Raw genomic sequence first — 57,250 nt, forward strand, 5'->3', positions numbered from 1 at the left:
CGCGAGGGCGCGAACCTGGGCGCGGGCTAACGCATCCGCCGGTAGCAGCGCGGGTTCGGGATACACTTCATCGAGATACTCGCAGATAGCCAGCGACTGGTTAACCACTGAGCCGTCATCCAGCACTAGACTAGGCACCATCCCTTGGGGGTTGCGTGCCAAATGGTCGCCACCCCGTTGCTCGCCTTTCACCAGATTGATCGGCACCTGGTCGTAGTCCAGGCCCTTCAGGTTTAAGGCAATACGTACCCGATAAGCAGCCGACGAGCGGAAATAGCCGTAAAGCGTCGTCATGTTGCCTTCCTTATGTTGCCTGGCTTTATTTGGGTGGGTACTGCACGACTTGCTGGTCGATCGTACCAAAGATGTTGTTGCCATCGCGGTCGAACATCTCGATGCGCACTCGGTCGCCAAAGCGCATAAAGGGCGTTTTTACTTGGCCGTACAGTATCTGCTCCACCATGCGCACTTCGGCTAGACAGCTATAGCCCACGCCGCCGTCAGCCACGGGCTTTCCAGGGCCGCCATCGGGGTCGGGATTGGAAACAGTGCCCGAGCCAATAACAGCACCCGCGCCTAGATAGCGGGTCTTGGCCGCATGGGCAACCAGCTGTGGGAAGCTGAAAATCATATCTGGGCCGGCTTCTGGCTCGCCAAACTTCTCGCCATTGAGGTGCACGGTCAGCGGCAGGTGTACCTTGCCATCCTGCCAGGCATCGCCCAGCTCATCGGGAGTCACCGCAATAGGCGAAAAAGAAGAGGCGGGCTTGGCTTGGAAAAAGCCGAAGCCCTTCGCTAGCTCGCCGGGAATCAGGCCACGCAGGCTCACATCGTTGACCAGCATCACTAGCTTAATGTGCTTGGCTGCTTGCTCGGGCGTCACTGCCATCGGCACGTCGTCAGTAATAACGGCGATCTCACCTTCAAAATCGATGCCATGCTCTTCACTCACCGCTTCGATATCCTCGGTGGGGGCCAGGAAACCGTCGCTACCGCCCTGATACATTAGCGGGTCAGTCCAGAAGGTGTCGGGCATCTCGGCATTACGTGCCTGGCGTACCAGCTTGACATGGTTCAGGTAGGCGGAGCCGTCAGCCCACTGATAGGCACGTGGTAAAGGGGAGTGCAGCGCACGCTGGTCAAGTTCAAAAGCACCTTCGGTACGACCACTGTTAAGTTGTGCATAGCGCTCTTCCAGCTTGGGGCTAACCGTCGCCCACTCCTCAATAGCTGCCTGAAGTGTGGGCGCAATATCAACAGCGCTCACTGCACGTGAAAGGTCACGAGAGACAATGATAAGTTCTCCGTCGCGGCCCTGCTTAAGTGTTGCAAGTTTCATGGTGAATCAATCCTTGTCGTCAGGGGGTGTCGGGTTCAGGGCTGGCTGGGGTTGAAGTGGGAGCGCAGCGTCGACCAAACATCCACATAGTCACGTTGACGGAAGTCAGCATTCAGCGCCGCAGGGGTCGGGTGAAAGAAGTAGCGGCTCTCAAACATGAAGGCCAGGGTGTCGCCTATGAAATGGGGCTTGAGCTCCGCGTTGGAGGCTTTCTCAAATGTCTCAGCATCGGGGCCATGGGGCGACATTGAGTTATGTAGGCTGGCGCCGCCAGGCGTGAAGCCTTCCGCTTTGGCATCGTACTCGCCGTGTATCAGCCCCATAAACTCGCTCATTAGGTTGCGATGGAACCAGGGGGGCCTGAAGGTATTCTCAGCAACCATCCAGCGCGGTGGGAAAATGACAAAATCAAGATTCGCCATTCCCGGCGTATCGGAGGGGGACGACAATACGGTGAAGATTGACGGATCCGGATGATCGAAGCTAACCGTATTGATGGTGTTAAAATTAGCCAGATTATATTTATAAGGCGCGCAGTTACCGTGCCACGCCACGACATCTAACGGCGAATGGTCGAGTTTGCTCTCCCAGAAACGACCAGAGAACTTAGCCACTAAACGGTAGTCGCCTTCTAGATCTTCATAGGCTGCCACGGGGCTTTGGAAGTCACGCGGGTTTGCTAAACCGTTAGACCCGATGGGGCCGAGGCCTGGAAGCTCTAAAGGGCTGCCATAGTTCTCGCATATATATCCCCGCGCAGCATCAACACCCTGAGCTCTGCGCACTTGGAATTTCACACCGCGTGGAATAACGGCAATTTCACCATTATCGATCTCGATGTCACCAAATTCGGTACGTAGACGAATGGCGCCCAGTTGGGGAACAAACAGCAGTTCTCCGTCAGCGTTGTAGAAAAAACGCTCGGTCATGTCTTTATTAAAGGTGTAGACATGCACGCCTACGCCAGCCTGTGTACCCGCATCGCCATTGACGGCAATGGTAAATAAGCCGTCGATAAAATCAGTCGGCTCGCTCGGTAGAGAAACGGGATCCCAGCGCATTTGATTGGGATCTGCCGCTGGTTTATCTAATGGAGCGGTGTGTACCTTGTGATTTTCGAGTGGCTGATACGCGCTCTGAACGACAGAAGGGCGAATACGGTAAAGCCAGCTACGGAAATTTTGATGACGTGGCGCTGTAAATGCGGAGCCGGTTAGTTGCTCTGCATATAACCCATAAGCGCACTTCTGAGGGGAGTTTTGCCCAATCGGCAATGCCCCTGGAAGTGCTTCGGTTGAAAAGTGATTATGAAAACCGCTCTGATAGTGCAATTGTTCAGTCATTGTTAAGTCCTGCGTTATTTGAACGTTATAGTGAACAATGTATGTCGGCTACTTATCGCCCACTAACTGTCGCCCACTAACTATCGCCCACTAACCCTGCATGGGAAATTGCCTCTTCAAGCACCCGTTGATCGCCAATGTGGTTAGCAAGTAACAGGATTAGGCGTGCATTGATGCGCTCGCTCTCTGCCTCGCTACGGTCGCGATGTAGCGCCGTGAGCGCGGCGTAAAAGGCGTCCGGATCAGTGAAATTCGGATTCAATTCAAGCCTTGGCATGGCAACTTTCCTGGACGGTAGTGTCAGAGGCACCCGCAAGATAAACGCCCAGCGCGCGGTCTAATGCGTCTTCAACCTTGCGGGCAGTGATAGCGTGCCAGCGCGCAGCAACGTGTTGATCAGGGCGAATAAGGTACCCGCCACCTGCTTTCAGGCCATATCGTTGCGTCACTAGCTCCTCAGCGTCGTCCACCATGGTTGTACGCGGTAGAGCGCTAAGCACATCCGGAGCAGGGCCCACGACCACCATGCTTAAATCAGTGCAACGGCCTAACAGCTCTTTCAAGGGTGTGGCAAGCGTGTCGGCGTGCACATCATCAATACGGCCGTCGAGTAACAACACAAAGCCATCGCCAAATTGATTGAGTAACCAGGCGCTCTCTTCTCTCAATCGAATGGGAGCGTCCTTGGCCGGGCTGCCGGGGCGCAGTTCGCTCGGGCCACCATTAACATCGGGCGTATTGAGCGGTGAGGTGTCATAGCGGCACGGCATGGAGAGGCGACCACTGTTGACCAAACTACGCGCAAAGGGATGCTTCTCGGCCAGCTCCAGCGTCACATCTCGGAACACTTGGCTGATATGGCTCTTCGGGGTAATAAAATCAGTGGCGCGGGTAGAGTTAAGGAGGTTTTCTGCCGCGCCATGTTGGCGCTCAGTGTTGTAGGTGGACAAAAGCGTCTTGGGTGCCTGCTGTTTGAGAACCCGAGCCAGTTTCCAGACTAAGTTGTCGACGCCCTGCAGGGCACCATTGGCGCCCCTGGCACCAAAGGGTGATACCTGATGCGCTGCGTCGCCCATAAATATCACGCTGTTATGAATGAAATTATCCATCTTGCGGCAGCGGAAGGTGTAGACACTGGCCCACTCAAGCTCAAACTCCACGTCTTTGCCCAGCATTGCCTGCACGCGTGGCCGAATGTTCTCTTCTTTCTTTTCTTCTTCCGGGTCAGCATCCCAGCCTAACTGAAAGTCGATACGCCAAACATTATCGGGCTCTTTGTGCAGCAGCACTGACTGGTTGGGGTGGAAGGGGGGATCAAACCAGAACCAGCGCTCTGTTGGGAAGTCTGCCTTCATCACCACATCAGCAATCAGGAAGCGATCCTGAAATACCTGGCCTTTGCACTCAAGGTCCAGCATGTCGCGAATTTGGCTGTTAGCACCATCGGAAACGAGGAGGTAGTCACAGGTCAGCTGGTAATCACCATCCTGGGTCGAGACCTTGATGGTGGTGCTGTCAGGCTGAGCATCAACGTCGATGACCTTATGTTGCCAACGAAGGTCAATTTGCTCTGGAAAGTCGTGAGTGCGGTTGACCAGAAACTCTTCAAAGTAGTACTGCTGTAAGTTAATGAAGGCGGGAATGCGGTGGCCATCTTCCGGCAGTAGGTTGAAGTCATAGACTTCGCGCTCCTGAAAGAAAACGCGGCCACGCTGCCAGGTGACGCCTTTTTCCAGCATCAGGTCAACACAGCCCAGGCGGTCGACAATTTCCAGCGAGCGCTTGGCAAAGCACAGCGCTCGTGAACCCACGCTAACGGTGTTGTTATCGTCCAGAACGATCGAATTAACGCCTTGCTGAGCCAAATCGATGGCGGCGGCGAGGCCGCTAGGCCCCGCTCCGACAATCACTACCGGATAGTAGCGAACTTCTTGAACATCGAGTTCAGGCGGGCGCCGGTAAGGATAGACAGGATTTTTATAGGTTGTTGGCATCTATTGCTCCCCTTCAGCGTCGGGTGAATTACACCCGACTGCTGGGCATGATCAGTGGGTGTCACTGGTCGCACTTACTGATTTTCGACGGCGTCCTGCAGCGAGTGCCACATAGCGGTATCGCGCTCTGCCGTCCAGATGCGGGGATCCGGGTATTCGCCGCCTGCTTCGTCGTAGCAGCGAGTGATATCGAAAGGCACACAGTGATCGAAGATGACCCAGTGACCATACTTCGGCTTAAGTACCGCGTAGGTTTCGGCGTAACACTCGGAGAGAGACTTGCCCGCCGCTTTGCCCGCTTTGACACTGCCATACATATCATTCAAAAAGTCGCGGGTGCCTTGAATGGCTTCCTGGCACTGTTCAACCGTTTGCAGTGCATCGCCACGGCCGGGTACCAGCTTTTGGGGCTGCATGGCCTGTAGGCGATTCAGCGTGGAAGGCCAGTCCTCGTGGTAAGCGTCACCGGTGTAAGGGGTGGCGCCATACTCAACGAGGTCACCGGAAAACATGATTTTTTCCTTCGGCAACCAGACGATGGTATCTCCCTTGGTATGCCCGCGGCCCAGGTGAATGATCTGTACTTCACGCTCTCCCATGTACACCGTCAGCTTTTCCTGGAAGACGATGTTTGGCCAGGTTAGCCCAGGCACAGAGTCCACTCCCTTGAACAGGCGAGGGAAACGGCCGACTTCAGATTCATAGTCCTGCTGGCCACGCTCGACAATCAGGTCATAGGTGCTCTGGCTGGCGTAGATATTCTCCGCATCGTAGGCGGAAGCACCGAGAACACGGACGGCATGGTAGTGGGACATCACGACATGCTTAATCGGTAGGTCGGTTACCTCGCGGATACGGCGGATGACGTCCTGAGCCATGATAGGCGTTGCTTGGGTGTCGATGACCATTACGCTGTCATCACCAATCACTATGCCCGTATTAGGGTCGCCTTCAGCCGTGTAAGCATAGAGCCCTTCTGCCAGCTTGGTGAAGCTGATCTGCTTCTCTTGGGTGTCGGCATGGGACGCGAATTTCTTGCTCATGATTTCTCCGGTGCTATCAGGGTGGTTCAGGTATTTATTGGATTGTTGTATGCCAGGAGGATAGTTTCTAATGAAACTAAATGTCCAGTGGTCTAAAGATTAATCAGTCTTATTTCTGCACGGTATTAGCAATAATGCCCAATAAATCAGAAGATTATTGCAGATCTATACTTAAGTATAATAATTAAAATCGATAAATTGGTTGCAAGAGAGAGTACCTGTCGGCACTGTTTCACCTTGTTCTGATAGGGTGTGGCTACGCCTGATGACGCCCATATATGTTGAGGAGCAGTAAGTGACGAGGTGCTATTGGGGGAAGCTAAGAGGGTTATTGGATGGAGCGAGGATGACTCTCTTGCGCTAGGTGGTCAGTATGATGTGGTCAGTACGATAGGCGCGTTGCTGGTGCCCACATTCCCAGCTATCGTGCTGATTTTTCATTACCACCCCAGATAAATGGCGGCTCTAGGAGAAATATAATGACGATGGATAAAGTCGGCGGCGATGCATCTCTGGAGTCTTCGGCCAGGGCAGAGCTCGACCTCAATCAATTTTTACCCTATCAGCTTAACCGTCTGGCTGATCGGATCAGTCAGGCGCTAGAAAAGCTTTATGCCGACTCCTATCAACTCAATATCGCCCAGTGGCGTGTGCTTGCGTGGCTCAGCCACTGTGATGATTTAACCGCTAAAAAAGTCTGCGCCTACACCAATATGGATAAGGCTCGCGTGTCTCGAGCTATTCAGTCGCTGGAAGACCGTGGGCTGATAAACCGCACGCCATCACAGCAGGATCAGCGACTACATGACTTACAGCTGACAGAGGCCGGGCAAGCGCTACTTAATAAGTTAGTACCCGAAGCACAGGCATGGGAAGCCAATCTGGTGTCGACCCTAAGCGTTGGTGAATATCGTGATTTGCTCAATACCATGCGCAAGCTTGAACGGCAGTTGGAGAGAATTGGCTAAAGGCTCGATACAGGTGACTCGTCCTCTGGTGATAGGTGTTAAGCCTTACCTGATCAATGGCGCGTCATTAGTGTCTCGGGTGATGTGATTTATGTAACAAAAAAAATGACGAAAAATTATATCCCTGTGGCCATCGTGAATAACTCTAGGAATCTATTTTTTAGACTAACCGTTTGTAATTTAACAAAAAATATAAATTACTACTTAAGTATTAGCACCTTTTAGTCGATGGATCGTTGCACGATCCACGCATCTGCAGGCATTGTGATAACTAACGTGATTCGGATATTTTTCTTATAGCAATAATAAAGTATCACGTTTGACGCTCCCCGTTCGTGACGACCAGAGGAAAGAAAAATGAATAAAACAACAAACCTGATGATCGGCGCTATCGCCGCTGCGACGCTGAGTACCACCGCTCTAGCGCAAACCACTATCACCGTGAGTACCTGGGCTGGCCCTAATCACGGCATCAACACCATGGTATGGCCAACGTGGAAAGCGTGGATTGAAGAGGCGACGGAAGGTCGCGTAACCGTAGATGTGATACATGATATGGGGCCTCCAGCTTCCCAGATGGAAATGGTTGCCGATGGTATCGCAGACGCTACCTGGGTGTTCCATGGCTATAACGCTGGGCGCTTTCTGGCCACTCAGTTACCTGAGTTCCCTACCTTCGAAGACTTCTCGTCGGAGAACGCCTCTGCGGCTTACTGGCATACGCACCAGGAGCACTTAGCGCAAGCTGATGAGCATCGTGGCGTTGATGTGGTGGCTGCGGGCGTGCACGGCCCAGGTTGGATCTTTAGTCGTGAGCAGTACCAAACCCTTGCCGATCTGGAGAGCGAGCGCATTCGCGTCGGTGGCGGGGTGATGGGAGACCTCTCTAATGCCCTGAACCTGACCGGTGTGGCTCTGCCGCCAACCGGGGTCTATGAAGCTGGCTCTCAGGGCGTTATTGATGGCGCTATGCTGGTGCCGGAAGGTCTTAGAAGCTTTCGGGTAGCCGAGATATTTCCCTATACCTTGACGGTGGATGGGGGCTTCTATCGAGGCAGCTTCACCATCGTGGTTAATCCGAGTATTTGGGATGAGATGTCTGCAGAGGATCGTGCCGCTGTGGAAGAAGTCTCGGGTGAGCGGCTGTCGCGACTATTCGGCTACATGATGGATGTATCCGATGAGCGAGGCGTCGAGTTCGCCAAAGAGCAGGGCCATACCTTTACGGCCCTTGGTGACGAAGATCTTGAGACGCTGCGCGGTATCAGTAATGACCTCGTTAACACTTGGTCTGAGAACGTCAGTGAGCGGGGTATCGATGCGCAAGCGGCGCTTGAGTACTTCCACCAACAACTTGAAGAAGCTGCTACACAAGAGAGCGTGGCATCTTTAGTGCCACAATCATAATTACCCTTCGCCAAGTGGAGGGCGACTATGCCGATCCTGACGACTCGCTGGTCAAATGTCGGTAGGGTCATGCAGCTGGCGCTGGAGGGGGTGGCGGGTGCCACCCTATTTGCCTTGATGCTGCTGACGACTGCCGACGTAGTAGGCCGTTACTTCTTTAATCTACCTATCCTTGGAACCGTCGAGTTGACTCAGCAGATGCTGGCCGCTGTGGTGTTCCTGTCACTGCCAGTAGCATGCTGGCGTGAAGAGCACGTGAGCGTGGATCTCTTGGACGCCGTATTCCCTGCGCGCTGGATATGGCTGCGCCAGATGATCGTCAACCTAATTATCGCAGTGGCTTTATGGGTGATTGCTACACGGGTTTGGGCGCTGGGCGTGCGTGCTTTCGAGTGGGGCGATGTCACTGAGTTTCTACGTATTCCCGATGGTTACCTTATCTACCTGATTGCCATCATGTTGTTTCTTTCCGCTCTGCTCACCCTAGGCCGAGCGGTGAGTTACCTGCTAGAAGGCATGGGTGTGATTAAGTGTGGTGGCCCCGTCAGCCAGGGAGATAAGCATGACTGAAGCACTTTATGGGTTTGCAGCGCTGTTGATATTGGTATTCCTGCGCATGCCTCTGGCGTTTGCCATGGGGATCGTGGGCTTTGTGGGCTTCTACTACCTGACGGGTAACTGGAACGCGGCTGAAGCCATGGCGTCGCGGCGGGTGGTAGACACCGCTAGGGACTACGGACTATCGGTGATACCCCTGTTTATCTTGATGGGTAATTTGGTGTCCCATGCTGGGCTCTCAGATGCGCTATTCCGAGCCTCTAACGGCTTCCTTGGTCACCGTAAGGGCGGTCAGGCGATGGCAACCATTGTGGCTTGTGGAGGGTTTAGTGCTATTTGTGGGTCGAGCCTTGCGACCTGTGCCACCATGGGGCGGGTAGCCATGCCCCAGATGCGCAAGTACGGCTACAAGGATTCACTGGCGGCGGCCTCCATTGCCGCGGGTGGAACCCTTGGGATACTGATTCCTCCCAGCGTGATGCTGGTGATCTACGGCATCATTACCGAGACCAGCATTCGCGAACTGTTTGCAGCGGGTTTTATCCCCGGCATGCTGGGCATTGTGATGTATCTTGGCGCGGTTAAGTGGGTTCTGTGGCGTGATCCCAGCGCTGGGCCAGCGGCCGAAAAAGTCCCCTGGAATGAGCGCCTTTCAGCGCTAAAAAATGTGGGGAGCACCCTAGCGTTGTTCGTATTGGTTATCGGCGGCATCTATTTGGGTATCTTCACCCCAACTGAAGCGGCGGGTATTGGCGCAATGGGTGCCTTTGTGATTGCGCTGCTCAAGCGTGCTTTGACGCCGACTATACTCATGAATGTCCTTATGGACACTGTGCGTACAACAGCGATGCTATTTGCAGTGGTGTTGACGGCGCTCATCTTTGCTAATTTTATTAACCGTGCGGGGCTTCCCGATGATCTCTTGGCGTTGGTCACCGGGCTGAACGTGGCGCCCTTCGTGGTTATTCTAGTCATCCTGGCCATATACGTACTGCTCGGCTGTGTATTCGAAAGTATGTCGATGATGCTGCTGACCGTGCCGGTCTTCTTCCCGGTCGTGGCGGGGCTTGGCTATGATTTGGTGTGGTTCGGCATATTGGTAGTGATCGTGATCGAGATCAGTTTGATAACGCCCCCTGTCGGTATGAACGTGTTCGTATTGCGAGCCGTATTGCCGGATGTATCAACCGGCACTATCTTCCGTGGTGTCACTCCCTTCTGGGTCGCGGGTACCCTACGCGCACTGCTCGTGCTGATCTTCCCAGCAATCGTGCTTTTCCTGCCGCAGTTACTGTATTAAAGCGGCGTTATTAGTACGGTTCTATTAGCCACGTGCTTGCTAAACAAACGGATGACAGAGCGTATGCCCTGTCATCCGTTTTGCTTTTTGCCTTACTTTTGTGGCCTTACTTTTGTGTCTGGCTTTACCGGCTGAACCGTTACTGCCGCTTCGCGACCAGCGTTAGGATGTCGTAACTGGCGACCAACTCATCATGTTGATTAGTCACCGCCACGTCCCACATCACCACGCCCTGCGGGTGACCATCAGGTGACGCACGGCCCTGGTCAATCTTGCGTTTGCAGGTGAGGCGGGCGCGGATGGTGTCGCCGACCAATACGGGCGTAATAAAGCGCAGGGTATCCAGGCCGTAGTTAGCCAGCACGGGGCCTTCGCCTGGGTAAACGAATAGACCGGCAGCAGCCGACAGCACAAAGTAGCCATGGGCGATACGCTGGCCGAATTGGGTCTCTTTGGCGGCAATGTCGTCGAAGTGCATATAAAAGTGGTCGCCGGAAAGGCAGCCAAAATTAACGATGTCGGCTTCGGTGACGGTGCGTCGGTGGGTTAACAATGATTCCCCAACCTGTAGGTCGTCAAAGTGGCGGCGGAACGGGTGGACGTCAGTCTCGATCACCTTCGCGCCACGCACATATTGCCTTGTCACTGCCGCGACCATGGTGGGCGACCCCTGAATAGCGGTGCGCTGTAAATAGTGATGAACCGCACGAATGCCACCCAGCTCTTCGCCACCGCCTGCGCGGCCGGGCCCGCCATGTTTGAGCATCGGTAACGGCGAGCCGTGGCCAGTGGATTCCTTTGAGGCTTGGGCATCCAGAATCTGCAGGCGGCCGTGATGCGCGGCCAGGACGGGAATCATCTCGGCAGCAATGGCAGGGTCTTTGGTGGTCAGTGTGGTAACCAGGCTACCCTTGCCTTTGGCAGCGATGGCCAGCGCTTCGTCGATGCCGCGGTAGGGCATTAGGGTAGCGACGGGGCCAAAGGCTTCAATGTCGTGCGCACCGCCGTCGTTCAACGGATTGTGGTTGATCAGCAAGTGGGGAGCGATAAACGCACCGTGCTCGACTCCCTGGCCGACAGGCTTGAAGCTACCATCTTTGCCGAACACGCACTCACTGGTTTCCAGTAGGCGTTCGATGGCGTCGTTGACGTCGTGGAGCTGATCACGAGAAGAGAGGGCGCCCATGCGCACACCTTCTTCATAAGGGTCGCCGACGACGATGCTGGAAAGGCGTTCTTTAATCATGTTCGCCAATGCATCAAGATGCTCGGCGGGCACTAGCACCCGCCGGATGGCGGTACATTTCTGGCCTGCTTTGGCGGTCATCTCCTTGACGACTTCTTTGGCAAAGATCTCGAACTCTTCATCTTCCGGGGTGACATCCGGGGCCATAATGGCGCTGTTGAGTGAGTCCGCCTCGGCGTTGAACGGGATGCTCTTGGCCATAATGTTTGGGTGACTTTTCAGCATCAGGGCCGTGTTTGCTGAACCGGTAAAGGTGACAAAGTCCTGTTCTTCCAGTTGGTCTAGTAAGTCACCGGCGCCACCAATCACCAGTTGCAAGGCTCCTTCCGGTAACAGGCCAGAGTCGTTGATGATGCGTATGGCAGCTTCGGTCAGGTAGCTAGTGGCGGTTGCTGGTTTGAAAATACACGGCATGCCTGCCAGAAAGGCGGGGGCGAACTTCTCCAGCATGCCCCAGATGGGAAAGTTGAACGCATTAATATGGACAGAAACACCGCGGCGGGGCACCAAGATGTGGGTGCCGTTGAAGTGGTTATCTTTACCTAATTGGGTGACCGGGCCTTCGTGGGCCACGTTGCCGGAGGGCAGTTCCTTGCGGCCTGTGGAGGCGTAGGTAAACAAGGTGCCGAAGCCACCGTCAATGTCGATCCAGGAGTCGGCCTTGGTGCAGCCAGTGTGGTGGGAGATGGCATAGAGCTCACGCTTACGCTCTTGGATATAGGCGGCCAGCGCTTTGAGAATGGCTGCCCGCTGCTGGAAATCCAGCGCCAACATGTTTTTCACGCCGGTGTTGCGGGCATACGCCACTGCTTCGGCGAAGTTGATGCTTTCTTGGTGGGTATGCGCAACGGTTTCGCCATTGATGGCGCTGATCAGTGCTTTGGCCTCGGTTTTTCCGAACCACTGGCCTGCGATGTAACTCTGTAAAACTGGCATTGAGTGTTCTCCCGCCCATCTTTTGGGGATCAGTTGTTGGTATTAGCTGCTGGTATCAGGATCAACAAAGCCGACGGAGTCGCCGGCTTGGGCGTAGGTGGGCTAGGGTTTATACCTCGTCATAGTCAAGCACCACCTTGTCGCTGATTGGATAGCACTGGCAGGACAGTACGTAGCCTGCATCTATTTCGTAATCTTCCAGGGCGAAATTGGCGTCCATTTCCACCTCGCCTTCGATGACTTTTGACTTGCAGGTGGAGCACACGCCGGCCTTGCATGAGAATGGAAGATCGGCCCCGTGCTCGTTACCTGCTTCCAGAATGCTCTGGGTATTGCGGGGCAGGTCGTATTCAATAGTGCGGCCGTCGATGATTACCTTGATGTGCGAGGTTTCTGCTTTCACCTGAGCCGCTTTCGTCGCCTGACGGCGCTTGGCGCCTGCCGTCGGTAGCCCTGTCGTGAACAGCTCAAAGTGTACTTTTTCCTTTGGCAATCCATGGTGGGTCAGCACATCGCGCACGATCTCGGTCATTTCTTGCGGGCCACAGATAAACGCGGCGTCGAGCTTGGGCACGTCTACCCAGCGGTCAAATAGGGCGTTGCACTTATCGGCATCGATCCGGCCGTTGTACAGATCAATTTCCTGCTGCTCACGGCTGAACACATAAATGATGTTAAGGCGTTCCAGGTAGCGATCTTTTAGATCCTGCAGGCGCTCACGAAACAGCGTGCCCGTGGTGGAACGGTTGCCATAGATGACGGTAAAACGGCTCTTTGGCTCGCTTTCCAGGGTGGTGGAAACAATCGACATGATGGGGGTGACGCCACTGCCAGCGGTCACTGCCAGGTAGTGCCCTTCACGGCTGGGGTCGAGAGGCACAAAGAACTTGCCCTGGGGCGGCATTACTTCCAGGCGGTCACCGGGCTGCAATTGCTGGTTGGCAAAAGTCGAAAAGCTGCCGCCCGGCACCAGCTTGACGGCGACTCTTAGCTCATGTTCGTGGACGCCGGTGCAGATGGAGTAGGAGCGGCGAATATCTTCACCTTCGATATCGCGGCGCAGCGTCAGGTACTGCCCTTGGGTAAAGCGAAAAGCGTCCAGCAGGTCGTCGGGAATGTCGAAAGCAATGGAAACGGCATCATGGGTTTCCTTGCGTACATCCTTGACGGTCAAGGCGTGAAATCGGCTCATGGGAAATGGTCTCGTCGTTTTACAGACACTTGAAATAATCGAAAGGCTCCAGGCAATCGCGGCAGCGGTAGAGCGCCTTGCAGGCCGTAGAGCCGAATTCGCTGACGCGTTCGGTCGCGTTGCTGCCACATAAAGGGCAGGGCACGACTGGATCAGACTGGCCGGTCAGGCTGCGCTTGCTAGCACTTCCTACCGGTGGCGCGATGCCGTAAGCACGCAGCTTTTCGCGACCTGCGTCCGTCAACCAGTCGGTAGTCCAGGCGGGTGACAGGCGGCGCTGGATCAGTGGGTCTGCGTAGCCAGCGGCCACCAGCGCTTCATGGATATGCTGTTCGATAACTTCCGTGGCTGGGCAGCCGGAGTAGGTTGGGGTCACATTGACCACCAGCCGTCCATCAAGCCAAGCGATATCGCGCACAATGCCCAGCTCAACCACACTGACCACAGGCACTTCCGGGTCGGGCACTTCCTGTAGTACAGCCAGCACGGTGTTGACATCGCCTTCGTCACCGGCGGGCGGCAGCCCGCTGCGGTCGCTGCCGATCAAGTCGCTGGAAGGCCAGTCATCGGTAAGCCTGCCAACGTTAGGTCTGTTATTGATAGGCGCAGACGGATGGTTACCAGACGGTCGCATCGGGATATGCCCTCGGCAGATATTGCATTTCCGCCAACAGAAAGCCCAGGTGCTCGGTGTGATGTCCGACTTTGCCGCCGGTATACATCCAGGCGTCGTAGGAAGGACGTACCAGCGTGGCTTCTTCAAGCACCTCTTCCACGGTGGCTTTCCAGCGAGTGGCAACGGTTTCCAGGTCAGGCGCGATGCCGGCTGCTAACATGGCCTGATCAATCTCGTCGCCCTGCAGTAGCTCACCAGTGAACTGCCAAAGGTTGTCGAGCGCTCGCTGCATGCGGGTGTGGCTCTCTTCCGTGCCATCGCCCAGGCGAATCACCCATTCAGAGGAGCGGCGTAGGTGGTACGTCGCTTCCTTAAGCGACTTGGCTGCTACTTCAGCAATGCGTGGGTCGCTGGAGTGAGACAGCCCGTCAAGCAGGTGGACGTGCCATGCATCGAAGAGGAACTGGCGCCCCATGATGTCGGCAAAGTCACCGTTGGGCTGCTCGACGAGCAACAGGTTGCGAAAGTCCTGGGCATCGCGGCGAAAGGCCAAAGAGTCGGCATCATAAACCTGGCCTTCTGGTTCAGCAGCCATCAGATCAGCGGCCATCAGTTCAGCAGCATAGCCCAACCAGTTGCGCGCCTGACCGAAGAGGTCGAGACCCACATTCATCAAGGCCAGTTCTTCTTCCAGCGCTGGTGCCTTACCGCAAAGTTGTGCGTGGCGCTGACCGAGTACCAAGGCGCTGTCGCCAAGGCGCAGCAGGTAATCGGTCAGCGGTGCTTGTGTTTTCTGAGCAGAGTTTTTCTGAACCGAGTTTCGATGAGCCATGTTTTGCATCGCTGCCTCCCTTACATGTGGCCGACTTCTTTCGGCAGTTTGTAAAAGGATGCGTGGCGATAGACCTTGTCGTTAGACGGGTCAAACAGCGGCTCTTTCTCGTCGGGAGAAGAGGCGGTGATTTCGCTGGCCGGAACCACCCAGATGCTCACCCCTTCATTGCGGCGGGTATAAAGCTCGCGGGCGTTTTCAATGGCCATGCGGCGATCGGCGGCGTGTACGCTACCAACGTGCTTGTGATTAAGGCCGTGCTTGCTGCGTATAAACACTTCGAAGAGGGGCCAGTCAGCCATGAGGAAAGCCTCTGTGGTCAAGGAGCCCGTGCCGCGGGGCTCTGTATTGTTTTAAAAGCTAGGTTTTGAAAGACAGGTTTAAAAATCAGGCCGCTCGGCGTTGCCGCTTGGCGGCATAAGCCACGGCGGCTTCACGCACCCAGGCACCGTTATCAATGGCGTTACGGCGTGCCTCGACACGCTCGCGGTTGCAGGGGCCGTTGCCCTTCACTACGTCGAAAAATTCCTGCCAATCGATTTCACCGAACTCATAGTGACCGGTCTCTTGGTTATATTTGAGATCCGGGTCAGGCGCGGTGCAGCCCAGCAGTTCTAGCTGCGGTACGGTTTGATCAAGGAAGCGTTGGCGCAGCTCATCATTGCTGTGACGTTTGATCTTCCAGGCCATCGACTGAGCACTGTTAGGTGAGTTTTCGTCGGAGGGCCCGAACATCATTAGCGATGGCCACCAGAAACGGTTGATAGAGTCCTGCACCATGGCTTTCTGCTCGTCAGTGCCTTCTTGCATCATGGTCAGCAGGATTTGATAACCCTGGCGCTGATGGAAACTCTCTTCCTTGCACACACGAATCATGGCGCGCGCGTAGGGGCCGTAAGAGGTGCGCTGTAGCGGCACCTGGTTGACGATGGCGGCACCATCAACCAGCCAGCCAATCGTGCCCATATCCGCCCAGTTGAGCGTCGGGTAATTGAAGATGCTGGAGTACTTGGCGCGGCCGTCGTGGAGTTTATCGATCTCTTCGTCGCGGTCGGCACCCAAGGTTTCCATGGCGCTATACAGGTACAAGCCGTGACCCGCTTCATCCTGAATCTTGGCCATTAGCTGCAGCTTGCGCTTAAGGGTCGGCGCGCGTGTCAGCCAGTTGCCTTCTGGCAACATACCGACGATCTCGGAGTGAGCGTGTTGTGAGATCTGACGGATCAATGTCTTGCGATAGGCGTCCGGCATCCAATTCTTGGGTTCGATTTTAATTTCGTCATTGATGCGCTCCTGGAACTGGCGTTCCTCGGGGCCCATCTCGTCAAGTGTCTTAAGTTGGCTAGAACCGGTTTCCACGAGCTGCGCGTACATAGAGACCTCCGCGGCGTCGGTGTGTCAGGGAGTTTGACTTATCTTGCTTGAAGTATAGTGACACAAAATATTTTATCAATAAGTATTTTTGTGTGTCGCTTTAAGACTTTGTGATGACCCATGGAGCCAATATGCTTGGTTTATAAAGGGAAAGCAGCCAAAGATAAGTGATTCTTAACTTCCTTTTTTTCTGAACTAAGATGACTGCTTGGGGGGTGTCGAAACTGATATCACTACTTTAGTCGGATAACGATAGGTGTTGGTGGAGTGAAATACTTGCATTAATAAAAGTGCGGTTCTTCTTGCCGCTTTGCGATCTACGATACTGTTTGGCTACGAGCAAGCTGAGCCATGTTTGTTCAAAACTGGAGTAACCAGTGAGATATTACGATCCACATGCACTTCAAATATTTATTACTGTCTGTGAAGAAGGAAGTATCACAGGTGCTGCGGAGAGAATTGCAATTGTACCCTCCGCCGTCAGCAAACGTTTAAGTGCTTTAGAAGAGCAGGTTGGCGTAAAACTATTGGAGCGTAGTAAGAGAGGTGCAGTACCCACTCCAGCCGGTGAAGTGCTATTAAGGTCTGCAAAAGAGACACTCGTTGCTCTTGAGAGGATGCACGCTGAACTTAGTGAGTTTAGCGATGGTGTGCAGGGGAATTTAAGAATTTTGGCAAGCCTGTCGGTGATCTGTCAGTTTTTGCCGAAACAGATCAGTACTTTCATGCAAGCTCATGAGAAGGTACGTATTACCCTTGAGGAGAAGGTCAGCTCGCTTATCACCAGAGGTATTGAAGAGGGCCGAGGAGATATAGGTATCTGCTGGGCGGATGCCCACACTAAAAACCTTTATTCTCAGCCATACCTTACTGATCAGTTAGCGATTGTCGTCAATGCTCAACATCCATTGGCAGACAAGCCCAGCCTTTTTTTTGAAGACACGTTACCCTATGACCATGTAGAGATTCTTCCAGGCAGCCTTGTCAGTTTGACACTGCAGAGAGAGGCTAGTGCGCTAGGCAGTCCCATTAGGTTTCGTATACATGTCACTACGTTTGATGCGGCTTGTCGGATTGTTGACTCCAACATTGCTATTGCCGTGGTTCCGCTGGAAGTTGCAACATTATATGAAACAGCAATGAACATTAAGGCCATTCCGCTCAATGATTCATGGGCAACACGCACTTTCGTCGCTTGCGTGAGGGATTATGCAAAACTTAGTGTTCCAGCAAGGGCGCTTTTCGATCACTTGACTAATACAAATTGAGAAATATTAGCCGTTTTTGATATAGGGTATTTAGAAAGGCGAGACTAACCTATGATGACAGGCTAATCTCGCCAAGCTCAAACCGGATATTGTCTCACTGAGAATTATCAGTTACCCATGCTCATCATGCTGTTAGGCAGCCATATGGCAATCTGGGGGAAAATTAGTACCAGCGCTAACCCCACTACCATTAACATTACAAAGGGTGCTGAACCACGGATAATCTGGCCGATCGGTGCGTTGGTCACCGCCTTAATAGTGAATAAATTCATTCCTACTGGTGGCGTAATCATCGCTAATTCCAAATTAATGACTAGCAGTACCCCATACCAGATTGGGTTAATTTCCAGCAGCGCTAGAACCGGCATAACGACAGGCGAAGTAATTAAAATAATGGCAATGGACTCTAGAAACATGCCGAGTATAAAAATCATTAACATCATGAGGATCAGGAAGCTGTAGACTCCTAGGTCAACATTCAGTACAAACGCTACAATTTGCTGTGGGATCATCATTTTAGTCAATGCATGGCTAAAGATAGCGGCACCTGCCAAGATCATAAATAGCATGGCGGAGGTACGGCTGGCATCAATGGCTGATGTCCATATCTCACGCAGACCAATGCTGCGATACACCAACAAACCGATTAATAGCGCCAGTGTTGCGCCAATAGCCGCTGCTTCTGTCGCAGTAAAGACCCCTAGATACATTCCGCCGAGTACCATGGTCGGTAAGGCGATTGCCCAACCTGATTTGCGGATTGCCTGAATGGCTTCAGTAAGAGAGGCTCGTTGCGCCCGCTTGGCGTGACGTTGTTGAAAGGAGGTCGCAATCATGAATATCCCGGCTAGCATTAGACCGGGGAAAAGACCCGCCATAAATAGCCCGCCTATGGAGGTGTCCGTGGCAACGCCATAGATGATCATAGGGCCGGAGGGTGGAATCAGAATTCCCAGCGTGCCGCCAGCTGCGACTAGGCCATAGGCTACTTTAGGGTCGTAGCCGTAGCGAATCATCTGCGGAATCGCTACCGCGCCGATGGTCAGCGCAGTCGCCACACTTGAACCGGAAATAGCTGAGAAAATCATGCACGCCATGATAGTGGCTATCCCGACCCCTCCTGGCAGATGACGAGTCAGTGTATAGGCGGTGTCATAAAGGTCATCTACGATGCGGCCACGAATCATGATATGGGCCATATACGCAAACAGAGGAATCGCCAACAGTACATACATGCTGACTTTATTGAAAACTATCTCAGTAAGGCCGCCCAGGGAACCTGGCGTTCCCGCCAGCAAAGCAGCACCAAAGATCGACAAGCCAGCAAAGATGGGGAGGCCGGTAAACAGTAATAGAACCAAGCCAAGAAGAATGAGTAGTATCGTGATCATGATCAGTGTTCCTCTTCCTGACATGAATCGACGAAAGCTTTGCCACCGAAGCACAATCGTAGCAATGAATCCAGGCATACCATCATCAGCATTATTCCGCCCAGAGGAATCAACAACTGTAGCCAGAACAGGGGAATCTCCACGTACCCCAGCGTTGTCATGCCAAGCATTTTTGAGAACATGGCAGTCTGCCAGCCGTCGACCACCAAGTAGAGTGCGACGAGTAGCACAGCAAACATCGACCAAGCCTGTGCCCCACGCTGGCGACGACCTTTGAGGCGCTCAGTGAACAAATCGACACCAAGGTGTCGGCCTTCTCTAAGGGCGGCTGCGGCACCTAACATAACGATGCCAACTAAGATGAAGGTCACTACATCGTTAATCCAGAGAGAGGGTTGCCCAAGAAGATAACGAGCCACCACGGCGTAACTTATCAGCGCTAGTGCTACCAAAACACTAGCGGCAGATATCGCCATAGCGAAGGTGGTAATCCAGTATACTAACTGGCTCAATAAACGGCATACCAACGGCGGGTGAAAAACGTCGGCCTTACCCATAGAAGATTTTGTATAATTATTCATAATCTATCCTTTCGAGGAGCATCAACATCCCCGGCTCGGCTGTTATTGAGAGAAGAGGCGGCCTCTCCTCTTACTACCCATGTCGATATAGAAAATATCTTGGTAGCTTAGAGTTGCTTAATCAGCTCAATCAGCCGTTCACCGTCGTTGGCACTCTCAATGAATGCTTGCTCAACGGCCGGTTGCATCGCAATCCGCAGAGCATCGACTTGTTCGTCGGATAGCACAGTGACTTCCACATTGTTCTCTTCTAATTTTGCGATCCCCGTAGGATCGATTTCGTCAGTTTCCGGTAGCAATACATTTTCGGTGCTAGAAGCTGCTGACTCGACCAAGCTTTGGAGGTCTTCTGGCAGGCTTTCCCACCATTGTGGATTAACAATAATGTTTTGATAGACCGTAATCAGGTTGGAGGCTACCGCGTAGTCCTGGACTTCAAAATAGCGCCTCGAATAGACAGCATCGGTGCTAGTAATGGCGGCATCGATAACGCCAGTCTGCAACCCCTGATAGACCTCCGAGCCAGGCATGGTAGCGGGTGAGGCTCCCATTGCGATCAGGCCGGCATCAAATACCCGGCTCAATCCGCGAATCTTAGTACCCTGAAAATCGTCAGGGGCAATGAGTGGTGCGTCAGAGGAGGTGAATGCTGCATTGTTGGCGTCTAGCAACCAAGCCAGATTCTTGACCCCTTTGGATGCCATCTTGTCATCCAGTATTGCTGCCGCTTCGGAGGTTGGAAACTGTTCAAGCTGGTGGCGGCCCGTCATCAGATAGGGGATGTTAAATACCTGCATTTCCGGAATGGTGCCCCCCCACAATAGGCTAACAATCGATGCCGCTTCTATGTGGCCACGCGCGACAGCGGCATGGAATTCCGTAGGCCCGTAAAGCTGGGCACCGCCAAATATTTGCACCTCGATACGACCATTGCTGTTAGTTTCCACCTCATCTGCGAAGGCTTCAATTGCCTGTGCGACGTGATGTGAGCCAGGCAGTTGATGAGCGAGGCGCATCGTATAATCAGCGGCGATGGCACTACTGATGGAGCTGGCGATAGAGACTGATGCAATAAGTGTTTTAATAGTTGCTTTCATAGCGATGTCCATTGTTGTCATTGTCTTTATAGTTGTCTTTATGAATCATATGTCAGTAGCTGGGCATGGCGTCATGCCCGGTTGGACAGTCTTCCCAGTACTTCCTCGGTGTGTTCTCCTATTTTGGCCAGGGGATGGCGCACTTGAGGGCGTTTACCTCCCATCATTAATGGCAGCAGCACGACATCGGTGGTATCACCGTCATCCGTCTGCATAGGCACCAGTCCACCACTCACCTTTAAGTGCTCGTCTTGCAGCAGTTCGTCGGGACGGGTAATGGGGGCATAAGGTAAGCCAACGGTATCCAGCTTCGCTGAGAGTTCATCAATATGATGATGCTTAAGGGTCTCGCCTAAGGTTGCCAACAGATCATCGCGGACGTTGAGTCGTTGTTCGTTTTTCTGCAACGTCGGATCGTCAAGGAGATCTTGTCGCTCCAGCACGTCGCATAAGATTGCCCACTGTTTGTCGCTCACAGCCCCGATAAACAACTGTTCATTATTGGCTAGCGTGAAGACGTCATAGATCGTCCAGGGAGAGACTCGCGATGGCATAGGAGGCGGTATGTCTCCAGACATGGCAGCCTGTTGCATGTGGGAGGCGGAGAGGAATACACAGTTTTCAAATAGAGCGCTTTGAATTTCTTGCCCATTACCGGTTTTACCGCGTTGCATAATGGCGGCAAGCACTCCAATCGCTCCGAACATTCCCCCCATGATATCGTTAACGGAGGCGCCGGCGCGTAATGGTCGGCCTTCGGGGCCGGTCATATAGGCGAGCCCGCCCATCATCTGCACGACTTCATCAAGGGCCAAACGATTTTCGTAGGGGCCAGGCAGGAATCCTTTATGAGACACATAGATGAGCTCGGGAAACCTCGCTGACAGCGTTTGGTAGCCTAGCCCCAGCGAGTCCATCAGCCCAGGGCGAAAGTTCTCAATCATGACATCCGATTCGGCTAATAGCGCTAGCAGGTTCGCTTTTCCTTCGGGAGACTTGATGTCGAGTACTACGCTCTTCTTATTACGGTTATAAGTACGGAAAAAGCCCATCCCTAGACCGGTCATCTGGCGTGTTTTATCGCCGCTTGGCGGCTCAATTTTGATAACTTCGGCGCCTAAATCTGCCAGGATCATGCCGCAAGTGGGGCCCATAACCATGTGACTAAATTCAATGACGCGGATACCGTCGAGGGGCAACGTGGTCTTGCCAGGAATAGAACTGCTCATAATAACCTCGTTACACTTCAGCAAGTTGGTGGTTAGGCTGGAACGTTTTCGGGAAACCTGCTTTCCAGAGAGTGCCGTGCATTTCCTCACCTTCCAGCCAGTTCGCCAGCTTCTGCCTGAGTGTTAGCAGTTTGGGAATATCTATCTTGGTCTCATACCCCATGCTGCCCAGCATGTAGGCCAAATCCTCAGAGGCTACATTGCCACTTGCTCCTGGTGCATGAGGACAGCCACCGATCCCTGCTAGAGAGGCGTCGAAGCGTGTGATCCCTACCTCAAGCGCCGCGTAGGCATTGGCCAGTGCTAAGCCCCGAGTATCGTGAAAGTGTGCTCGCCAGCACTTATCCCCCGCTAGTTTGATGGCTTTTCCGAACAGCTCACGCACCATGGCTGGATCGGCGTAGCCTACGGTGTCCGCCATACTGACGCGGTCAGCGCCTGCTTCTAGCGCTGCCTGCATAAGGCGTAGTACCTCGCTACTGTCAACATGCCCCTGAAGTGTGCAGCCAAATGCCGTGCCGATGCCGGCTTCAACCAATATCTTGGAACCAGCGTTCTTTTTCGCCGTTATGATGTGTGCCACCTCTGCGATCATTTCATCGGGTGTCTTACGCACATTGGCTAAGCTATGCTGGTGACTGGCGGAAATAGGCAGGATCATCAGATCTGCCCCGCTGGCGATGGCTCGCTCAGCCCCTTTTAAATTCGGCACAAGAACTGATACGAATAAACCGGGTAGTGTTTTGGCGTAGGTCACAAGCTCTGCAGTATCCGCCAGCTGTGGCAGCAGCTTGGGTGGAACAAAGGAGCCCACTTCCATTTCACGCATGCCCGCTAAATAGGCATCATGAATCCACGCTATTTTTTTGTTGGTTGGCAGGGTGAAGGCAATGTTCTGTAGTCCATCGCGTAAGCCCACCTCATTGATGACAGCTTTGCCTTTTGGGATTTGTTGCATTGCAGTATCTCGCTGGGTGACATTGTCGTTGTTATGCAACCAAACCTAAGACACTCGCTGAACACCTAAAAGGTCGGAATCGTCAGCTAATCAGTTCCGAATTGGAAATATTTTTTAAAGTATTTAATAAACATGAGGTTAGGTTTTTTTGCTGTTTCTGTTGCGCGGGAATATAGACGTAAGTACATGTGTTAGCACTTACGTTTGATAGTTCTTCTGTTTTTTTGGGGTTCTAAGTGATTACTAATAAAGCGGCTTAATTCGAGGCTTTTGTCTACGGGAATAGTGAGGTACTCAGCATGATAGTCCTCATACACGATATCAATTGCTCACGAAGTCATCCTTCTTTCAGGAAGGGATTGTCTTTGTTCGATGAGAGCAATCCCCTACGTATAAATACTTTAATGCTTATGCGCCGATGCATGTTCATAGCGACATCAAGCAACTAGAGCACTGAATCAGCGAAGATCCTTGACGCGCCTGGCCTTACCCATCGAACGCATAACGCTTTCTACCGGGCACACTTCAACTTGGCTGCTGATACCAATGTATGTCTTGATGGCATGCTGAAGCTCTTTCGCGGCTTGTTCACAGGCCACGGGGTCGCGGGCGATGTCATGATGGTTAGCTTCGACACGTACAAGTACCGTGTCCATATTGCCTTGGCGGCTGACTTCGATCTCGTAGTGGGGCGAAAGCGACGCGATCTTTAGCAGTTGCTCTTCGATCTGTGTGGGGAATACATTCACGCCGCGAATGATTAGCATGTCGTCGCTGCGGCCAGTGATCTTATCGATGCGCCGCATGGGGCGCGCAGTGCCCGGCAGCAAGCGGGTCAGGTCGCGGGTGCGGTAGCGAATTACCGGCAGGCCTTCTTTGGTCAAGGTGGTGAACACCAGCTCGCCGTATTCGCCATCGGGGAGTACTTCGCCGCTGGCGGGGTCGATGATCTCGGGGTAGAAATGATCTTCCCAGATGGTCGGGCCATCTTTTGTTTCCAGGCACTCCATGCCCACGCCCGGGCCCATTACTTCAGAGAGGCCGTAAATATCGAGGGCATCGATGCCCAGGCGCTGTTCTAGGGCGGTGCGCATGCTGTCGGTCCAGGGTTCGGCACCGAAAATACCGGTGCGCAGGGGTAGTGTGCGCGGGTCGATGCCTTGGCGCTCCATTTCGTCCGCGATGTTGAGCATGTAAGAAGGGGTGACCATGATGATGTCCGGCGCGAAGTCACGGATCAGCTGAACCTGTTTCTCCGTTTGGCCGCCCGACATGGGAATGACGGCGCAGCCCAGGCGCTCGGCGCCGTAATGCGCACCCAGCCCACCGGTGAATAGGCCGTAGCCATACGCCACATGCACCTTGTCATTGCGGCTGCCGCCAGCGGCGCGGATTGAGCGCGCCATCACATCAGACCACACATCAATATCTTTCTGGGTGTAGCCCACCACCGTGGGTTGCCCAGTGGTGCCGCTGGAGGCGTGGATACGCACGATCTCGCTCATCGGCGTGGCCAACATGCCAAACGGGTAGTTGTCGCGCAGATCGGCCTTGGTGGTGAACGGCAGTTTGGCGAGATCTGCCAGCGTCTGGATATCGTCGGGATGTACCCCGGCTTTATCGAAAGACTGCCGGTAGAACGGCACATTGTCGTAAGCGTGCTTCAGGCTCCACTTCAGGCGCTTGAGCTGAGTGGCGCGCAGCTCGTCGACGCTGGCAGTTTCCAAGGGGTCGAGAGTTGCAGTGTCGATAGGCGTAGCGGGCTGATTCATCAGGGGGCTCCGGTCAAGCAAGTTGTTATTGGACTAGTGTCTAAATGCGCCATGGTCTAGAGAATGGTGTTAGTTATGGGCTTATACGCGCTCAATGACCATCGCGATGCCCTGGCCGACACCGATACACATGGTGCATAGCGCAAAGCGTCCTTGCCGACGTTCGAGTTCATGCACAGCGGTGGTGACTAGCCGAGCACCACTCATGCCCAGCGGGTGGCCCAGTGCGATGGCGCCGCCATTGGGGTTAACGTGTTCGGCATCATCACTAAGACCCAGGTCGCGCATGACCGCCAACGCCTGAGCAGCGAACGCTTCGTTGAGTTCGATAACATCCATCTGATCCAAGGTAAGCCCGGTCTGGGCAAGCACCTTACGGGTGGCGGGTGAGGGGCCGAACCCCATGATCCGCGGCTCCACCCCCGCGGTGGCCATGCCTACTACGCGAGCGCGGGCTTTCAGGCCAAAACGTTCGGCCTGCTCAGGTGACGCCATCAGCAGCGCACAGGCACCATCGTTAACGCCTGAGGCATTGCCCGCAGTAACACTGCCGCCTTCACGGAAGGGCGTGGGCAGTTTGGCGAGTTGCTCGGCGGTCGTGGTGGCGCGCGGATGCTCATCGCTATCTACCACTAGCGGATCCTGTTTGCGCCGGGGGACTTCGACAGGAATGATCTCTTCGGCCAGGCGGCCGGCCTCCATGGCGGCGGCGGTACGCTGTTGGCTGCGGAGTGCGAAGGCGTCTTGGTCTTGCCGGGAAATACCAAACTGTTCGGCGACGTTTTCGGCGGTTTCGGGCATGGAGTCGATGCCGAACTGGGCCTTCATGGCACGGTTCACAAAGCGCCAGCCGATGGTGGTGTCGAAGATGTCGGCCTGACGTGAGAAAGCTTGTTCTGCCTTACCCATCACAAAAGGGGCTCGGGACATCGACTCCACACCGCCAGCAATCATCAGCCCCGTTTCACCGGTCTTGATGGCGCGGGCAGCGTTGCCGACGGTGTCCATTCCAGAACCACACAAACGGTTAATGGTGGAGCCGGGCACCTCAACGGGAAGCCCCGCGAGCAACGCAGACATGCGTGCTACGTTGCGGTTGTCTTCCCCTGCCTGGTTGGCGCAGCCGTAAAGGACATCGTCTACCAGCGACCAGTCAACGTTCGGGTTGCGCTCTATCAGGGCACGCATGGGAATGGCCCCCAGGTCATCGGCACGCACGCTTGAAAGTGCGCCGCCGTAGCGACCTATCGGAGTGCGTATGGCATCAATAATTAGCGCGTCTTTCATTGGTTGTCTCCAGCAGCGGTGTCTTCCAAGCGGCGTACGCTGCCGCGGATTTTGTAGGAACGTCCGCGGAACAAGGCAACGGTATCGCCGTGCTGATTGCGCAACGTGATGTCGTAAATGCCGGTGCGCCCACGGCGGCTGCGCTCTTCGGCGGTGGCGGTGAGCTCATCGCCCAACTGGGCGGGGCCGAGATAGTCGATACTGCAGCCAGCGGCGACGGTGGCTTCATCGTAGCTGTTGCAGGCAAACGCAAAGGCGGAGTCGGCCAGGGCAAACAGAAAGCCGCCATGGCAGTTGCCGTGCCCCTGCACCATGTCCTGACGCACGGTCATGGTCAGTTCGGCGAAGCCGGGTGCCATGCGCGTAATGCGCATCCCCAGCCCTTGGCTGGCATGGTCGCGGGAAAACATTGCCTCGGCACAGGCTTCCGCCAGCTGTTGCGGGGTCAGTTGGGAGTCACTCATGAAAGCTTTCCTCACTCAGGGCTTTGCGGCGCAGCAGGAAAGAGCTGCGATAGCGCTCTTCGCCGTAGCTCTGCTGCAGGTGCGTAAGGGTACGGTGAACGAAGGGCAGTCCCAGCGAGTCCGCCCAGGCCAAGAGGCCGCGGGGATAGTTGACCCCGGCCTGCATGGCCAGGTCGCCATCCTGGGCGCTGCAGACACCTTGCAAAACGGCATCGGCGGCTTCATTGGCGAGCATGGCCACGGTGCGCAATACCACTAGCCCTGGCGTGTCGGTTAGCCAGGCCACATCCATTCCCAAGCGTTGGAAGAAAGCTGTGGCAAGCTGGCGGGCCTCGGGCGACGCTGTATGGCTGGCAGCAAGCCCTATGGCGCTGGCGCTGCGGTAGTCCAGGCACAGGTCGAAAAGTACCAGGGCTTCGAGCCCTTCATTAACCGCGCGCTCGGCGGCGCAGCGCCCATCGCTGAGGGCCAGCACCAGGTCGCCTAGGTACAAGCGAGACGTACCGTCTTGGTGTAGCGATTCGCGATATACCACATCAAGCCCGGCTTCCTGAGCGCGTTCCAGCAGCGGGGCGATGGTGCTATTCGCGCCCTGTACGACAAGTGCTGGCAGTTCCGCATTTGCTGGTGCTGCAAACTTGGGCTGAGCTGTAACGGTATTTGCACGCTCTCCTTCAGGAGGGTAGTCGAAGAAGCCTTGGCCAGACTTACGCCCCAGGCGACCAGCTTCAACCAGCGCCTGTTGCACCAGGGAGGGTTTGAACCGGGTGTCGCCGTAGTAGGCATCGAACACCGAACGGGTCACGGCGTAGTTAACATCATGGCCGATCAAGTCCATCAGCTCGAAAGGCCCCATGCGGAACCCGCCGGCCTGGCGCATCAGTGCATCCAGGGTGGCGGCATCGCTGGCAACTTCCTGTAGCAGGCGAAGACCTTCAGCATAGAAGGGCCGTGCCACGCGGTTCACGATAAAGCCCGGGGTGGAACTGGCGTGCACCGCGACCTTGCCCCAGGCGCTGGCGGTATCGAACAGAGTCTCAGCGACCTCGCTGGTGGTCGCCAGTCCAGACACCACTTCCACTAGCTTCATCACCGGCGCGGGGTTGAAGAAGTGCAGCCCCGCCATGCGCTCGGGGTATTCAAGATTGGCGGCAATGGAAGTAATCGACAGTGATGAGGTATTACTGGCTAGCAAGGTTCCCGGTGGGCATAGCGCTTCGAGTTGAGCAAACACCTGGCGCTTAATCTCAAGGTTCTCGACGATGGCTTCGATAATCAGGCGACTATCGGCCAGGGCATCAATGGCATCGGCAGGCTGCAGGCGAGCGATGATGGTATCCACATCACCTTGAGGCATCTTGCCCTTGGCAACACGCTTTTCCAACTGGCGACGAATGTTGTCGATACCGGCTTTTGCTGTGCCCGGTTGATTGTCATAGAGAATCACCGAGTGGCCAGCCTGGGCGGCTACCTGAGCGATACCGGCACCCATGGCCCCCGCGCCGATAACGCCAATAGTGGCGGTGCTAGGAAGTGCTGGCATATCACGCTCCCTTAAAGGTGGGGTGACGTTTCTCCATGAAAGCGCTGACGCCTTCGCGGTAATCCTCCGAGCGCCCGGCCAGCCGCTGAAGATCGCGCTCCAGGTCGAGCTGTTCGTTGAAGCTGTTATCGCTGCTGGCATGCAGGGCGCGCTTAATTAGTGCCAAACCGCGTGTGGGTTGAGTGGCCAGGTGGCGAGCCATGTTCATGGCTTCTTCTTGGAGCGCTTCATCGTCGACGCAGCGCCAGATCATGCCCCACTGCTCGGCGGTTTCGGCGGGAAGCTTGTCGCCCAGCATTGCCAAGCCCTTGGCGCGGGCCATGCCGACTAAGTTAGGCAATGTCCAGGTGCCGCCGGAGTCTGGAATCAAACCGATCTTACAGAAAGCCTGAATAAAGCTTGCCGAGCGAGCCGCTAACACGATGTCGCAAGCCAGGGCAATATTGGCACCGGCACCGGCGGCCACACCGTTCACCGCACAAATAGTCGGAAACGGCATGTCTTTAAGGGCGCGCAGCATAGGGTTATAGCGTTTCTCCAGCGACTCGCCGAGGTCAGGCGCTTGCTCGCCGGGCGCGACGCTACGGTCGGAAAGGTCTTGACCGGCGCAGAAGCCGCGACCGCTACCCGTCAGCAGCAAAGCGCGAACGCTTGGATCCTGGCGCACGGCCTTAAGCACCTTGCGCATCTCGGCATGCATTTCGGTATTGAAGCTGTTCAGGCTGTCGGGGCGGTTCAGCGTAATACAAGCGACGCCTTCTTCGACGCTGTAAAGCAGGGGCGCTTGGCTCATGGGGAATATCCTTGTCTCAGTGCCCTTTAAAAGAGGCAGGTCGTTTTTCTTGGAAGGCGCGAATACCCTCGTTGCGGTCTGCGGTGCCCGCCAGCAAGGTGAAGGCATGGCGTTCAAAGCGCATTTAGTGCTTCCGGGCGATTCAGCATGATGCATAAAACGCCTTCCATGGGTGTGGTTATTTTTAGAGTAGAGGGCATTTTTTCCTCTGTTCGGCCTGGGGCGCACAGGATGAATATCTGCCGAGTATAGGTTTATTTTGATACACATCAATACTGATAGGTTGTTTTAATGTGTCGCTTATCGTTGTTTTGGTTTGTTTATTCTTTTTTAACAACAGTTTGCATGTATTTTTTGCGAAGAGATGAGGGATCTTAGACCATGGTATGAAAGGCGGTTAAGTAGCTCAAGAAGGCATTTAAAGCTCCTATCTATCGAGTGTTTCGATAGTTAGTACACCACTACTTAAGTAAGTGGTGGCAGGGAAAGCGTTTGATGTTTTGTTACGGGAAAGATAGTCTTCAAGAATATGGCGTATCAAAAAAATAAGTGAGTGCAGGAGCGCCCCATGACGCAATCAGCGCAGCAGATGTTTGACCTTCATCGTGAGATTCTTGACCGGGCTGTCGCTGCTACCTCTGGCCGTGATTTTTGGACACCCTATCCAGAAAGCATGCGCAAATACCCTGAGGATGCCGTTAAAGCGGCACCGTCTAACAATCCTGCCGCGAATGCTTCCCTATGTAATCAAGCCTTTGTTGCCAACCGCTTCCTGGTGGTGCAAAGCCGTCGCCACGGCCAATCAAACTAACGGAGAACGTGATGCCTTACTATCGACTTGAAGGGGTGACGCCAGTGGTTCACCCGACGGCTTATGTACATCCTACTGCGGTGTTGATCGGGGATGTGATCGTGGGCCCCAACTGTTATGTAGGCCCTGGCGCGGTGATGCGCGGCGATTTCGGCCGTCTTGTGCTGGAAGAGGGATCCAACCTTCAGGATACCTGTGTGATGCATGGCTTTCCGGGCTGCGTCACTAAGGTTGAGAAGGATGGCCATATCGGCCATGGCGCGGTACTGCATGGCTGCGTGATTGGGCGTGATGCCATGGTGGGGATGAACGCCGTGGTGATGGACGGTGCCAACATTGCTGAGCGATCTATCGTTGCGGCAGCAGCCTTCGTTAAGGCAGGCTTCGAGTGCGAGCCCCAGTCGCTGGTGATGGGGTCACCTGCAAAGGTCAAGCGTGCGCTGAGCGATGAGGAGTTTGCTTGGAAGCAACAGGGCACTCAAGAGTATCAGCGTTTAGTGACCCGTTGCCGTGACAGCTTGGAAGCCTGTGAACCGCTGGCAGAACTCGATGCTGACCGCCCAGCTTTGCTGGCCGGTGACACTCAGCCTAAACAGCAGACGCTGGATCAGTCGTCACAATCATAAGTTGCGGTATGCTCGATATGACGACTAATTCAGTTGTCTTGTGAGGTGTTCATTCCAGCCCGCCGAAGCGCTGGTAAAAACTGGGCCCGGGGGCGGGTAATGGGCCCTCGGCGGTTTCCAGGTGTCGATCTAGCCAGCGCTCTGCGCGTTCGTAGAGCAAACGATAGAGATTGCGGCAGAGCTGATGGGCGTAGCGGCCTTCCCACGCCGTGGGGAGGAGTTCGTCAGGCAGAAGGGGATCGCGTAATTGAACCTTGCGATACTCGTGAATAAGTAAGGTGCGCGCAATGAAGCACGCTTCCTGTCCCAAATGGTTCTCTGTGTTGAGAGCGTTCCAGAGGGGGCGAAACTTAACCAGAAAACGTTGGTAGAGCTCGGCTAATTCGTCGAGGTTCCAACTCTCTCTGACCTGTAGGCGTAGCGGTTTGCTGGTCATGGGCTCCATGGCCTGAGTTTGCATAACGATCGTATCGTCTGCCGCATCCAGTTCTTGCAAGGCCGCCATGGCTTCTGCGCATGACAGCGTAGGGTGTGCCAGCACGCCCTGTGCAAAACTACCAAAACCCAGCCATTCGAGTTCGTCACGAATCTGCTGACGCCGGTCTGGGGGGAGCTGTGTCAGCAATGCTAATGTCCACTGGCCCAACCAAGGAGGCTGAGCGCCGTGATAGACGCGTTTGAAGGCTTGTTCAAAACGCCGCCGCCCAGGGCCACTCAATCGGTAGTAGCTGCGACGACCCACCTTTTCACCCCGTAGCCAGGTCTCATGGGTCAGCCGGTAAACAGAGGTACGCACTAGCCGCTCATTGATACCGATAGGCTCCACCAGTTTCGACAGGCTACCTAGCCACACCGTACCGCCCCGGGGAACGATAGAGTCGCCATAGACGGTAATAATCAGTGAACCTGCGCGGATTGGTCGACGTTGCTGGAAGTCATCAATAAGCGTGGCGACGCAGTCTGTAGCTGACGACATGGTGAAAGTTGTTTTCCTTTACGATGATATTGTCGGTAGAAATGACAGAAAATATAACGAATATAGCAGATTATCGTATCACGTTTTTTGGTGGTTTGGCCGGAGTCGTTACCAGGGAGTCTGGTGCCAACGGTTTGTGAAGAAGTGAATCGCCCCAAGTTTCGTAGGCACGGTAATTGCCCTATTTCTATAACCGAAAAATGCGTAGAGCTCATTCACTATATGGCTCAAAATTACTCAGAGCTGATTGGCTAATTAATAGTTTCTACATCAAAAGCTACAATCTGGCGCTCGACGCTTGAAAACTCTACGCAATTGCTTCCTAGATGCCTCTTGTACGCCTAGCGCGGGCAAGCTCAGTCGGCATCAATCGGGATAAAATAGATTGTGCCGCTAAGGTTTTTCAGTGGGTGGCTGATCGGCACGGTTAGGTATTAGCTTCCGAAGCCGAGGGGACAGGTTCAAATCCTGCCGAGCGAAACTAATTGTTAAAAAGGCGCCTGCGACTAAATGGCGCGCCCATGCTCATTGATTAAACTTGAGCTTTCCTTTTCTCGATGACGATATTAAAGCTATAATGCGTAAGATATACGTTTAAGAGTTATCTTAAATAAATTTTAAAAATATAGGAATTTAGACCATGGCGTCGGTACTGAGTGATTATCTCAAAAAAGAACAGTTGTTAAAGCAGCTACAAGAAGAGCTGCAAGCACTGGAAAATAACAGTGAGCTAAAAGAAGAGCTTGAGTTCAAAGAAAGACTACAAGCGCTTATGACTGAGCACGGAAAACTAGCGCGCGACGTATGCGAAATGCTTGACCCATCTTACCGCTCTAAACCAGCAAAAGCGGGCAAGGTAAGCACAAGCGATACGGATGGCCGTAAAAAACGCCCTTTGAAGGTCTACAAGAACCCACACACTGGCGAAGTGGTAGAAACCCGTGGCGGGAACCACAAAGTCATTCAAGGGTGGAAAGCAGAATTTGGTAATGAAGAAGTGGTCAGTTGGGTTGTGAACGAAATCGCGTAATAAAACTGATGTTTACTTTGGTTGATGGCGCCGGCTTGGCAAAATTACCCATAAAACGCTCACTGAGCCTGCTCAGTGAGCGATAATTTATCTAAGCGCTGAGAACATCAGCCATCCATTAAGTAGCGTTTTGCTCTAATGATCTCCCCATCGTTTTATTAACATTAATCTAATTTTTATTAGTTCTTATCTCCGGGTAGGTGCTTCTACTTTGCCAAGGCCACCCAATCTCTAAGCCGCTACCGTATTGCTAATCTTTAGCACCTGAAATGAACCCTAAGTCACTCGACGGGTGGTTGTGTGCATTCCGGTAAGCATTCCCTTTTAACGTAGGTAGGCGCTAACACTCACTGAATAAGCCAGAGTTGGCTTGGTCTAGAAAGGTAGAACTCTATCGATGTGTAATTGTGGCCTGCAAATTCTCGCAGGCCACAATTGTGTGCAGCCTAATCTTCCGGCCTTAGCTCTTCCTGCTTGGGTGGGCTGCCTACTCGTACTTCGCTGAGCTCCTCATGGGAGAGGCCGCGGTATAGCGCGAACATCATGATAAATACCAGGATAAACATCGGCAGGCCGACAACGGTGATGACCTCCTGCAGGGCGGTAAGCCCGGCATCGCCCGCCAGCACGATCAGCATGGCAGCCAGCATGCCCTCGGATACGCCCCAAAATACCCGCTGGTGCCATGGGCCAGGGTCGGAGCTGCCGGTACACAGCATATCGACGACCAGGGAGGCGGAGTCTGAGGAGGTGGCAAAGAAGATGGCTACGATCACCACCGCCAGGCCCTGAATCAAAGTAGCGGCGGGGAAGTTCTCAAAAAACGCAAACATGGCGAGCGGAATGCTTTCGGCGACGGCAGCGGATATGGTGCCGGCCTGATCGCCCATGGCTGCCCGGGCCTCTGGCCCTATGCCGTCAATTTCCATCGCCGACCAGCCGAAAATCGCAAACCAGATTAGCGTAAAGATGGAGGGAGCGAACAGCACCCCCAGCACGAATTCGCGGATAGTTCGCCCGCGGGAAATCCGCGCTACAAAAATGCCGATGAACGGAGACCAGGTCACCGTCCAGGCCCAGTAAAATACCGTCCAACTGCCTTGCCACCCCCAGGCACCGCCATCGCTGGAGTAGCGTGCTAGGGTGTCATTCCAGAAAGCCATGGGCAGCAGGTTGGTGATATATAGCCCAAAGGTTTCGACAACAGCACGCAAAAGGAAAACCGTCGAGCCGGTAAACAGCACAAACACCAACAGGCCAACGGCCATGCCGATATTGATGTTGGAGAGCAGCTTCACGCCTGAATCCAACCCCGCCACGATGGATCCCACGGCCACGGTGGTGAGAACGGCGATGATCAACACTTTCGTTATCACGGCATCCGGCACACCAAACAGTTCTGTTAGCCCCGCATTAATCTGCTGGGTGCCCAAGCCGATAGAAACCGCCACGCCAAATAGGGTGCCGAGTATGGCAAAGATATCGAGAGCTTTACCGATGGGGCCGTAAATGCGCTCGCCTAACAGAGGGAAGAAGACCGAGCTAAAACGCATCGGCAGGTTGTAACGATAGATAAAATACGCAAATGCTAGCCCCGGCATGGCGAAAATCGCCCAGGTATGCAGCCCCAGGTGATAAATCGAAAAGCTCATGGCATCGTCGGCGGCGTCAACAGAGAAGGGCTCAACACCCGGCCGTGGAGGAGTCGCAAAGTGGGAAATAGGCTCGGCAACCCCCCAGAACATCAATACCGTGCCGATACCGCCAGCAAACAGCATGGCGAACCAGGAAGCGTTGGTATAAGCGGGCTTGGCATCATTGCCCCCCAAACGAATCGCCCCGAAACGGCTTATCGCCACCCATAGCAAAAATGCTACCCAACTTGTGACCCCGAAAATAAAAAACCAGCCAAGGTTAGTCACGATCCATTGCCGCCCCGCGCCGAAGGCTTCGCCTATGGGGCCCGGCGCAATCAACAGCGCCACTAAAAAAAGGATCATAATCCCAGCAGAGGTGAAAAATATGGTGGGATCCGTCTTGAGGCCCAGCTTGCGTGCAAGTGCATCCATCGTTACGTCTCCCTGTGTTTTTAAGACCCGTTTTCAAGACTCGTTTTCACGACCCGTCTTTGACCAGCTTCTATAACAACGTAGGAGTTATAGGCTGATTACGCCAAGCTGGGCGCAGACAAAAAGGAGGTATATCTATGAGGAAATGCAGCCTGCGCCGGCCACGCTAGTTTTATAACCACTCCGAAGAGGCTTGGGGAGAGTACACCGGAGTTCTGGCTGAAAGATCAGCAGGCCTTAAGGGGTTTGACAGGAATCCACTACTTCGCATAATTTAGTATTTATTATAATAATTAGAAATGCCGTGATGAGATGATAACAACTCCTCACATGGCTTTGAGCGCCCAGCACAACAAAAGCAACATCAATATCAAAAAGGAGGTGCTCATGAAGGCACATAATGCGGTCACAACGTCTCGTAAGCCTTGGTATCAACGTATTCCCCATCCCGCCATTCTCATCTTCTGTCTGATTTGCGTGGTCTGGGTGTTAACGCTGATCATCCCCGCTGGTAGCTATGATCGCCATGATATCAATGGTCGCAGTGCGGTGATTCCTGGGACATTCCATCTCATTGATCAGGCGGCCCCATCATTCCTTTCGATCTTTCATTCCATTCCACTTGGCATGATCGGTGCTGCGAGCATCATCGTTATCGTTTTCATCGGTGGTGGCTTGTTCCGAGTGATGGAAGCCACCGGTGCACTGGAGAATCTGGTCGGCACACTGGTAAAGCGGTTGGGGCACGAGCGTCCTTCCATATTGATATGGTTGATGACTTTCGTCTTCGGCGCCTTGGGGGTCGCGGTCGGTTATGAGAACAACATTGCGTTGATTCCTCTTGCCGTTCTATTGGGGCTTGCGATGGGCGGGGACCGGCTGGTAGGCACGGCGATTGCCCTCGGTGGCGTTGGGGTTGGCTTTGCGACTTCACCGATCAACGTTTACACCGTTGGCGTATCCGACCAAATCGCACAATTGCCGATGTTTTCCGGTGCCGGTTTGAGAAGCGTGCTATGCCTATGCGCTCTGGCCCTTCTGGCCCATCACACCAGTCGCTACATGCAGCGTTTGCGTGAGGACTCAAGTGCATCGTTGCTCGAAAGTGAAGAACAAAATGTGTCGCTTGATAAGCCAATCAGCGAGTATCGACTATCGGCTTCAGATCTACGCGTCATCGGCACCTTTGTCGTTGGCCTCGGCATTATGCTTTATGGCGTTTTCGCCCATGGCTGGTATATCAATGAGATCTCTGGTGTTTTCATCGCCATGACGATCGCTATAGGCGCGATGGCTAAACTCTCACCTACCGACATCAATCGTTACTTCTTTGAGGGCGCCGCTGCGGTTTGTACCGGCGCTCTGCTGGTTGGGTTGGCGCGCGCTCTCCAGGTACTGCTTGAGCAAGGGAGTATCGGTGACACCATCGTCCACGGTCTGGCTGAGCCGCTAGCCGGGCTACCTGTTTTGTTGTCAACGCTGGCGATGACATTGGTGCACTCGGTTATCAATGTCTTTATTCCCTCGGGTAGTGGGCAAGCTATGGCCACCATGCCGATAATGATTCCGCTGTCGGATCTAATCGGTATGACCCGCCAGACCGCTATTCTGGCGTTCCAGGTTGGCGATGGTCTGACGAATTTGATAGTACCCACTTCCGGTGGCACCTTGGCAATGCTGGCGATTGCTCGGGTGCCTTACGATCGCTGGGTGCGCTTCTTCTTTCCGCTGCTAGTCAAGCTCTTTCTGCTTAGTTGGGGGTTTCTGGCGTTTGCGGTAATGATTGGCTGGGGGCCTGCATGAGCCAGAAGCGTTCAGATCAGATCGCCGAGGGGCTGCGGCAGCGGATTCTGTCCGGTGAGCTGCCGCTCGGCGCCAAATTGGAGAACGAGTCCGCCCTTACTGCGCGTTTTTCAACCAGTAAGTGGACACTTCGTGAAGCGTTGAAGTCGCTCGAAACTCAGGGCTTGGTACGGGTAAAAAGCGGCCCCGGAGGAGGGGCCGGTGTTACCGAAGTCAGCGCCGACACGGCCAACGAAATGCTATGGAATTTCTGCTTTAGTCGTGATCTATCGATTCCAGACATCTACGCACTTCGCAAGCTGCTGGAACCCGCACTGGCGCGCCAAGTAACACCGCTACTCAGCGAGGAAGCGTTGGCCCAGTTGACGGCCACCGCCGGGCGCTGCTGCAGCTATCGGCGCGACGGGCGCGGTGTCTCGGAGAGAGAAGATGAAATCAACTTCCACAATCTGCTCGCCGCTGCTTCGCCCAATCCGTTACTGCGCTTTCTGATCGAGTTTCTGAACGGCCTGTTGCTCAAGGTAGTGGTTGCCCAGCAGTACGACCCTGCCTTGACCGGCATTGATCTGAACTATTACGGTCACGATTATCATCTTGATTTAATTGAGGCCTTTCGCGCCCGCGACGCCGAGCGCGCCGCGCAGCTAATGTATGACCATATGGAGGCCGCCCAAGATTATATGGCCAAGGTAGCCGCTGTGGCCGAGTGCGGCCGTCCCTCCAATGACTCAAGTGAGGATCCACGATGTCCCTGACAACGCCCAACGCTTCCAGCATGCTTGATCGACTCGTGGGCTTTCCCACTGTGTCCCGCGACTCCAACTTAGCGCTTATCGAGTGGGTTGAGGCCTACTTAGATGAACACGGTGTACAGCACTGGCGCATTGATAGTGATGATGGCAGCAAGGCCAACCTGCTAGCGCGCATCGGCCCCGCTGTCGAAGGCGGCGTGGTGCTGTCGGGGCACACCGATGTGGTGCCGGTGGACGGCCAACCCTGGTCCAGTGATCCGTTCAAGCTGATTGACAAGGGCGATGGTCGCCTCTACGGCCGCGGTACCTGCGATATGAAGGGCTTTATCGCCTGCGCCTTGGCTGAGGTGCCGCGCTGGGTTCAGCTAGCGCTGCCTAAGCCGATCTATCTAGCGCTCTCCTACGACGAGGAGATCGGCTGTGTGGGCGCGCCGCGGATGATCGAGCGTTTGATGGCCGACCATCCGCGCCCGGCAGCGGTAATCGTCGGCGAGCCCACCTCGATGGCACCGGTGGTGGCGCAAAAAGGCGCCACCAACCTGCGCACCACCGTGACTGGCCATGCCGCTCACTCCAGCCAAGTCAACCAGGGGATCTCGGCAATCCATGTGGCGGCACGCTTAGTCACCAAGATCGAAGACGTCATGAGCGAGCTCAAGGCGGAGGGGCGTGTGGATGAGGCCTTCAATGTGGTGCACTCCAGCCTTCACGTCGGCAAGATCGCCGGCGGGACGGCGACCAACATTATGGCCCGGGAGTGCAGCTTCGATTGGGAGATTCGCCACCTGCCCCAGGACAGTGTCGACGAACTGCTAGGCCGCGTCACCGACTACGCTAGCCAGCTCGAAGCCGAGATGCAGCAGCGCGTCCCGCAAACCAGCATCGTCACCGAGACGCTGAATGCCACCGTGCCGGCGCTGGCCGACCGCGACAATGCCGAAGCGCTGTCGCTATGCCACGCGCTGCTCGGCGAGCAGGCGGTGGGCGGCGCGGTGGCCTACGCTACCGAGGCTGGCCAGTTCCAGCGCGAAGGTCTGGCCACAGTGATCTGCGGTCCCGGCAGCATCAGCCAGGCCCACCAGCCCGATGAGTATATCGACATCGACCAACTCGAAGCGGGCAGTCGCTTTATGCAGGCGCTCGGTGAGAAGATGGCCGTAAGCTGATAAAGCTATCTTCTTCAATGCAATAAGTGCGCACCGTGATCCGCCTCAGAACGTCGTTGGCAGGCCGCCAAGCCTTCACGGCGAAGGCTCCAAATCGGCCCAGAAAGTGCCTTCCAGCGGGTAGGGCAGTAGGTTTTCGTGTACAGATTGCCAAGCTGCGGCAGGATTCAGGTCTGCCATGGCATCAGGGTGTAGCCACTTTGCAACTTGCTGAACGGCGATAAACTGAAAGGGTGTGTTGTAGAACAGGTGCCATAGTGCATGCACGCGGCCTGATTCCACCGCTTTGAGCGTCGACCACCCTGGCCGCGCCGCGATCAACGCCCGCATGGCGGCACGGGTTTCGTCCTCTGAGACGTCATAGCCCAGTGGAATCGAGCGGCTACTCAATACCTGCCAGTCGCCCCCGGTTTGAATGATGACGTCAGGATTTCGAGACAGTATCCACTCAGTGTGCAGTTGGCCAAACAGGCCCGGCAGTCGCTCAGCGGCAATGTTATGCCCGCCGGCCAATCGCACCACACGGCCCAGGTTGTCATCGCCGACGCTTCGGCAGCACTCTGGATGCAGCCCCGCCGCTGTTTCGATCAAAACATCCGGCCGCTGCAGAGGCTTAGGCAGGCGCTTGGCGACGTCTTCAAGCGCCTGCTGACGCATGGTAATTAGTGCCTCGGCCCGCGCTTCGTCAGCGAAGATTTGTCCCATCAGCCTCAGGCTGGGCACCATATGCTGGTCTGCCTGGGTCAAGAAATCCACGAATACCACCGCTACCCCGGCTGTCTCCAATGTGCCTAGCGCCGAGCCTTCACGTAATGCAGGCCAGGCGCTCAGATCAAAAACAATCACGTCTGGATTAAGCGCAATGGCTTGTTCGAGATCGAATTCACCGGTGGCCGCTTTGCCAAAACGCGCTAACTGTTCGGCGTGGGGGAAACGCTGCTGAAGGCGTTGCCAGACGTCTTCATCGAAGCGAATGAGTTCATCACGCCAACCCACAAGGTTTTGGAAAGGGTCGTCAGGCTGGAGAGCGGCAAGGGTATACAGCAGCCGACCTTCGCCCAAGATGACTCGTTGTGGGTTATCGGGCAATAGAACCTTGCGGTCGGCCAAGTCGGTTACCTCCAGCGAGCTCGCCAGTGCAGGCATCGCCAGGCTAACCGTCAAAACCATCAAGCATAAGTGCCATAGTCGTCGTCTTAGACGACGCTTAAACAAAGCGGACATCCCTCGTTCCTTAATCAAACATGACCTATATAGAACGGTCTTTATAAAACAGCGCGTGCTGGCGGGCTGATGTCAGCAGCCCGCCGTCGACTCAAAAGGTGACATCCAATCCTAAGCTGTAGGCGCGCCCTGGTAACGGCACTCGTCCCACCGGGCTGGTGTCTACCCCGCGGAAATAGGCATCATCGTCGGTCAGGTTGTGCACACCCAAGGTTAAGCTTGCTGCGCTGGCGAATGGCAGTCGGTAGCCTAAGCTGGTATCGACTAACCAGTAATCAGGCAATGGGCCGGTGCTGCCGTTCGCAGTCTCTTGGGCGGTGTTGGCTGCATCGGCGAAGCTTTTATCGACGTAGCGGGCGCCGACATTGCCGAACCAGCGGCCCTGTTCCCAGCGCGCCATTAGGTTGAGCAAGTGATTGGGTGCGTTGGGCACCTCGTTGCCAGCCAACTCCCCACTGCGTTGCTCAGTATCGATCCAGGTCCAGGTGCCTTCCAGGCTGAAGGGCAGGGTATTCGGCGCCCAGGCCAGTCGTGTCTCGAGCCCTTGGTAGCGGGTTTCTCCGAGGTTCTTGAGGCTATTATCTGGCTGCTTGACGACCTGATCCTCGTAGTTGATTAAGAACCCCGTGGCCTCTGCTTGCCAGGGGCCAGATTGGTAACGTGCCCCAAGCTCATGGTTCCAGGCTGTCTCGTTTGATACATCGCCTGGGTTGGTGATCTGCGCGAGTTGCACCGGGGTTAACGACCGTTGGGCGGAAGTGAACAAATACCACGCTTCGTTGGCCGCATATCCGACGGTAAGGCCGGGCAGCCAAGCAGCGGCGTTATTCTCATCGCGACCGCCATTTAAGGTATCGACGTAGTCCATCTCTGCATGCTCGTAGCGAATACCCGGGGTGACTTCCCAGCCACCGCCTAGCTGCCAAGTGTCGCTTAGGTAAGCGGCCATTGCGCGGGTCTTGAAGTCCCAGCGACGAACCGGGGCAGCAGTTTCACTACCGACAGCGCGGCGGTTGACATCAAAGTCGACATCTTCTTCCAGATAGCGAGCGCCCATCATCAGAGTGTGATCACCCAACTGCCAAGCGACGCGGGGCTCGCTGGCCCATACTGAGAAGCTGCGCGGGGAGTCGGCGACATGGGTGGCTGGCTCGCCTGGGTCAGACCAATGGCTCGCACCGCTCAAGTTTTGGCCAAACCAGAAGGTTCGGTCACTCTGGTGGCCAAATTGGCGCCAACTTATCTCTATATTGTTGCTGGGTTGCCAATGCCAGGTCGCGTGGGCTCGCCATGTGTCCGCCTCGAAACGGTCGTAGGGACGCTGAGAATCGCTGCGGTCTCGGGCGTAGGCGTCTGGCGTTAGTGCGCCAGGTAGATCCGTGTCTACGCTGTAGTACTGCAGTTGGCCATCGACCCATTGTTCATCATTGAGTTGGTAATCGGCATCTAAAATGAAATTATCGACCTGCGTTTGGCTGCGCTCGCGCCCGCCCTCGCCGCGCATCAGGTTGGCTTGAAACTGGAGCCCCAGGTTGTCACTCACTTGCCCGCCTGCGCGCAGGTAATGATCGCTGAGCACATGGCCGGTGGCGTCATCTACCGTCAGGCGCTCGCGCCACTGGGCTTCCTTCTCTGCGGGGATGCCGCGTGTGACGAAATTGAGCACTCCGCCCACGTTGTTTGGGCCGTAGTGAACCGCCGCGCCACCCCGCACAATGTCAACTTGTTCTAGCGTGGGCAGCGTTACCGGGAATAGTGAAACACCGATATTGCTGTAGGGGCCCAAGGCAGCCGGAATACCGTCCACTAAAATTTGTACCCGCTCGCTACGGCGTGGTGATAAACCGCGAATGCCGATGTTTGGCAGCACGCCCGTACCGGTCTCATCCTGTACGTGGATGCCCGGTACCTGGGCTAGCGCATCTTCAAGCTGACGAATATCGCCACCGTGTAGCGCCTCACCCTCCAATATCTGGCGTGCGCCTGGCGTGGTCTTTGGGTCAGTGCGAGTGGCGCTTAACCAGTCGCTGGAAACAACCAGCGTTTCGAGCTTACTGGCAGGTGCTTGCTGTTGAGCCCAGGCCAACGGAGAGGCGGCGGCGATGACCAAAGGCAGTACGCGAAGGTAATGCATACGATGTTCCCTTGTTAATGATTATCATAAGCGAGTGGGGTATCATAAATAATTGGCGCCAATCTGCAAGAAATTATTAGAGTGAAGAGCAAAGGAGAGCTTAGGAATGGATCAGGCTTCAGCACGTCAAGAAACCGCACGTCAAGAAAAAGACCAAAGCTGGCTAAAGGAGCAGCTGAGAATCGGTATGGGGGGCGGGCGTTTCCCCGCTGATAGTTGGTTGCGTCAAGATGCCCTTGCGGAGCTATATGGCGTCAGCCGTTTTGTTGTGAGAGGTGCCCTGGAGCGTTTGTCGGAAGCGGAGGCCATTGAGCATGTGCCCCACCGGGGCTATCGAGTTAGGCGCTGGAGCCACCAAGAGCGCCTGGAACTCACTGAAGCTCGCCTAGTGGTGGAGCTTGCCATGGCGCCATTGATGATGGCACGCAGAACTGAGGCACTGATGGAACCAGTTAGGCAGGCTTGTGCCCAATTTGAATACGCTGCCAGTAAGGGCGATGGTGAAGCCATGTTTCTCAGCAATCATGCCTTTCACAGAGCGCTAGCAGTGCTTGCTGGCAATCGGCAGTTAGCCGATCAAGTGAATTGGTTGCGTGAACAGGGCATGCGTGGGGCCGGGCCGGGATGGCCCAAGGCTGGCGGGGTCGAGCGGAGTATACGCGAGCACTATGCGATGGTTGAAGCAATAGATGCTGGCGATGTTTTGGGGCTACAGGGTGTCGTACAGCGTCACTTAACAGCGTGGCAAGAGCGCATCACCCGCTAACGGCTGCGCCTTTTGATCTGATACATATGGCTATCTGCACGGCTTAGTAGGGTATCTGCGTCTTTTCCATCTTCGGGATAACAGGCCACGCCGATGCTGCAAGATGGCATGCTCACTTCGCCAAATTCAGCGCCTAATGGCTCGCTCATGACGGTGAGTATCTGATCTACCTTTTCCGTCACAGCCGTTGTCGACTTGATATCCGTTAACAGCACTGTGAATTCATCGCCGCCCATCCGGGCGACTGTATCCGTCTCTCGCACACAGCCTTCCAACCGTCTGGCTACCGTGCAGAGCACTCGGTCTCCCGCGGCATGCCCATGAACATCATTGATGCCCTTGAAGTCATTAATATCCAGAAACAGCAACGCCAGGATGTTCTGGTGACGGTGGGCCGCACTTATCCCCGAGACCAACCGATCATAGAATAGCGCTCGGTTGGTCAGCTTTGTCAGTGGATCATGGTGAGCAAGATAGCGTAGTTCCTCCTCGGCCTGCATAAGCGCTGTGACATTTCGCGCGACACCGATCCGCACACCTTCTTCTTCGTACCAGCGGGCAGCCCACAGGATATGCACGATGCCGCCGTCCTTGCGGATATAGCGGTTGCGGAAATCCATGTGGGGTTTGCCGTTCATCACACGGTCAATGGAGTCCCGTGTGGCCGCTAAATCGTCAGGGTGCATGTAGTTAGTAATCAGGGTGCCAATCAACTCGCGGGGTGCGTAACCGAGTAGTGACTCACAGGCATCACTCACAAAGACAATCTGGTTATCTTTATCGACCACGAAGACGGCGTCCAGCATTAGATGAATCAGTTTGGGGTAGAGCGCTTGCAGGTCAACGGCCATAGGCTGGGCTCATCCGGTTAGCATTCTTCGACTATAGAGCAATCGCGAAGAGAGGCGATAAGAATTCTGTCAACGTTGGAAAGAGGCGCTGCCTAAATCCTGTTGATCAATGGCTGTGCAGATGGGGCATCGGTTAGCGGTGAAGCTTAATTTAGCCTAGCACAGGTGTAGTGAGTGGATTTATACGCCTTGGAACTTGAAGCGTTCGGGCGTGTCCTGAGAGGGATACCGTAAAAGTGCCATTGAGCGCAGGGCATCTCACTAAGCCCGTTTTATGGGTTTGGATTGGCCCTGTTTCTATGTTCACAGGAATGGTTAATTTTCACGAGTAAATAAGGGTGTTTGAGAATGGCAGATGCAATGGAAGTGGCGATTTCTTTTGGCGAGGTGCTGGACAAAATTACCATCCTTGAGATTAAGTCAGCGCGAATTAAAGATCAGCATAAGCTTGAAAATGTTCACCAAGAGCTAAATGAATTAGGTGAGGCATGGGAAGATGAGATACCGGATAGCCCCGAAGTAGCTGAACTGCGTGGCCAGCTGAGGAGCATCAATGAGCAGCTGTGGGATATTGAAGATTCCATTCGCGATCATGAGAAAAGTCAGGACTTTGGAGCCGTGTTTATTGAGCTGGCACGCTCTGTCTATTTAACTAACGATAGGCGTGCTGCAATCAAAAAAGAAGTCAATGTATTACTGGGTTCACGTCTTATAGAAGAGAAATCGTATTCAGCTTATTGAGTGAAAGCTAATAGATGGGTGCTTTTGAAGTTTGGTCATCTTCGGTAGTTATTATTTTATTATCTTCGATAATTAACAATAAGGATATTATATCGCTACAAGGAGAATGGTCGCTATCGATATGTCCAGCTTTTAACTCAATTATTAAAATAATACAACAAGGGGTTCCATTGATTAATTCAATCTGTTTGCTTCGTTTGTCTGCCATTGGTGATGTTACCCACGTCATTCCTATTGTTTTAGAGCTTAAAGAGCGTTACCCAGATACCCATATTGTCTGGGTAATTGGCAAGCTTGAGGCAAAATTAGTGGGTGACATACCGGGTGTGGAGTTTGTTGTTTTCAATAAAAATGCCGGTTGGCGGGGTTACCATGAATTTCGTCAGGCAATGCAAGGCCGACGATTTGATGTCTTGCTTCATATGCAGGTCTCTTTACGCGCTAATTTGGTCGCTGCGCTGGTGCCCGCTAAGTTAAAAGTGGGCTACGATAAAGCCCGTAGTAAAGATCTCCATAGCTTGTTTATTAATTGCCGCATAGCCCCTGCGCCGCAACAGCATGTCAGGGATTGTCTTGCCAGTTTTCTTGAGCCGATTGGGCTTACTGCTGCCCCTCCGAGATGGTCCATTCCGCTTGAAGAAGGGGATCATGAATTTGCCTGGGCCAAGCTAGACCCTCATCGTAAAAACCTTGTCATCAGCCCTTGTGCCAGCCATTCCTTGCGGAACTGGAGCGTCGATCGCTACGCACATTTAGCTGACTACGCTATTCGGCAGCATGATATGAATGTGCTGTTGGTCGGTAGCCCATCTCCCACCGAGATAGAGTACTGCGAGGCGATCACCGCTAGCATGAAAGAGGTGCCCACCAATATTTGCGGCCAGGATAATCTCAAACAGCTAACGGCACTACTGACTCACGCTGACTTGCTGGTCGCGCCGGATACCGGCCCCGCGCATATAGCCAGCGCGGTGGGTACCGACGTGTTAGGCCTGTTTGCTGCCAGTAATCCTCATCGGTCAGGCCCTTATAGTTCTGTGCAATGGTGTGTTAACCGTTATCCAGAAGCGCTAGAAAAATTCACTGGCAAGACCGTATCTCAGGCCCGCTGGGGCGCCAAAGCTGAATTCGATGGGGCAATGGCGATGGTCACTGTCGAAGATGTCACGATGAAACTAGATCAGTGGGTGGAAGAAAACGTAAGTTAAGCGCCTTGTGAGGGCGGTTGAGCGGGGGGCGTTACTTTATCCGCTGGTGGCGATGTAAAATATGGCAGTTATTTCTACCGCTGCTCCTGGAGCGACCTTGGATAGATTCGAAGAGATGCGTGTATTTGCAGCGGTGGCTCAGCTAGAGAGTTTTTCGGTTGCCGCGCGGCAGCTTGAACTGTCGCCTCCTCGGGTGACTCGGGCGGTGGCGGCGCTTGAAGCACGCCTGGGCGTTGCGTTGTTACAGCGCACTACACGGCAGGTACACGTAACGGAGGCGGGGCGTCGTTATCTGGAGGATGCTCAGCAGGTGCTTGCACAGCTTTCCGAGGCTGAGGCCGCCGCGACCGGTAGCTATCTTACTCCACGCGGTCTTTTAAACGTGACCGCGCCGGTGCTGTTTGGTGAGTACTTCGTTACCCCACAAATCGTCGCTTATCTGGTTCAATACCCGGAGGTGCAGGTGCGTGCCGAATTGATCGATCGGCCGGTTAACCTACAGGAAGAGGGCGTCGATGTGGCGGTGCGCATCGGGCATGTGCCCGAGGATTGCCAACACTTGACCGTGCCGGTTGGTGAAGTGCGCCAAGTGGTTTGCGCCAGCCCCGAGTGGTTAGCCCGACACGGTGAACCAACCCACCCCCTTGAGCTGGAAACGCTGCCCACGGTGGTGGCTGAAGGCGGCAACTTGAGTGGCCACTGGTGGTTTGAGGAAGAGGGCAAGCGCATTGAGGTAACGCCTTCGCCACGGCTGCGCATCAGCGCTATTCACGCGGCGTTAACGGCGGTCGAGGCGGGTGCCGGGCTTACGCGGCTGTTGTCTTACCAGGTGGCTGCCAGTGAAGCTGAAGGTAGGGTACAGCGGGTGTTAACGCGCTTCGAACCAGTGGCCATTCCTATCAATATTTGGGTAACGGCAGGCCGTGGGCGCGCTGCCAGCGTGCGCACCTTCGTTGATTTTCTTGCCGAGCGGCTGCGTGCCGACCCGGCGCTCGCCTACCGCGGCTGACCATGGCGCTCCCCCCTGAATCGCCGCTGCACTTTGAGGCCTTAATGGCGCTATCTGCTGTTGCCAGGCACGGCAGCGTGCAAGCCGCGGCTGAAGCGAGCAGCGTGTCGGCGCCCAAGCTTCACCGCCTGCTGCGCGCTCAGGAGCAGCGTCTGGGTGTCGCTTTGATCACTACCTCGGCCAGGGGGAGTACGTTGACGGCGGCGGGCGAGCGTTTGCGCGAACACGCCGACCCGCTGATCCACACGGTAACCGACGCCGAAACCAGCGCGCGCCAGGAGCACCGCGAGCTTAACGGCACGCTACGTTTGCAGGCGCCCCAGTCGTTGCTAGAACCCCTCTTGTTGCCGCTGTTGCTGCGGTTGCAAGCGCAGCACCCGGCATTGAAGGTCTGCCTGCTGGCCGATGAGCACTCCCATCGAATTGGAACGCAAGCACCGCCGCACCTTCACCTGATGCGCGGGCCGCCGCCTGCCGCCGTTTACGCCAGGCAGTTGGGCGATTTGCGCATTGGCTTGTTTGCCAGCCCCCGCTATCTAAATAAGGCGGGGCGGCCGGATAGCCTGAGTAGCTTGGCCCGCCACGCGCTTATTCACTGCTCACAGGAGGGGCTGGCACCCGTTTGGCCGTTAGCTGCAGGCCAATCCCTGCGCTTTGAACCGAGGCTGACCATTAGCGCATCTAGTGCCGCGCTGCGGGCCGCCATTGAGGGCGCGGGTATCGTGTGCTGCTATCAGCTAGAGGCGCGCCGGGCTTGCCAGCAGGGGGTGCTCGAACCTGTCGCTGAATCACTCTGGCCTGCGGCGCACTCCCTGGCGTTGACCTACGCCCTTGGCATGCGGGCACCTGCCAGCGTTATGGCATTTTTGGAACTCGCGACCCCCTGGCTGCGGCAGCAGTTGGCCGATTGATTATTTCATTCAGCACAATTTTCTGTTGTTCAAAATCACTATTCTTGCGCTTCTTGTTTTCGCTCAGGATAGGCAACGTCGCTAACGGCTTTGACGTTCGCCAGTGCTTAAACAGCTAATTCAGGGAGCCAATCCATGTCCAACGCTATCAAGGTTTATCGCCACCCGCTTTCCGGCCACTGCCATCGCATCGAGCTAATGCTTTCGCTGCTTGGCTTGCCCGCCACTTTTATTGATGTCGATCTCGCCGCGGGCGAGCACAAGGCATCGCCTTTTCTTGATATGAACGCCTTCGCACAGGTGCCGGTGCTTGATGACCAGGGGGTTATCCTGGCGGATTCCAATGCCATTCTGGTCTATCTGGAGCGCCGCTATGGTTCTGGGCAGGGCGCTGGCCGCTGGCTGCCGGACGATCCGCTGATTCAAGCCCAGGTGCAGCGCTGGCTTTCCGTGGCGGCAGGGCCGTTGGCAAACTCCGCTATGAAGGCTCGTTTGGTGACGGTCTTTAATGCTCCGTTCGATCCTGAACCGCTGATTGCCGATGCTCACGCGCTGTTTGAAATTATCGATGCTCACTTGGCTGATCAGCCCTTCCTGGCGGGAGAGCAGGCCACCCTGGCGGAGGTTTCGCTCTACAGCTATATCGCTCACGCCCCCGAAGGCAATGTGTCGCTGGAACCCTACCCGCATATCCGTGCCTGGCTGCAGCGTATCGAAGCGCTGGCAGGCTTTGTGCCTATGGCTGTCACCAAAGTAGGCCTAGTGAACTGATTACCCGCCAGGAGTCGAGAGTGGAAAACGCCGTCACTACCAGCCCGTGGCACGCGGGCGAGCTTGCCTTGCAGCGCGTGGTCGGGGTGGAGCAACAGATGGCGCAGATTGGCAGCAAGGTGATGCGGCCTTTTCTAACACCCCAACTGCAGCACTTTTTTCCTCAACTGCCGTTTGTGGCTGCGGCCGCGGTGGACAGTGACGGCTGGCCGTGGATCACGCTGTTGGAGGGGGCGCCGGGGTTTGTTCAGGCTTCTGACGAAACACGGCTCGATCTCGCCATAACCCCGCCTGCAGATGACCCCCTTATACCGCTGCTTACCAGCGGTACTAGCCTGGGGCTGCTGGGTATCGAGCTACCCACGCGCCGGCGTAATCGGGTCAATGGCGTGTTGCGGGGCTCAGCAGGCCAATGGCAGCTAGAAGTCGTTTACGCCTTCGGCAACTGCCCCCAGTACATTCATGACTGGTCGGCAATGAGGTCGGTGCAGCCCCAGCCGGGCCCCGTGTTAACCCTGCGTGACGCGACCCTCGATCAGTTGCCAGAGCCGTTGCTGGCGCATATTGATCAGGCGTTAACGGCGTTTGTGGGGAGTTATGCGCGTACCGACCAGGGTGTGCAGGTGGACGCCTCCCATCGCGGCGGGCAAGCGGGGTTTATTCGCCGCCAGGGGGCTGATCTGATCCTGCCTGACTTTGCAGGCAATCAATTCTTCAACACCCTGGGTAACGTGCTGGCCAGCGGTCGCGCTGCATTGGTAATACCTGACTTTGTCGGCGGCGATGTGCTGCACCTCTCCGGCGAAGCGCAGATGGTGGACGAAGAGACCGTTGGGGCGCGTTATCCCGGCGCTGAACGCTACTGGTGTTTAACGCCACGGCATATCGTGTGGCGACCGGGGGCCTTGCGCTGGCGTAGTCATGCAGGTGCAGTAGCAGTTGAGGCTGAACCCCATGGGCCCTGGCAGGCGCTTGCGCCTTCCGCTCTACAGCGTGTTCAGGTGACCGCCGTGGTGGAGGAGACACCCGAGATTCGCTCTTTATACTTGCAGAGTTGTCAGCAGGGCATAGCGCTGGCTCCTTTTGAAGCTGGGCAGTTCATCACGCTGCGTGTGCCGCGTCTGGATGGCACGCCGCTGGTGCGCAGCTATACGCTATCCGGCAGTCGCCGCGAAAAGAGCTACCGCATCAGTATCAAGGCAGACGGAGAAGGCTCGCGTTACTTGCACCAAGCTCTAAAAGTGGGCTCGGAGCTAGCCGTCAGTCAACCAACGGGTTCGTTTACAGCGGCGGCCAGCGGGGTGGAGCGCGCCCACTGGGTGCTACTGGGCGGCGGCATCGGTATTACGCCGTTAGTCAGCCTGGCCCATGAGCTAACCGCTGCAGGCCGTGGCCCGGTGACGTTAGTTCAGAGCGTACGCGCTATGGCTGAGGCGCCTTTCGGTGAGGAGCTGCTCGACCTTGAGCAGCGAGGGCTGCGTTTGCGGCGCCATGTAACGGGTGCGGCGACTGCTCGAAAAGAGTGGATGGCTGGTCGGGTGTCGCTGGAACGTGCTCTTAGTGAACAGTTCCTTAGCGAGCAGGCGCTTGCCGAGGTGCAGCTCTATCTTTGTGGCCCCGCGGCTTTTGTTCAGCGCTACCATCAGGAGGCGTTAGAGCTCGGGTTATCAGCCGCGCAGATACACACGGAAGCGTTTGGCCCTTCAGCGCTGGCACAAGCGTTTACAGCGCCCGTTGCAGAACAGGCGGTAGAAGTCAGCTTTGCCAATTCAAACGTCGTTACCCACTGGCAGCCGGGCGAAAGCCTGTTAGAAACCGCCGAGAAAGCCGGGCTTCAGCCTGCCTATGGGTGCAGAAGCGGCAGCTGTGGTGAGTGCGCCTGCCTGTTAGTGCAGGGGGAAGTGACCTATCCGAATGGCATATCAGCACCAGCCGGGGAAATCCTGCTCTGCAGCGCCCGGCCAGCGGCGCACTCGGGGAGGTTAGAGATCGAGTTTGCGTAGGCGGTACGTATACTGGTACTGCCACTTGTTACTGGTAGCGTGCCAGACGGCGCTATCAGCTTTCGCAGCGCCATCGTTTAAACGCTACATTAAGTCTTCATAAATTAAATTTAATCCAGTAAAAACTCACTATATAGCTATATATCACTGTCCTTGCTCATTGTTGACGCTATAAACGCTAATTTTTTTCATGCTTATCACGGATGTTATTGATCAGCAGATCAAAGTCATCATGGCCGGATACCAGACGATCACATCTACCTGTTTTGCGTATTCCATATGGTATTACTGGCGGTATTTGCTGTTCATCATGAGCTAGCGGAGCTAGCTCACTTTCTTTCGCACCTTATCGGTGGAACTGCTTTTCGCGCTCGGGCTGCCAGTAAATGGCATCGATACGTAGCCGTGTTTCGGTATTATTAGGTAACGGCCATTCGATGATGTCGCCCACTTTGAGGCCAATCAATGCCGCGCCAATGGGTGCCATGACCGAAATACCATCTGCTACGCTTTCCAGTGAATGCGGGTAGACCAGCGTTCGAATCATCTTAAGCCCACGGGTGAGGTCAGTGAAGCGAACCTGGCTGTTCATGCTGACAACATCATCCGGAATATCTTCTGGGTCGCGGACTTCACCTCGCGCTAATTCTTCCTCTAGTAGCTGGGCCACGGCCATGTCTTTATCAGATGCATTGTCGATTAAGCGCTGGAGGCGCTCGGCATCAAGGCGGTTAATAATAATAGCAGGACGTTGTCGCATGATTACTCTCCTTGGAAAGCAATAAGTTTAAACCAATAAAAAACAGCCCTTCCCCAATAAAGGAAGGACTGCGTGCTTTTAAAAGTATAAGCGATTTATAAAGTAAAGACGATCACGTGACTCCTTGTTCAATCATGGCATCAGCCACCTTTCTGAAGCCTGCAATATTGGCGCCCAGAACCAAGTTGGTTTTATCACCAAACTCTTCGGCTGTATCGGCGCACTGGCGGTGAATATTGGCCATGATCTGTTTTAATTTTTGGTCGACTTTTTCCAGTGGCCACTGCTCCATACTGCTATTTTGTGCCATTTCTAGCTGGCTAGTAGCGACGCCTCCTGCATTGGCGGCTTTACCTGGCCCATAGGCAATTTTAGCGTTTAGAAACAGGTCGACGGCCTCTTTTGTAGCGGGCATGTTGGCCCCTTCACTAATACACGTGATGCCATTCGCAAGTAGGCTTTCCGCATCGCTTGCGGTCAGCTCATTCTGGGTGGCGCAGGGGAACGCTGCATCAGCTTGAATACGCCATACGGCATGCCCACCCTGAGGGTAGTCACGTGTAGAAATGTAGTGCGCGTCAGGATGCTCGTGTAAGTAGGCTTCTAACGAGGTGCGCTGCACTTCTTTGAGCTGTTTGAGTAAGCCTAGATCAATACCGCTTTTATCGTAGATAGTGCCACGTGAATCGCTGCAGGTGATCGGTTTAGCGCCGAACTCGTATAACTTCTCAATGGTGTAGATGGCGACATTGCCAGCGCCGGAAACCAGGCAGGTTTTGTCGCGCAGCTCTTCTCCGCGGGCAGCCAGCATGTTTTGTGCAAAGTACACCGCGCCGTAACCGGTGGCCTCTTTGCGGCCAAGCGAGCCTCCCCAGTTCAGCCCTTTGCCGGTGAGTACGCCTTCATAATGGCCGGTGAGCCGCTTGTACTGGCCAAAGAGATAGCCAATTTCACGCGTACCAACGCCGATATCACCTGCCGGCACATCGCAGTGGGGGCCAATATGACGGTAGAGCTCGCTCATAAACGCCTGGCAAAAGCGCATGATCTCGTTATCCGATTTTCCTTTCGGGTCAAAATCGGCGCCGCCTTTCCCGCCGCCGATCGGCAAGCCGGTTAATGCATTTTTGAAAATTTGCTCAAAGCCGAGAAATTTGATGGTGCCCGAGGTAACGCTGGGGTGGAATCGTAAGCCGCCCTTGTAAGGGCCTAGGGCAGAGTTGAATTGGACGCGGTAGCCTTTGTTGACCCGTACTTTTCCAGCATCATCCACCCAGCTTATCCGGAACATGATTTGCCGTTCGGGCTCGACTATTCGCTCAATAATGCTGTGGTGGTGGTAGTAATCGCTCTGCTCGATGAGCGGGCGCAGGCATTCCAGCACTTCTTCGGTGGCCTGATAGAATTCTGCTTGTGCAGGGCTGCTTTTATTAAGTCGTGTCAGCGTATCGTGAACGTAAGGCATCGGAGCATATCTTCATCGTTATTCAACAGAGTATTGGCTGGCCAGAGCGTTGGAATATTTAACTGGCAGCATGCTGCTGTGCATAGCCTATGCAGGTTCGGTATGGGTAAATAGGCTGGGGAATTTAGACGAAAGTATGCATCGGGAAGGTATGGTTCAGTTATTTCTCATAACCCAGTAAACGATGGATAAACGTTTTGCAGCGGTTGAGGTTTTTTAATAGCGCCGAAATGTGCTGCCTGCCGACAACCCGGCACTCCCGTTCTCTTGCGGTGGCCTGGTTGGCAATAGTTGTCGGGCACTCCATACAAGACCCACGCGCACATGGCACGTGGGCCTATCTAAAGCAGAGCATTCCTGCGGCTATTGTGTTGTTACTAAGTCTTTGGGTAGGAGGTCGGCGGGAACGTTCTGATAGCTGACCGGACGCAGGAAGCGGCGGATGGCCATTGTGCCCACCGAGGTGGCACCAAAGTTAGTCGAGGCAGGGTAGGGGCCACCGTGAACCATCGAGTCGACTACTTCTACCCCGGTCGGAAATCCGTTAACCAACAGTCGACCCGCTTTGCGCTCAATGAGCGGCATAAGGGGTTTTGCCAAGGGTATGTCGTCTTTGGTCATATGCAGGGTGATGGTGAGCTGACCTTCAATGTTGCGCGCCACCTGCTGCATCTCTTCGGCGTCTTTAACTCTTATTACCAAGCCGAGCGGTCCGAAGACCTCTTCCCCTAGCGTTTGGTCGGCGAGGAACGCTACCAAGTTCGTCTCGTAAAGGTTGGGCGAAGCGGTGCGTCCTGTCTGCTCGGTGGCCAGCACGGTCTGAACGGTGCTGCGCGCTTCAAAATGCGCTTTACCTTTACGGTAGGCCTCGGCGATGCCGTCGGTCAGCATGGTTTGGGGTGCGCTATCTGCGAGCGCTTCCCGGGTGGCGGCGACAAAACGATCTGCGGCATCGCCCTCTGGAAGAATGGCGATACCGGGATTGGTACAGAATTGGCCAGCCCCCATGGACATCGACCCCGCCCAGCCCTTGCCGAGGGCCTCAGCATCGCTGGAAAGCGCTGCGGGCATTATGAACATGGGGTTTACCGAGCCCAGCTCGCCGAAGAAGGGGATGGGTTCCGGGCGGGCGGCACAGAGATTGAACAGCGCACGACCACCCGTCAGGGAGCCGGTAAAGCCGACGGCCTTGATGTGCGGGTGAGTCACCAGCGCTTCGCCTACTGCACGGTTGCCGCCTTGAATCAGGCTGAACACGCCAGGGTGCATGCCACATTTCACAATGGCCGCCGCGATGGCTTCAGCAACAATCTCGCCGGTACCTGGGTGGGCTGAGTGGCCCTTTACCACCACCGGGCAGCCCGCGGCTAGCGCCGAGGCGGTGTCGCCGCCAGCGGTGGAGAAGGCGAGCGGAAAGTTCGAAGCGCCAAACACCGCCACGGGGCCGATCGGGCGCTGAACCAGGCGGATCTCAGGGCGTGGGGCCGGCGAGCGGTCAGGCAGTGCCGGGTCGAAGCGGCGATCCAGGTAGTCGCCAGCCTCGATGTGGTCGGCGAACAGGCGGAGCTGGCCGGTGGTTCTGCCCCGCTCGCCCTGTAAGCGTGCTTCCGGCAGCCCGGTTTCTTGAGTGCCTATCTCGGTTATCGCATCGCCGCGTGCATCGATTTCATCGGCGATAGTGCGCAGAAAGTGCGCCCGCTCGGTACGGGTGGTGTAGCCATAGCTTTCGAAGGCGGCTTCGGCAGCGTCGCAGGCGCGATTCACCAGTTCAGGCGTGCCGACGCTAAAGAGGTGGGAAGGGCCGTGGGCTGGTGATGAGGCGAAGGTGTTCGCTTCTGTCACCCACTCACCTGCAATAAGGTGCTTTCCGGATGGCGTGTACGGCATTAGGTCTCCTTAACGCTCTACTGGGCGTCAGTTAAGTGGTTTCGCAGCCTTCGAACATGCGCTTGCGGGCGTTATCGATGTGCCTTGCCATCGCCTGCGAAGCAGCGGTGGCGTCCCGCTGGCGGATCGCTTCAATGATCTCCGCATGCTCTTCAAGAACAATCTTGTTGCGGGCCGCTGGTTTGAGTAGTGAGAGGTTCAAGGCAAGGTTCATCCCGAAGCGGATGTTCTGATCCAGGGAGTTCTGCACCGAAATGTAGTAGGAGTTGCGTGTCGCTGCGGCAACTGCTCGGTGGAACCGGGAGTCGGCATCGACAGCGAGTTCCCCCTTGGAGAGCGCCTGGGAGAGTTCGGCGACGGCGCTCTCCAGCTCGGCCATTTCCTGAGCTCGCCAGGCCGTTGCGGCTAGGCCCGCGGCACCTGCCTCGAACCCGACACGGAAGTCGTAGCAGCGCTGGATATCGCTGACCGAGCCGATTTCTACGAAGCGAAAAACGTTGGCATCGGGTTTGCGCATCACGTAGCTGCCCGACCCACGCCGCGACTGGATAAGTCCATCATCCCGCAGCCGGGCGAGCGCCTCGCGCACCACTGGGCGGGATACACTGAAGTGACGGCCAAGCTCTACCTCGCTGGGAAGCCTAACGTTCTCCGATATTTCCCCCGAGGCGATCATCGAGAAGATGCCGTCATAGACGAGGTCGGCCAGCTTCTTTTCCGAGGTTTGTTTCGTGGTGCTCATCGTCTGGTCATTCCCTTCAGGGCATGTATTGCCCACCGTTTACGTCAAGGATCTGACCAGTAACATATCCGCTTAGCTTGCTGGAGCAAAGGAACAGATAGGGGCCGACACAATCCGCAGGCTCACCCAGCCGACCCATGGGGATCGCCGCTTTGAACGAAGCCAGAATTTCCGGTGGGGTGGTATCGTGGAAGGGGGTGACAATAACACCGGGGGCGATGGCGTTGACCCGGATACCCGCCGCCGCAAACTCCTTTGCCATGCCGCGTGTGACGGTGTGGACATAGCCTTTCGCTGCGGCGTAAAAGCCCGCACCAGGGCCACCACCGTTCCAACCTGCGATGGAGCCAGTGTTGACGATAGCGGCGGCGGCGGATTTTTCGAGCCAGGGCAGCGCCGCGTGGGTGACCTGTAACAAAGAGCGGCAGTTAACGTCAAAGACGCTCGCGCCGAGCTCGCCGCCCGCCTGGGCGAAGGGGGCGCGCGTGCCCATGGCACCGGCGTTGTTAACAAGGATGTCGAGGCCACCAAGCGCCTCGGCGGCTTCGGCCACGACGCGGCTTGCAACGTCGTCCTGGGAGAGATCGCCCTGGATCGCTACAGCCTTTTTGCCCTCGATTTTCAGCCGCTCAACCAGGGCCAGTGCATCGCTGCCGTTGCTGTTGTAGTGCACCGCCACCGAGGCGCCATGCATCGCCAGCGCTTCGGCCACGGCGAAGCCAATACCCGAGCTGGCGCCCGTGACGAGGGCCGTACGCCCGATAAATCCGTAAATATCGCTCATAATGCCTCCTTTAAGCGGCGATGGATCGCGCTTGCATCTCGGCAGCCAGCAGTTCTCTGGCGGCGACCTCGATCTGGTGGTGAAGGGCCTCGTCGGCTTCGGTCAGGAAGGGTAGCGGCGCGCCCATGTCGGCGATGCCCGCCAGCGTAACGGCGCTGTGAAGGACGCGGATTGGGTCACCTGCGTCGCGTAGCGTCTCGAGCGCTTTGAAGGTCTTAAGCTGAGATTTGGCTTTCGCGAAGTCGCCGGATTGAAGAGAGTGCAGGAACGCTTGGGATAGGCTTGGCGCAATGCAGACACAGCCAGCGGTGAAGCCGGACAGCTGATGATGCTCAAGGTGCGGCAGCGCTGGGGGTTCGCCAAAGCCTGACACGATCCGCTCTTTTCCGATCGCTGCGATCAGGTCATCCAATACCGGGTCAATGGCGGTATTCTCGCGTGGAATGGCGTACTTGATTGAGAACAGGCTGCCATCGGCCACCAGCGATTCGATCACGTCGTTAGACAGGTAGCCATCGCTCTTCATGTAGAGAATGGCTTGGGTGCCGGATGCCTGGACAAAGTCGCGAACCGAGCGGGCAAAGCCTGCATCGGTTTTAGGGCCGGTGAAGGGCAGCAGCATGGCGGCGGGGAAGCGCCGCTTTGCCAGCAGCGCCGCTTGATCCAATATCTTGCCGCCATCAGGGCCGATTGATGGAATCAGCCAGGTGTCGTCAGCAACCTGCTTGGTCAGCGTGTCTAGCCACTCGCCAAACCGTGAGACTGGCCAGTTCTGCACATTGGCGTTGCCCCCATAGAGCAGGGTAGAAACGCCGCCTGCTTCGATATGGCGTATTAACGACTGGTTGGATGCGTCCGCGTTGCCTTCGTGGGCGAACGGTGGGACGGCGATAACCGATTTGGTTAAATCTTCCAGCGTGATGGTGGTCTTCATTGCGGTGCTGTCCTCGTCCTAGGCCAGCAGTCGCTGGCTGATTGATATGACTAATAATTACAAATCTCTTAAAAATTTACAAATAGTCTTATCAATTTCTGTTGGTTAATTATCTAATTTGGTCTCTTTTTCGTCTATTTGGTAAGCATTGTCATACCAAAGTCTACTAACTGGTTGTCGTGAAAGTGATTTACAACATTTGACAAGTATATTAAAACTTACACCCTGTTATGGCCGCGTACGTTGGAATCTGTCAGGCATGTGGGCCGGGCTTATAGAAGGGGCACGGTGATCAGAGAGCAATAATGCATTAGAGAAAAACAATGCATTAGAGAGCAACAATGAGAAGCACTAGGAGAATTACAATGAAAAGAGTGATGATGAAGAGACGCACTTTCGTAGCGGCCGCTGTGGCTTGCGCTACCTTAATCAGCCTGCCCAGCATTGCTATGGCGCAGGATTATCCAACCCGCCCGATCTCGCTTCTCGTGCCTTGGAGTGCTGGCGGCGGTTCTGATGCGGTCGCGCGTATCCTGGCCAGCGGGCTGGAGAAAGAGCTTGGCACGCCGGTCAATGTGATCAACCGCACCGGTGGCAATGGCGTGGTGGGGCACCAGTCCATCGCCATGGCTCGCCCAGACGGCTACACGATCGGGCTCATCACGGCCGAGATCAATATGATGCATCGTCAGGGGCTGACCGATCTGACTTACGCCGCCTATCGTCCTCTCGCGCTGGTCAACACCGACCCTGCCAGTATTCACGTTGCGGCTGATTCAGACTTTGAGAGTGCCAACGACATCATTGAGGCGATAAAGGGCGGTGAGACCGTGCGCTTTTCCGGCTCGGGGCAGGGCAGTATTTGGCACCTGGCCATGGCGGGCATGCTAGTGCGGGCCGGTGTCGACCCGGCTGACGCCATCTGGGTTCCCAGTCAAGGCGCTGCCCCGGCTATGCAAGAGCTTGCCGCGGGTGGCGTTGAAGTAGTGATATCGTCGGTTCCCGAGGCCGAGGCCATGGTGGCTGCGGGCGAAGCCGAGACCATCACCCTGATGGCGGACGAGCGCGATGCTAACTATCCCGACCTTGAGACGCTGGAAGAGCAGGTGGGCGTAGATTGGACCGTCGCTTCCTCTTGGCGCGGCATCGTCGCTCCCGCAGGCACGCCGGATGACGTGGCGGCCACACTGGAGACGGCGCTGAAGAGCGTTTACGAGAGCGCCGATTACCAAGACTTTATGCAAGCCAGAAAATACGGGTTGATCTGGGCCGATGCGGATGGGCTCGAAGCATGGC

General features: G+C 55.3%; 52 protein-coding genes (2 of these 52 cut by a window edge). 19 read left to right on the forward strand and 33 right to left on the reverse strand.

Annotated elements, in window-relative coordinates; translation table 11 throughout:
* From maiA to J7J49_RS16650, 6 genes are all read right to left on the reverse strand, one after another.
* A protein-coding gene (gene maiA, locus J7J49_RS16625) for a maleylacetoacetate isomerase (protein WP_215094164.1) crosses the window boundary here: on the reverse strand, window positions 1-294 show its 5' end (the start). The gene continues 351 nt to the left of window position 1, outside the view; 294 of the gene's 645 nt are visible here — the first part of the coding sequence; it begins with the start codon at window positions 292-294; its stop codon lies off the left edge, out of view.
* Between the two features lie 25 nt (window positions 295-319).
* Entirely contained in the window at window positions 320-1,339 is a 1,020-nt protein-coding gene (locus J7J49_RS16630; RefSeq protein ID WP_215094166.1) for a fumarylacetoacetate hydrolase family protein, read from the reverse strand.
* Between the two features lie 35 nt (window positions 1,340-1,374).
* Window positions 1,375-2,682, reverse strand: a complete 1,308-nt coding sequence (gene hmgA / locus J7J49_RS16635) for a homogentisate 1,2-dioxygenase (protein WP_215094168.1) — start codon at window positions 2,680-2,682, stop codon at window positions 1,375-1,377.
* Between the two features lie 76 nt (window positions 2,683-2,758).
* Window positions 2,759-2,959 (reverse strand): DUF2783 domain-containing protein, encoded by a 201-nt coding sequence (locus J7J49_RS16640; protein WP_215094170.1) that lies wholly within the window; start codon window positions 2,957-2,959, stop codon window positions 2,759-2,761.
* Entirely contained in the window at window positions 2,946-4,676 is a 1,731-nt protein-coding gene (locus J7J49_RS16645; RefSeq protein ID WP_215094172.1) for an FAD-dependent oxidoreductase, read from the reverse strand. Before J7J49_RS16645 ends, J7J49_RS16640 begins: the two co-directional genes overlap by 14 nt.
* A 74-nt stretch (window positions 4,677-4,750) precedes the next feature.
* Entirely contained in the window at window positions 4,751-5,719 is a 969-nt protein-coding gene (locus J7J49_RS16650; protein ID WP_215094174.1) for an MBL fold metallo-hydrolase, read from the reverse strand.
* Window positions 5,720-6,198: 479 nt separating this feature from the next.
* Between J7J49_RS16650 and J7J49_RS16655 the strand changes: the two genes are divergently transcribed.
* The 4 genes from J7J49_RS16655 to J7J49_RS16670 all read left to right on the forward strand — a co-directional run bounded on the left by J7J49_RS16655 (window position 6,199) and on the right by J7J49_RS16670 (window position 9,952).
* On the forward strand, window positions 6,199-6,687 hold the full coding sequence (locus J7J49_RS16655) for a MarR family winged helix-turn-helix transcriptional regulator (RefSeq protein ID WP_064235579.1): 489 nt from the start codon (window positions 6,199-6,201) through the stop codon (window positions 6,685-6,687).
* A gap of 357 nt (window positions 6,688-7,044) precedes the next feature.
* Window positions 7,045-8,094 (forward strand): TRAP transporter substrate-binding protein, encoded by a 1,050-nt coding sequence (locus J7J49_RS16660; RefSeq protein WP_215094175.1) that lies wholly within the window; start codon window positions 7,045-7,047, stop codon window positions 8,092-8,094.
* Window positions 8,095-8,121: 27 nt separating this feature from the next.
* Window positions 8,122-8,664, forward strand: a complete 543-nt coding sequence (locus tag J7J49_RS16665; RefSeq protein WP_215094177.1) for a TRAP transporter small permease — start codon at window positions 8,122-8,124, stop codon at window positions 8,662-8,664.
* Window positions 8,657-9,952 (forward strand): TRAP transporter large permease, encoded by a 1,296-nt coding sequence (locus tag J7J49_RS16670; protein WP_215094179.1) that lies wholly within the window; start codon window positions 8,657-8,659, stop codon window positions 9,950-9,952. The genes J7J49_RS16665 and J7J49_RS16670 overlap by 8 nt, the downstream gene beginning before the upstream one ends.
* Window positions 9,953-10,091: 139 nt before the next feature.
* Here the strand turns inward: J7J49_RS16670 and paaZ are convergent, their stop codons facing one another.
* The 6 genes from paaZ to paaA all read right to left on the reverse strand — a co-directional run bounded on the left by paaZ (window position 10,092) and on the right by paaA (window position 16,148).
* Window positions 10,092-12,134 (reverse strand): phenylacetic acid degradation bifunctional protein PaaZ, encoded by a 2,043-nt coding sequence (paaZ, locus tag J7J49_RS16675; protein WP_215094180.1) that lies wholly within the window; start codon window positions 12,132-12,134, stop codon window positions 10,092-10,094.
* Window positions 12,135-12,243: 109 nt separating this feature from the next.
* Window positions 12,244-13,326, reverse strand: a complete 1,083-nt coding sequence (gene paaE, locus J7J49_RS16680; RefSeq protein ID WP_215094182.1) for a 1,2-phenylacetyl-CoA epoxidase subunit PaaE — start codon at window positions 13,324-13,326, stop codon at window positions 12,244-12,246.
* A 19-nt stretch (window positions 13,327-13,345) separates the two neighbouring features.
* Entirely contained in the window at window positions 13,346-13,960 is a 615-nt protein-coding gene (gene paaD / locus J7J49_RS16685; protein ID WP_215094184.1) for a 1,2-phenylacetyl-CoA epoxidase subunit PaaD, read from the reverse strand.
* Complete coding sequence (gene paaC, locus J7J49_RS16690) at window positions 13,944-14,783, reverse strand: 1,2-phenylacetyl-CoA epoxidase subunit PaaC (protein WP_215094186.1); 840 nt, start codon at window positions 14,781-14,783, stop codon at window positions 13,944-13,946. Before paaC ends, paaD begins: the two co-directional genes overlap by 17 nt.
* Window positions 14,784-14,794: 11 nt before the next feature.
* A complete protein-coding gene (gene paaB, locus J7J49_RS16695; protein WP_022521442.1) occupies window positions 14,795-15,076 on the reverse strand; it encodes a 1,2-phenylacetyl-CoA epoxidase subunit PaaB in 282 nt (93 codons plus the stop codon).
* Window positions 15,077-15,161: 85 nt separating this feature from the next.
* Window positions 15,162-16,148, reverse strand: coding sequence for a 1,2-phenylacetyl-CoA epoxidase subunit PaaA (paaA, locus tag J7J49_RS16700; protein WP_215094188.1), 987 nt, complete (start codon window positions 16,146-16,148; stop codon window positions 15,162-15,164).
* 377 nt (window positions 16,149-16,525) lie between these two features.
* On the opposite strand from paaA, the gene J7J49_RS16705 reads away from it, so the two are divergent.
* Window positions 16,526-17,416: a LysR family transcriptional regulator gene (locus tag J7J49_RS16705; protein ID WP_064235571.1), complete on the forward strand. Its 891-nt coding sequence runs from the start codon at window positions 16,526-16,528 to the stop codon at window positions 17,414-17,416.
* 107 nt (window positions 17,417-17,523) lie between these two features.
* Here the strand turns inward: J7J49_RS16705 and J7J49_RS16710 are convergent, their stop codons facing one another.
* The 10 genes from J7J49_RS16710 to paaG all read right to left on the reverse strand — a co-directional run bounded on the left by J7J49_RS16710 (window position 17,524) and on the right by paaG (window position 28,531).
* Window positions 17,524-18,807, reverse strand: a complete 1,284-nt coding sequence (locus tag J7J49_RS16710) for a TRAP transporter large permease (RefSeq protein ID WP_205634197.1) — start codon at window positions 18,805-18,807, stop codon at window positions 17,524-17,526.
* A 2-nt stretch (window positions 18,808-18,809) separates the two neighbouring features.
* Window positions 18,810-19,388, reverse strand: a complete 579-nt coding sequence (locus tag J7J49_RS16715; protein WP_215094190.1) for a TRAP transporter small permease — start codon at window positions 19,386-19,388, stop codon at window positions 18,810-18,812.
* A gap of 107 nt (window positions 19,389-19,495) precedes the next feature.
* Window positions 19,496-20,485 carry a TRAP transporter substrate-binding protein DctP gene (gene dctP, locus J7J49_RS16720; RefSeq protein ID WP_215094192.1) on the reverse strand — a complete coding sequence of 330 codons (990 nt, stop codon included), beginning with the start codon at window positions 20,483-20,485 and terminating at the stop codon, window positions 19,496-19,498.
* A gap of 71 nt (window positions 20,486-20,556) precedes the next feature.
* A complete protein-coding gene (locus J7J49_RS16725) occupies window positions 20,557-21,714 on the reverse strand; it encodes a CaiB/BaiF CoA transferase family protein (protein WP_215094194.1) in 1,158 nt (385 codons plus the stop codon).
* Between the two features lie 10 nt (window positions 21,715-21,724).
* On the reverse strand, window positions 21,725-22,672 hold the full coding sequence (locus J7J49_RS16730; RefSeq protein ID WP_215094196.1) for a hydroxymethylglutaryl-CoA lyase: 948 nt from the start codon (window positions 22,670-22,672) through the stop codon (window positions 21,725-21,727).
* 458 nt (window positions 22,673-23,130) lie between these two features.
* On the reverse strand, window positions 23,131-24,444 hold the full coding sequence (gene paaK, locus J7J49_RS16735; RefSeq protein WP_215094198.1) for a phenylacetate--CoA ligase PaaK: 1,314 nt from the start codon (window positions 24,442-24,444) through the stop codon (window positions 23,131-23,133).
* Window positions 24,445-24,525: 81 nt separating this feature from the next.
* Complete coding sequence (gene pcaF, locus J7J49_RS16740) at window positions 24,526-25,731, reverse strand: 3-oxoadipyl-CoA thiolase (RefSeq protein ID WP_215094200.1); 1,206 nt, start codon at window positions 25,729-25,731, stop codon at window positions 24,526-24,528.
* On the reverse strand, window positions 25,728-26,195 hold the full coding sequence (gene paaI, locus J7J49_RS16745) for a hydroxyphenylacetyl-CoA thioesterase PaaI (RefSeq protein WP_215094202.1): 468 nt from the start codon (window positions 26,193-26,195) through the stop codon (window positions 25,728-25,730). Before paaI ends, pcaF begins: the two co-directional genes overlap by 4 nt.
* The gene (gene paaH, locus J7J49_RS16750; protein WP_215094204.1) at window positions 26,188-27,738 is read right to left on the reverse strand and encodes a 3-hydroxyacyl-CoA dehydrogenase PaaH; all 1,551 of its coding nucleotides are present in this window, start codon (window positions 27,736-27,738) and stop codon (window positions 26,188-26,190) included. Before paaH ends, paaI begins: the two co-directional genes overlap by 8 nt.
* A 1-nt stretch (window position 27,739) precedes the next feature.
* Complete coding sequence (gene paaG / locus J7J49_RS16755) at window positions 27,740-28,531, reverse strand: 2-(1,2-epoxy-1,2-dihydrophenyl)acetyl-CoA isomerase PaaG (protein ID WP_215094206.1); 792 nt, start codon at window positions 28,529-28,531, stop codon at window positions 27,740-27,742.
* 568 nt (window positions 28,532-29,099) lie between these two features.
* On the opposite strand from paaG, the gene J7J49_RS16765 reads away from it, so the two are divergent.
* Window positions 29,100-29,342, forward strand: coding sequence for a hypothetical protein (locus tag J7J49_RS16765; RefSeq protein WP_215094309.1), 243 nt, complete (start codon window positions 29,100-29,102; stop codon window positions 29,340-29,342).
* An 11-nt stretch (window positions 29,343-29,353) separates the two neighbouring features.
* Complete coding sequence (gene paaY, locus J7J49_RS16770) at window positions 29,354-29,968, forward strand: phenylacetic acid degradation protein PaaY (RefSeq protein WP_215094208.1); 615 nt, start codon at window positions 29,354-29,356, stop codon at window positions 29,966-29,968.
* Window positions 29,969-30,017: 49 nt separating this feature from the next.
* On the opposite strand, the gene paaX is transcribed toward paaY, so the two are convergent.
* Window positions 30,018-30,944, reverse strand: a complete 927-nt coding sequence (paaX, locus tag J7J49_RS16775; RefSeq protein WP_215094210.1) for a phenylacetic acid degradation operon negative regulatory protein PaaX — start codon at window positions 30,942-30,944, stop codon at window positions 30,018-30,020.
* A gap of 640 nt (window positions 30,945-31,584) precedes the next feature.
* Here paaX and J7J49_RS16780 point away from each other — a divergent pair.
* Entirely contained in the window at window positions 31,585-31,974 is a 390-nt protein-coding gene (locus J7J49_RS16780; protein ID WP_064235558.1) for a histone-like nucleoid-structuring protein, MvaT/MvaU family, read from the forward strand.
* 446 nt (window positions 31,975-32,420) lie between these two features.
* Here the strand turns inward: J7J49_RS16780 and J7J49_RS16785 are convergent, their stop codons facing one another.
* Entirely contained in the window at window positions 32,421-34,043 is a 1,623-nt protein-coding gene (locus J7J49_RS16785; RefSeq protein ID WP_215094212.1) for a BCCT family transporter, read from the reverse strand.
* Between the two features lie 387 nt (window positions 34,044-34,430).
* On the opposite strand from J7J49_RS16785, the gene J7J49_RS16790 reads away from it, so the two are divergent.
* From J7J49_RS16790 to argE, 3 genes are read left to right on the forward strand one after another with little or no spacing between them, the layout of a single operon-like run.
* The gene (locus tag J7J49_RS16790; RefSeq protein ID WP_251048365.1) at window positions 34,431-35,846 is read left to right on the forward strand and encodes a YfcC family protein; all 1,416 of its coding nucleotides are present in this window, start codon (window positions 34,431-34,433) and stop codon (window positions 35,844-35,846) included.
* Window positions 35,843-36,601: a FadR/GntR family transcriptional regulator gene (locus J7J49_RS16795; RefSeq protein ID WP_215094216.1), complete on the forward strand. Its 759-nt coding sequence runs from the start codon at window positions 35,843-35,845 to the stop codon at window positions 36,599-36,601. Before J7J49_RS16790 ends, J7J49_RS16795 begins: the two co-directional genes overlap by 4 nt.
* Window positions 36,592-37,764, forward strand: a complete 1,173-nt coding sequence (gene argE, locus J7J49_RS16800; RefSeq protein ID WP_215094218.1) for an acetylornithine deacetylase — start codon at window positions 36,592-36,594, stop codon at window positions 37,762-37,764. Before J7J49_RS16795 ends, argE begins: the two co-directional genes overlap by 10 nt.
* A 75-nt stretch (window positions 37,765-37,839) precedes the next feature.
* On the opposite strand, the gene J7J49_RS16805 is transcribed toward argE, so the two are convergent.
* Window positions 37,840-38,988, reverse strand: a complete 1,149-nt coding sequence (locus J7J49_RS16805) for an ABC transporter substrate-binding protein (protein WP_251048366.1) — start codon at window positions 38,986-38,988, stop codon at window positions 37,840-37,842.
* 91 nt (window positions 38,989-39,079) lie between these two features.
* Window positions 39,080-41,122, reverse strand: coding sequence for a TonB-dependent receptor family protein (locus tag J7J49_RS16810; RefSeq protein ID WP_215094220.1), 2,043 nt, complete (start codon window positions 41,120-41,122; stop codon window positions 39,080-39,082).
* A gap of 106 nt (window positions 41,123-41,228) precedes the next feature.
* Here J7J49_RS16810 and J7J49_RS16815 point away from each other — a divergent pair, with 106 nt between their 5' ends.
* Window positions 41,229-41,888, forward strand: a complete 660-nt coding sequence (locus J7J49_RS16815) for a GntR family transcriptional regulator (protein WP_215094222.1) — start codon at window positions 41,229-41,231, stop codon at window positions 41,886-41,888.
* On the opposite strand, the gene J7J49_RS16820 is transcribed toward J7J49_RS16815, so the two are convergent.
* The gene (locus J7J49_RS16820; RefSeq protein ID WP_215094224.1) at window positions 41,885-42,739 is read right to left on the reverse strand and encodes a sensor domain-containing diguanylate cyclase; all 855 of its coding nucleotides are present in this window, start codon (window positions 42,737-42,739) and stop codon (window positions 41,885-41,887) included. The two genes, J7J49_RS16815 and J7J49_RS16820, sit on opposite strands and share 4 nt — an antisense overlap.
* 348 nt (window positions 42,740-43,087) lie before the next feature.
* On the opposite strand from J7J49_RS16820, the gene J7J49_RS16825 reads away from it, so the two are divergent.
* The 6 genes from J7J49_RS16825 to J7J49_RS16850 all read left to right on the forward strand — a co-directional run bounded on the left by J7J49_RS16825 (window position 43,088) and on the right by J7J49_RS16850 (window position 49,382).
* Window positions 43,088-43,480 carry a DUF6165 family protein gene (locus J7J49_RS16825; RefSeq protein WP_215094226.1) on the forward strand — a complete coding sequence of 131 codons (393 nt, stop codon included), beginning with the start codon at window positions 43,088-43,090 and terminating at the stop codon, window positions 43,478-43,480.
* Window positions 43,481-43,494: 14 nt separating this feature from the next.
* Window positions 43,495-44,688, forward strand: coding sequence for a glycosyltransferase family 9 protein (locus tag J7J49_RS16830; RefSeq protein ID WP_215094228.1), 1,194 nt, complete (start codon window positions 43,495-43,497; stop codon window positions 44,686-44,688).
* A gap of 61 nt (window positions 44,689-44,749) precedes the next feature.
* On the forward strand, window positions 44,750-45,697 hold the full coding sequence (locus J7J49_RS16835) for a LysR substrate-binding domain-containing protein (protein ID WP_251048367.1): 948 nt from the start codon (window positions 44,750-44,752) through the stop codon (window positions 45,695-45,697).
* 2 nt (window positions 45,698-45,699) lie between these two features.
* Window positions 45,700-46,608 carry a LysR family transcriptional regulator gene (locus J7J49_RS16840; RefSeq protein ID WP_215094230.1) on the forward strand — a complete coding sequence of 303 codons (909 nt, stop codon included), beginning with the start codon at window positions 45,700-45,702 and terminating at the stop codon, window positions 46,606-46,608.
* 135 nt (window positions 46,609-46,743) lie between these two features.
* On the forward strand, window positions 46,744-47,379 hold the full coding sequence (locus tag J7J49_RS16845; protein WP_215094232.1) for a glutathione S-transferase family protein: 636 nt from the start codon (window positions 46,744-46,746) through the stop codon (window positions 47,377-47,379).
* A gap of 20 nt (window positions 47,380-47,399) precedes the next feature.
* Complete coding sequence (locus J7J49_RS16850) at window positions 47,400-49,382, forward strand: 2Fe-2S iron-sulfur cluster-binding protein (protein WP_215094234.1); 1,983 nt, start codon at window positions 47,400-47,402, stop codon at window positions 49,380-49,382.
* A gap of 346 nt (window positions 49,383-49,728) precedes the next feature.
* On the opposite strand, the gene rnk is transcribed toward J7J49_RS16850, so the two are convergent.
* The 6 genes from rnk to J7J49_RS16880 all read right to left on the reverse strand — a co-directional run bounded on the left by rnk (window position 49,729) and on the right by J7J49_RS16880 (window position 55,954).
* Window positions 49,729-50,142, reverse strand: a complete 414-nt coding sequence (gene rnk, locus J7J49_RS16855; RefSeq protein ID WP_215094236.1) for a nucleoside diphosphate kinase regulator — start codon at window positions 50,140-50,142, stop codon at window positions 49,729-49,731.
* Between the two features lie 112 nt (window positions 50,143-50,254).
* Window positions 50,255-51,607, reverse strand: a complete 1,353-nt coding sequence (gdhA, locus tag J7J49_RS16860) for an NADP-specific glutamate dehydrogenase (RefSeq protein ID WP_215094238.1) — start codon at window positions 51,605-51,607, stop codon at window positions 50,255-50,257.
* A gap of 363 nt (window positions 51,608-51,970) precedes the next feature.
* Complete coding sequence (locus J7J49_RS16865; RefSeq protein ID WP_215094240.1) at window positions 51,971-53,494, reverse strand: aldehyde dehydrogenase (NADP(+)); 1,524 nt, start codon at window positions 53,492-53,494, stop codon at window positions 51,971-51,973.
* A gap of 31 nt (window positions 53,495-53,525) precedes the next feature.
* Window positions 53,526-54,236 (reverse strand): FadR/GntR family transcriptional regulator, encoded by a 711-nt coding sequence (locus J7J49_RS16870; protein ID WP_215094242.1) that lies wholly within the window; start codon window positions 54,234-54,236, stop codon window positions 53,526-53,528.
* Between the two features lie 16 nt (window positions 54,237-54,252).
* Entirely contained in the window at window positions 54,253-55,020 is a 768-nt protein-coding gene (locus tag J7J49_RS16875; protein WP_215094244.1) for an SDR family NAD(P)-dependent oxidoreductase, read from the reverse strand.
* Between the two features lie 10 nt (window positions 55,021-55,030).
* Entirely contained in the window at window positions 55,031-55,954 is a 924-nt protein-coding gene (locus J7J49_RS16880; protein ID WP_215094246.1) for a beta/alpha barrel domain-containing protein, read from the reverse strand.
* A gap of 365 nt (window positions 55,955-56,319) precedes the next feature.
* Between J7J49_RS16880 and J7J49_RS16885 the strand changes: the two genes are divergently transcribed.
* On the forward strand, window positions 56,320-57,250 hold the 5' portion of the coding sequence (locus J7J49_RS16885; RefSeq protein WP_251048368.1) for a Bug family tripartite tricarboxylate transporter substrate binding protein. The gene runs 62 nt beyond the window's last position; the window shows 931 of its 993 coding nt (coding positions 1-931); the start codon lies at window positions 56,320-56,322; the stop codon falls past the right edge of the window.

This window comes from Halomonas sp. ISL-56 (assembly GCF_018612805.1).
Taxonomy (GTDB): Bacteria; Pseudomonadota; Gammaproteobacteria; order Pseudomonadales; family Halomonadaceae; genus Vreelandella.

Coding starts and splice junctions, on each gene's coding strand:
- J7J49_RS16790 (WP_251048365.1), top strand. CDS start 34,431: ATGAAGGCACATAATGCGGTCACAACGTCTCGTAAGCCTTGGTATCAA.
- J7J49_RS16785 (WP_215094212.1), bottom strand. CDS start 34,043: ATGGATGCACTTGCACGCAAGCTGGGCCTCAAGACGGATCCCACCATA.
- paaA (WP_215094188.1), bottom strand. CDS start 16,148: ATGTACGCGCAGCTCGTGGAAACCGGTTCTAGCCAACTTAAGACACTT.
- J7J49_RS16650 (WP_215094174.1), bottom strand. CDS start 5,719: ATGAGCAAGAAATTCGCGTCCCATGCCGACACCCAAGAGAAGCAGATC.
- rnk (WP_215094236.1), bottom strand. CDS start 50,142: ATGCGACAACGTCCTGCTATTATTATTAACCGCCTTGATGCCGAGCGC.
- paaE (WP_215094182.1), bottom strand. CDS start 13,326: ATGAGCCGATTTCACGCCTTGACCGTCAAGGATGTACGCAAGGAAACC.
- hmgA (WP_215094168.1), bottom strand. CDS start 2,682: ATGACTGAACAATTGCACTATCAGAGCGGTTTTCATAATCACTTTTCA.
- paaK (WP_215094198.1), bottom strand. CDS start 24,444: ATGAATCAGCCCGCTACGCCTATCGACACTGCAACTCTCGACCCCTTG.
- J7J49_RS16655 (WP_064235579.1), top strand. CDS start 6,199: ATGACGATGGATAAAGTCGGCGGCGATGCATCTCTGGAGTCTTCGGCC.
- J7J49_RS16645 (WP_215094172.1), bottom strand. CDS start 4,676: ATGCCAACAACCTATAAAAATCCTGTCTATCCTTACCGGCGCCCGCCT.
- J7J49_RS16835 (WP_251048367.1), top strand. CDS start 44,750: ATGGCAGTTATTTCTACCGCTGCTCCTGGAGCGACCTTGGATAGATTC.
- paaG (WP_215094206.1), bottom strand. CDS start 28,531: ATGAGCCAAGCGCCCCTGCTTTACAGCGTCGAAGAAGGCGTCGCTTGT.
- J7J49_RS16715 (WP_215094190.1), bottom strand. CDS start 19,388: ATGAATAATTATACAAAATCTTCTATGGGTAAGGCCGACGTTTTTCAC.
- paaI (WP_215094202.1), bottom strand. CDS start 26,195: ATGAGTGACTCCCAACTGACCCCGCAACAGCTGGCGGAAGCCTGTGCC.
- J7J49_RS16765 (WP_215094309.1), top strand. CDS start 29,100: ATGACGCAATCAGCGCAGCAGATGTTTGACCTTCATCGTGAGATTCTT.
- J7J49_RS16810 (WP_215094220.1), bottom strand. CDS start 41,122: ATGCATTACCTTCGCGTACTGCCTTTGGTCATCGCCGCCGCCTCTCCG.
- J7J49_RS16870 (WP_215094242.1), bottom strand. CDS start 54,236: ATGAGCACCACGAAACAAACCTCGGAAAAGAAGCTGGCCGACCTCGTC.
- paaH (WP_215094204.1), bottom strand. CDS start 27,738: ATGCCAGCACTTCCTAGCACCGCCACTATTGGCGTTATCGGCGCGGGG.
- J7J49_RS16795 (WP_215094216.1), top strand. CDS start 35,843: ATGAGCCAGAAGCGTTCAGATCAGATCGCCGAGGGGCTGCGGCAGCGG.
- argE (WP_215094218.1), top strand. CDS start 36,592: ATGTCCCTGACAACGCCCAACGCTTCCAGCATGCTTGATCGACTCGTG.
- J7J49_RS16875 (WP_215094244.1), bottom strand. CDS start 55,020: ATGAGCGATATTTACGGATTTATCGGGCGTACGGCCCTCGTCACGGGC.
- J7J49_RS16780 (WP_064235558.1), top strand. CDS start 31,585: ATGGCGTCGGTACTGAGTGATTATCTCAAAAAAGAACAGTTGTTAAAG.
- J7J49_RS16840 (WP_215094230.1), top strand. CDS start 45,700: ATGGCGCTCCCCCCTGAATCGCCGCTGCACTTTGAGGCCTTAATGGCG.
- J7J49_RS16845 (WP_215094232.1), top strand. CDS start 46,744: ATGTCCAACGCTATCAAGGTTTATCGCCACCCGCTTTCCGGCCACTGC.
- J7J49_RS16660 (WP_215094175.1), top strand. CDS start 7,045: ATGAATAAAACAACAAACCTGATGATCGGCGCTATCGCCGCTGCGACG.
- J7J49_RS16670 (WP_215094179.1), top strand. CDS start 8,657: ATGACTGAAGCACTTTATGGGTTTGCAGCGCTGTTGATATTGGTATTC.
- J7J49_RS16640 (WP_215094170.1), bottom strand. CDS start 2,959: ATGCCAAGGCTTGAATTGAATCCGAATTTCACTGATCCGGACGCCTTT.
- gdhA (WP_215094238.1), bottom strand. CDS start 51,607: ATGCCTTACGTTCACGATACGCTGACACGACTTAATAAAAGCAGCCCT.
- paaB (WP_022521442.1), bottom strand. CDS start 15,076: ATGGCTGACTGGCCCCTCTTCGAAGTGTTTATACGCAGCAAGCACGGC.
- J7J49_RS16815 (WP_215094222.1), top strand. CDS start 41,229: ATGGATCAGGCTTCAGCACGTCAAGAAACCGCACGTCAAGAAAAAGAC.
- J7J49_RS16830 (WP_215094228.1), top strand. CDS start 43,495: ATGGGTGCTTTTGAAGTTTGGTCATCTTCGGTAGTTATTATTTTATTA.
- paaD (WP_215094184.1), bottom strand. CDS start 13,960: ATGCGACCGTCTGGTAACCATCCGTCTGCGCCTATCAATAACAGACCT.
- J7J49_RS16725 (WP_215094194.1), bottom strand. CDS start 21,714: ATGAGCAGTTCTATTCCTGGCAAGACCACGTTGCCCCTCGACGGTATC.
- paaC (WP_215094186.1), bottom strand. CDS start 14,783: ATGCAAAACATGGCTCATCGAAACTCGGTTCAGAAAAACTCTGCTCAG.
- J7J49_RS16880 (WP_215094246.1), bottom strand. CDS start 55,954: ATGAAGACCACCATCACGCTGGAAGATTTAACCAAATCGGTTATCGCC.
- paaY (WP_215094208.1), top strand. CDS start 29,354: ATGCCTTACTATCGACTTGAAGGGGTGACGCCAGTGGTTCACCCGACG.
- paaZ (WP_215094180.1), bottom strand. CDS start 12,134: ATGCCAGTTTTACAGAGTTACATCGCAGGCCAGTGGTTCGGAAAAACC.
- J7J49_RS16730 (WP_215094196.1), bottom strand. CDS start 22,672: ATGCAACAAATCCCAAAAGGCAAAGCTGTCATCAATGAGGTGGGCTTA.
- J7J49_RS16825 (WP_215094226.1), top strand. CDS start 43,088: ATGGCAGATGCAATGGAAGTGGCGATTTCTTTTGGCGAGGTGCTGGAC.
- J7J49_RS16710 (WP_205634197.1), bottom strand. CDS start 18,807: ATGATCACGATACTACTCATTCTTCTTGGCTTGGTTCTATTACTGTTT.
- J7J49_RS16865 (WP_215094240.1), bottom strand. CDS start 53,494: ATGCCGTACACGCCATCCGGAAAGCACCTTATTGCAGGTGAGTGGGTG.
- dctP (WP_215094192.1), bottom strand. CDS start 20,485: ATGAAAGCAACTATTAAAACACTTATTGCATCAGTCTCTATCGCCAGC.
- pcaF (WP_215094200.1), bottom strand. CDS start 25,731: ATGAAAGACGCGCTAATTATTGATGCCATACGCACTCCGATAGGTCGC.
- paaX (WP_215094210.1), bottom strand. CDS start 30,944: ATGTCGTCAGCTACAGACTGCGTCGCCACGCTTATTGATGACTTCCAG.
- J7J49_RS16630 (WP_215094166.1), bottom strand. CDS start 1,339: ATGAAACTTGCAACACTTAAGCAGGGCCGCGACGGAGAACTTATCATT.
- J7J49_RS16805 (WP_251048366.1), bottom strand. CDS start 38,988: ATGTCCGCTTTGTTTAAGCGTCGTCTAAGACGACGACTATGGCACTTA.
- J7J49_RS16820 (WP_215094224.1), bottom strand. CDS start 42,739: ATGGCCGTTGACCTGCAAGCGCTCTACCCCAAACTGATTCATCTAATG.
- J7J49_RS16665 (WP_215094177.1), top strand. CDS start 8,122: ATGCCGATCCTGACGACTCGCTGGTCAAATGTCGGTAGGGTCATGCAG.